This is a genomic window from Lysobacter panacisoli, assembly GCF_009765165.1.
In the GTDB taxonomy this organism is placed as follows: Bacteria; Pseudomonadota; Gammaproteobacteria; order Xanthomonadales; family Xanthomonadaceae; genus Lysobacter_J; species Lysobacter_J panacisoli.
In genome coordinates, this window is record NZ_VLNU01000001.1 from 3516196 (window position 1) to 3573866 (window position 57671).

At 67.5% G+C, this 57671-nt stretch carries 48 protein-coding genes (1 of these 48 running past the window's edge); 31 read left to right on the forward strand and 17 right to left on the reverse strand.

All coding sequences use genetic code 11. The annotated features are described in order from the left end of the window. Positions 1-3888, reverse strand: the 5' portion of a protein-coding gene (locus tag FOF45_RS16465) for a DEAD/DEAH box helicase (RefSeq protein WP_158986761.1). 582 nt of this gene lie to the left of the window's left edge; 3888 of the gene's 4470 nt are visible here — the first part of the coding sequence; the start codon lies at positions 3886-3888; its stop codon lies beyond the left edge, outside the window. A 106-nt stretch (positions 3889-3994) separates the two neighbouring features. On the opposite strand from FOF45_RS16465, the gene FOF45_RS16470 reads away from it, so the two are divergent. From FOF45_RS16470 to FOF45_RS16495, 6 genes are read left to right on the forward strand one after another with little or no spacing between them, the layout of a single operon-like run. Then, the gene (locus FOF45_RS16470) at positions 3995-4837 is read left to right on the forward strand and encodes an NAD-dependent protein deacetylase (protein WP_158986763.1); all 843 of its coding nucleotides are present in this window, start codon (positions 3995-3997) and stop codon (positions 4835-4837) included. A gap of 42 nt (positions 4838-4879) precedes the next feature. After that, entirely contained in the window at positions 4880-5416 is a 537-nt protein-coding gene (locus FOF45_RS16475; RefSeq protein WP_158986765.1) for a DUF1801 domain-containing protein, read from the forward strand. Between the two features lie 24 nt (positions 5417-5440). Further along, complete coding sequence (locus tag FOF45_RS16480) at positions 5441-5878, forward strand: DUF1801 domain-containing protein (protein WP_158986767.1); 438 nt, start codon at positions 5441-5443, stop codon at positions 5876-5878. Positions 5879-5897: 19 nt separating this feature from the next. Next, positions 5898-6410: a helix-turn-helix transcriptional regulator gene (locus FOF45_RS16485; protein WP_158986769.1), complete on the forward strand. Its 513-nt coding sequence runs from the start codon at positions 5898-5900 to the stop codon at positions 6408-6410. Further along, entirely contained in the window at positions 6407-6817 is a 411-nt protein-coding gene (locus FOF45_RS16490) for a VOC family protein (protein ID WP_158986771.1), read from the forward strand. The genes FOF45_RS16485 and FOF45_RS16490 overlap by 4 nt, the downstream gene beginning before the upstream one ends. Before the next feature lie 52 nt (positions 6818-6869). Continuing rightward, positions 6870-7100: a hypothetical protein gene (locus tag FOF45_RS16495; RefSeq protein ID WP_158986773.1), complete on the forward strand. Its 231-nt coding sequence runs from the start codon at positions 6870-6872 to the stop codon at positions 7098-7100. 78 nt (positions 7101-7178) lie between these two features. On the opposite strand, the gene FOF45_RS16500 is transcribed toward FOF45_RS16495, so the two are convergent. The 3 genes from FOF45_RS16500 to FOF45_RS16510 form a co-directional block, all read right to left on the reverse strand. Next, complete coding sequence (locus FOF45_RS16500) at positions 7179-8600, reverse strand: amino acid permease (RefSeq protein WP_158986775.1); 1422 nt, start codon at positions 8598-8600, stop codon at positions 7179-7181. Between the two features lie 159 nt (positions 8601-8759). After that, positions 8760-9575, reverse strand: coding sequence for an OmpA family protein (locus FOF45_RS16505; protein ID WP_158986777.1), 816 nt, complete (start codon positions 9573-9575; stop codon positions 8760-8762). A gap of 104 nt (positions 9576-9679) precedes the next feature. Further along, entirely contained in the window at positions 9680-12163 is a 2484-nt protein-coding gene (locus FOF45_RS16510; RefSeq protein WP_325063874.1) for a YadA-like family protein, read from the reverse strand. A 159-nt stretch (positions 12164-12322) separates the two neighbouring features. Here FOF45_RS16510 and FOF45_RS16515 point away from each other — a divergent pair, with 159 nt between their 5' ends. The 3 genes from FOF45_RS16515 (at position 12323) to FOF45_RS16525 (ending at position 14759) form a co-directional block, all read left to right on the forward strand. Then, positions 12323-13492, forward strand: coding sequence for an MFS transporter (locus tag FOF45_RS16515; RefSeq protein ID WP_158986781.1), 1170 nt, complete (start codon positions 12323-12325; stop codon positions 13490-13492). Between the two features lie 73 nt (positions 13493-13565). Continuing rightward, positions 13566-14126 (forward strand): DUF2939 domain-containing protein, encoded by a 561-nt coding sequence (locus tag FOF45_RS16520; RefSeq protein ID WP_158986783.1) that lies wholly within the window; start codon positions 13566-13568, stop codon positions 14124-14126. 108 nt (positions 14127-14234) lie between these two features. Then, positions 14235-14759, forward strand: coding sequence for a CHRD domain-containing protein (locus FOF45_RS16525; RefSeq protein ID WP_158986785.1), 525 nt, complete (start codon positions 14235-14237; stop codon positions 14757-14759). Positions 14760-14795: 36 nt separating this feature from the next. On the opposite strand, the gene FOF45_RS16530 is transcribed toward FOF45_RS16525, so the two are convergent. Continuing rightward, the gene (locus FOF45_RS16530) at positions 14796-15701 is read right to left on the reverse strand and encodes a 5'-nucleotidase (protein WP_158986787.1); all 906 of its coding nucleotides are present in this window, start codon (positions 15699-15701) and stop codon (positions 14796-14798) included. Positions 15702-15834: 133 nt separating this feature from the next. On the opposite strand from FOF45_RS16530, the gene FOF45_RS16535 reads away from it, so the two are divergent. Beyond that, positions 15835-17259, forward strand: coding sequence for a DUF1254 domain-containing protein (locus tag FOF45_RS16535; RefSeq protein ID WP_158986789.1), 1425 nt, complete (start codon positions 15835-15837; stop codon positions 17257-17259). 270 nt (positions 17260-17529) lie between these two features. Here FOF45_RS16535 and FOF45_RS16540 read toward each other — a convergent pair whose 3' ends face one another. The 3 genes from FOF45_RS16540 to FOF45_RS16550 all read right to left on the reverse strand — a co-directional run bounded on the left by FOF45_RS16540 (position 17530) and on the right by FOF45_RS16550 (position 24946). Next, positions 17530-18303, reverse strand: coding sequence for an NAD kinase (locus FOF45_RS16540; protein ID WP_158986791.1), 774 nt, complete (start codon positions 18301-18303; stop codon positions 17530-17532). A 191-nt stretch (positions 18304-18494) separates the two neighbouring features. Beyond that, positions 18495-23534 carry an NAD-glutamate dehydrogenase domain-containing protein gene (locus FOF45_RS16545; RefSeq protein WP_158986793.1) on the reverse strand — a complete coding sequence of 1680 codons (5040 nt, stop codon included), beginning with the start codon at positions 23532-23534 and terminating at the stop codon, positions 18495-18497. 221 nt (positions 23535-23755) lie between these two features. Next, on the reverse strand, positions 23756-24946 hold the full coding sequence (locus FOF45_RS16550; RefSeq protein ID WP_325063876.1) for an acyl-CoA dehydrogenase family protein: 1191 nt from the start codon (positions 24944-24946) through the stop codon (positions 23756-23758). Positions 24947-25183: 237 nt separating this feature from the next. Here FOF45_RS16550 and FOF45_RS16555 point away from each other — a divergent pair, with 237 nt between their 5' ends. From FOF45_RS16555 to FOF45_RS16575, 5 genes are all read left to right on the forward strand, one after another. Then, positions 25184-26146 (forward strand): ArsR/SmtB family transcription factor, encoded by a 963-nt coding sequence (locus FOF45_RS16555; RefSeq protein WP_158986797.1) that lies wholly within the window; start codon positions 25184-25186, stop codon positions 26144-26146. Then, positions 26146-27255, forward strand: coding sequence for a homocysteine S-methyltransferase family protein (locus FOF45_RS16560; RefSeq protein ID WP_158986799.1), 1110 nt, complete (start codon positions 26146-26148; stop codon positions 27253-27255). Before FOF45_RS16555 ends, FOF45_RS16560 begins: the two co-directional genes overlap by 1 nt. Beyond that, positions 27252-29939 carry a methionine synthase gene (gene metH, locus FOF45_RS16565; protein ID WP_158986801.1) on the forward strand — a complete coding sequence of 896 codons (2688 nt, stop codon included), beginning with the start codon at positions 27252-27254 and terminating at the stop codon, positions 29937-29939. Before FOF45_RS16560 ends, metH begins: the two co-directional genes overlap by 4 nt. Next, entirely contained in the window at positions 29936-31090 is a 1155-nt protein-coding gene (locus FOF45_RS16570; RefSeq protein ID WP_158986803.1) for a prephenate dehydrogenase, read from the forward strand. The genes metH and FOF45_RS16570 overlap by 4 nt, the downstream gene beginning before the upstream one ends. An 82-nt stretch (positions 31091-31172) precedes the next feature. Next, the gene (locus tag FOF45_RS16575; protein WP_158986805.1) at positions 31173-31892 is read left to right on the forward strand and encodes a hypothetical protein; all 720 of its coding nucleotides are present in this window, start codon (positions 31173-31175) and stop codon (positions 31890-31892) included. Between the two features lie 44 nt (positions 31893-31936). On the opposite strand, the gene FOF45_RS16580 is transcribed toward FOF45_RS16575, so the two are convergent. From FOF45_RS16580 to FOF45_RS16605, 6 genes are all read right to left on the reverse strand, one after another. Then, positions 31937-32593, reverse strand: coding sequence for a DUF2058 domain-containing protein (locus tag FOF45_RS16580; RefSeq protein WP_158986807.1), 657 nt, complete (start codon positions 32591-32593; stop codon positions 31937-31939). A 10-nt stretch (positions 32594-32603) separates the two neighbouring features. After that, on the reverse strand, positions 32604-32843 hold the full coding sequence (locus FOF45_RS16585) for a SlyX family protein (protein WP_158986809.1): 240 nt from the start codon (positions 32841-32843) through the stop codon (positions 32604-32606). A 1-nt stretch (position 32844) separates the two neighbouring features. Next, the gene (locus tag FOF45_RS16590) at positions 32845-34185 is read right to left on the reverse strand and encodes a UDP-glucose dehydrogenase family protein (RefSeq protein WP_158986811.1); all 1341 of its coding nucleotides are present in this window, start codon (positions 34183-34185) and stop codon (positions 32845-32847) included. Positions 34186-34246: 61 nt separating this feature from the next. Then, the gene (locus FOF45_RS16595) at positions 34247-35032 is read right to left on the reverse strand and encodes an FKBP-type peptidyl-prolyl cis-trans isomerase (protein WP_158986813.1); all 786 of its coding nucleotides are present in this window, start codon (positions 35030-35032) and stop codon (positions 34247-34249) included. A 105-nt stretch (positions 35033-35137) separates the two neighbouring features. Beyond that, complete coding sequence (locus FOF45_RS16600; RefSeq protein WP_158986815.1) at positions 35138-36073, reverse strand: FKBP-type peptidyl-prolyl cis-trans isomerase N-terminal domain-containing protein; 936 nt, start codon at positions 36071-36073, stop codon at positions 35138-35140. Between the two features lie 131 nt (positions 36074-36204). Continuing rightward, a complete protein-coding gene (locus tag FOF45_RS16605) occupies positions 36205-36801 on the reverse strand; it encodes a glutathione peroxidase (RefSeq protein WP_158987615.1) in 597 nt (198 codons plus the stop codon). Positions 36802-36963: 162 nt separating this feature from the next. On the opposite strand from FOF45_RS16605, the gene FOF45_RS16610 reads away from it, so the two are divergent. The 7 genes from FOF45_RS16610 (at position 36964) to FOF45_RS16640 (ending at position 42042) form a co-directional block, all read left to right on the forward strand. Then, positions 36964-37371: a hypothetical protein gene (locus tag FOF45_RS16610; protein ID WP_158986816.1), complete on the forward strand. Its 408-nt coding sequence runs from the start codon at positions 36964-36966 to the stop codon at positions 37369-37371. A 4-nt stretch (positions 37372-37375) separates the two neighbouring features. Continuing rightward, positions 37376-37744, forward strand: a complete 369-nt coding sequence (locus FOF45_RS16615) for a GntR family transcriptional regulator (protein WP_158986818.1) — start codon at positions 37376-37378, stop codon at positions 37742-37744. Then, positions 37741-38628: an ABC transporter ATP-binding protein gene (locus tag FOF45_RS16620; RefSeq protein WP_158986820.1), complete on the forward strand. Its 888-nt coding sequence runs from the start codon at positions 37741-37743 to the stop codon at positions 38626-38628. Before FOF45_RS16615 ends, FOF45_RS16620 begins: the two co-directional genes overlap by 4 nt. Continuing rightward, positions 38625-39683: a hypothetical protein gene (locus FOF45_RS16625; protein WP_233264174.1), complete on the forward strand. Its 1059-nt coding sequence runs from the start codon at positions 38625-38627 to the stop codon at positions 39681-39683. The genes FOF45_RS16620 and FOF45_RS16625 overlap by 4 nt, the downstream gene beginning before the upstream one ends. Positions 39684-39832: 149 nt before the next feature. Continuing rightward, positions 39833-40480, forward strand: a complete 648-nt coding sequence (locus tag FOF45_RS16630) for a GDSL-type esterase/lipase family protein (protein ID WP_158986822.1) — start codon at positions 39833-39835, stop codon at positions 40478-40480. Positions 40481-40549: 69 nt separating this feature from the next. After that, on the forward strand, positions 40550-41326 hold the full coding sequence (locus tag FOF45_RS16635) for a DUF4097 family beta strand repeat-containing protein (protein ID WP_158986824.1): 777 nt from the start codon (positions 40550-40552) through the stop codon (positions 41324-41326). Between the two features lie 29 nt (positions 41327-41355). Next, the gene (locus tag FOF45_RS16640; protein ID WP_199244517.1) at positions 41356-42042 is read left to right on the forward strand and encodes a YggN family protein; all 687 of its coding nucleotides are present in this window, start codon (positions 41356-41358) and stop codon (positions 42040-42042) included. A gap of 24 nt (positions 42043-42066) precedes the next feature. Here the strand turns inward: FOF45_RS16640 and FOF45_RS16645 are convergent, their stop codons facing one another. Continuing rightward, positions 42067-43491 carry a class II fumarate hydratase gene (locus FOF45_RS16645; RefSeq protein ID WP_158986826.1) on the reverse strand — a complete coding sequence of 475 codons (1425 nt, stop codon included), beginning with the start codon at positions 43489-43491 and terminating at the stop codon, positions 42067-42069. Positions 43492-43719: 228 nt separating this feature from the next. Here FOF45_RS16645 and purB point away from each other — a divergent pair, with 228 nt between their 5' ends. The 8 genes from purB (at position 43720) to FOF45_RS16685 (ending at position 54537) form a co-directional block, all read left to right on the forward strand. Next, positions 43720-45090: an adenylosuccinate lyase gene (gene purB, locus FOF45_RS16650; RefSeq protein WP_158986828.1), complete on the forward strand. Its 1371-nt coding sequence runs from the start codon at positions 43720-43722 to the stop codon at positions 45088-45090. Between the two features lie 115 nt (positions 45091-45205). Then, positions 45206-45604, forward strand: coding sequence for a VOC family protein (locus FOF45_RS16655; RefSeq protein ID WP_158986830.1), 399 nt, complete (start codon positions 45206-45208; stop codon positions 45602-45604). Continuing rightward, positions 45601-46860: a cupin domain-containing protein gene (locus tag FOF45_RS16660; RefSeq protein WP_158986832.1), complete on the forward strand. Its 1260-nt coding sequence runs from the start codon at positions 45601-45603 to the stop codon at positions 46858-46860. The genes FOF45_RS16655 and FOF45_RS16660 overlap by 4 nt, the downstream gene beginning before the upstream one ends. After that, a complete protein-coding gene (locus tag FOF45_RS16665; protein ID WP_158986834.1) occupies positions 46857-47771 on the forward strand; it encodes a GNAT family N-acetyltransferase in 915 nt (304 codons plus the stop codon). Before FOF45_RS16660 ends, FOF45_RS16665 begins: the two co-directional genes overlap by 4 nt. A 260-nt stretch (positions 47772-48031) precedes the next feature. Continuing rightward, positions 48032-50863 carry a 2-oxoglutarate dehydrogenase E1 component gene (locus FOF45_RS16670; RefSeq protein WP_158986836.1) on the forward strand — a complete coding sequence of 944 codons (2832 nt, stop codon included), beginning with the start codon at positions 48032-48034 and terminating at the stop codon, positions 50861-50863. Between the two features lie 99 nt (positions 50864-50962). After that, positions 50963-52171: a dihydrolipoyllysine-residue succinyltransferase gene (gene sucB / locus FOF45_RS16675; RefSeq protein ID WP_158986838.1), complete on the forward strand. Its 1209-nt coding sequence runs from the start codon at positions 50963-50965 to the stop codon at positions 52169-52171. 180 nt (positions 52172-52351) lie between these two features. Then, positions 52352-53794 (forward strand): dihydrolipoyl dehydrogenase, encoded by a 1443-nt coding sequence (gene lpdA / locus FOF45_RS16680; protein ID WP_158986840.1) that lies wholly within the window; start codon positions 52352-52354, stop codon positions 53792-53794. 149 nt (positions 53795-53943) lie between these two features. Beyond that, a complete protein-coding gene (locus FOF45_RS16685; protein ID WP_158986842.1) occupies positions 53944-54537 on the forward strand; it encodes an LOG family protein in 594 nt (197 codons plus the stop codon). Positions 54538-54541: 4 nt separating this feature from the next. Here FOF45_RS16685 and FOF45_RS16690 read toward each other — a convergent pair whose 3' ends face one another. Together FOF45_RS16690 and FOF45_RS16695 are read right to left on the reverse strand one after the other, a co-directional pair. Next, entirely contained in the window at positions 54542-56746 is a 2205-nt protein-coding gene (locus tag FOF45_RS16690; RefSeq protein WP_158986844.1) for a CHASE domain-containing protein, read from the reverse strand. A gap of 77 nt (positions 56747-56823) precedes the next feature. Beyond that, positions 56824-57063 (reverse strand): hypothetical protein, encoded by a 240-nt coding sequence (locus FOF45_RS16695; protein WP_158986846.1) that lies wholly within the window; start codon positions 57061-57063, stop codon positions 56824-56826. Positions 57064-57228: 165 nt separating this feature from the next. Here FOF45_RS16695 and FOF45_RS16700 point away from each other — a divergent pair, with 165 nt between their 5' ends. Next, the gene (locus tag FOF45_RS16700) at positions 57229-57597 is read left to right on the forward strand and encodes a DNA-binding protein (protein ID WP_158986848.1); all 369 of its coding nucleotides are present in this window, start codon (positions 57229-57231) and stop codon (positions 57595-57597) included. Positions 57598-57671: the final 74 nt, after the last annotated feature.

Below are 57671 nucleotides of genomic sequence, written 5' to 3' on the forward strand. Positions count from 1 at the left end.
TCCGTTGTGCGCGCTCGGACGCTTCGACGCGGGCACCAGCAACGCACGCAGTCCGGCATAACTGTCGCAGTGCACGCGGCCGCGCGCGACCAGTTCGGCCAGCGCGTCCTCCAGTTCGGTGCGCAGCAGGTGCGCGCCGCCGACGAGTTCGTCGAAGAAGGACGCGCCGTGTTCGGCGAGATGATCGACCACCTTCTGCGCACGCGACGACAAGGCGTCATCGGAGGCCGGCGGCGGTGCGAGGCGCGTCCATACCGCGGCGTCGCGGCGAGGCAGCAGCACCACCGGCGTGGCCCGCACCGGCGTGCTGCCGCGCGTGTTGGCGCCCTCGCCGCTGCCGGCGCGCAGGCGCGTCCACAACGTGCGGCCCGCGGTGCACAGGTCGTCCAGCCACGAGATCGAATAGTCGTTGACGCGCGCCGGTAGCAGTTCGGATTCCCACGCCGCGGCCGGTGCTTCGAAACCTTCCAGCTGCGCGAGCACGCCCGCCAGTGCCTCCGGGCCATTCACGCGCGCGGACGGCGCGACGCGCTGCCAGTCGAACAGGAAACGCATGAAGTCGCGCGGTGCGACCGGTTCGATCTCGCGACGCAGGCGCTTGAGCGTGTAACGGTGGATGCGCGCGAGAAGATGACGTTCGCACCACTCATCCACCGCGACGCGGGGCGTGAAGCGTCCCTGCATCACGTAGCCTTCGGTCTGCAGGCGCAACAAGGCGAGGTCGACGTCGCCGCGCGGCAGCGACAGATCATCGGCGATGACCTGCGCCGGCGTCGGGCCGAGACCCGTCAGGCGCGACCGCAACAGCTCCACCAACGCGTCCTCGCGTTCCCACGGTTGCGCGGCGTACTCGGCGGGCGCTTCGATCGGCGGATGCAGCGGTGCGCCGGCAAAGATCGCCTGGATCTGCGGCAGGCGTTCGGCCGCGATCCACAAACCGTGGCCGTCGGGGCTGCGCAGGCCGACCGGGCGATCCAGCGCGGGCGGTTCCAGTTTCGTCGCACGATGCGCCTTGATCAGCCGCTGCAGCCAGTCGGCCCAGCCGTTCTCGCGCACTTCTCGCGAAGTCACCGCGCCCAGGCCCATCAGCGCCTCATGCATCTCGTCGGCGTTGCGCACCTGCGGCCAGCATTCCTCGCGCACCGCGTCGATGGCGTCGGCGTCGAGGCGACCGAGATCGTCGGCACTGCGTGCATCGCTGTAGCGGCGCGACTGCACCGCCTGCGTACGGCGTTCTTCCAATGGCGCGTCGTCGAGGAAGGCGTAGGGGCGCGCGTTCAGCACTTCCGCCGCGAACGGTGACGGCGCGCTGAGATCACGCGCGACCACCTGCACCTCGCCCGATTCCATCGCGCGCAGCAGGTCGAGCCAGCCGTCCACGTCCATCGCTTCGTGCAGACAGTCGTGCAGCGTCTGCGCGACCAACGGGTGGTCGGGCACTTCGCGCTCGCCGACAAGGTTCTCCGCACACGCCACCTGATCGGGGAATACCGTCGCCAGCAGGTCTTCCGACTTCATTCGCTGCAACTGCGGTGGAACCTTCTTGCCGCCGACGAAGCGCGGCAGCGCGAGCGCGGTCGTCGCGGCCCAGCGCCAGCGCACGCCGAACAGCGGCGCATCGAGCAGCGCCTGCACCAGCACGTCCTGTGCCGAAGCCGAATGCAGATAGCGCGCGACTTCATCGAGCGGGAAGCTGTGCGCGGTCGAGAGCGACAGGATGATCGCGTCCTCGGTGGCCGCGGCCTGCAGCTCGAAGTTGAACTTTCGGCAGAAGCGCTTGCGCAGCGCCAGCCCCCACGCGCGATTGATGCGGCTGCCGTACGGGGTGTGGATCACCAGCTGGGTGCCGCCGGATTCGTCGAAGAAGCGCTCCAGCACCAGCGTCGTCTGCGTGGGCATCGCGCCCAGTGCGGCGGCGGTGCTGGCGAGGTAGTCGACGACCTGGCGCGCGGCTTCGGCGGTCAGCTGCAGTTCGCCGGTGAGCCAGCCGAATGCATCGCTGTTCTCGATGTGCGCGAGCAGCCCGTTGTCGTCTCCTTCCCGGCTATCGACCGACGGATCGATGCCGGTCTGCGGTAACGGTGTCAAGCGCGCCGTTACGGCCTCGCGCAGGCGCGACACCGCATGCGAGAGTTCGTCGGTGCGACCCGGCGCTTCGCCGAGCCAGAACGGGATGCTCGGCGGCGCGCCCTGCGCGTCTTCCACGCGAACCTTGCCGGGCTCCACGCGCAGGATGCGGTAACTCGCGTTGCCGAGCTGGAAGATGTCGCCGGCCATGCTCTCGATGGCGAAATCTTCATTGACCGTGCCGATGAACACCGACTCCGGTTCGACCACCACCGAGTAGTCCGCGGTGTCCGGAATCGTGCCGCCCGACATCAGTGCGGTCGTGCGCCCACCCTTGCGCCCACGCACGACGCGGTTGACCGCATCGCGATGCAGGTAACCGGCACGGATGCCGCGGCGCGTGGTGAAGCCGTCGGCCAGCATGCGCACGATCGCGTCGAAATCCTTGCGCTTGAGCTTCGCGTACGGCCACGCGCGCCGCACCCAGTCGTAGAGCGCGTCCTCTTCCCACTCGCGGCATGACGCTTCGGCGACGATCTGCTGCGAGAGCACGTCGAGCGGCGCATCGGGCAGCATCAGCGCGTCGAGTTCGCCGCGACGCACGCTGTCGAGCAATGCCGCACATTCGACCAGCTCGTCGCGCGTCTGCGGAAACAGCCGCCCTTTCGGCGTTCCGCCCACCGCGTGACCGGAACGTCCCACGCGTTGCAGGAACGCGGCGATCGATCGCGGCGATCCGAGCTGGCAGACCAGGTCGACGTCACCAATGTCGATACCCAGCTCCAGCGACGCGGTCGCAACCAGCACGCGTAGTTCACCGCGCTTGAGCCGCTGCTCGGCATCCAGCCGGAGTTCCTTCGACAGGCTGCCGTGGTGTGCAGCCACCACCTCCTTGCCCAGCTTCTGCGCGAGGTTGTGCGCGGCGCGCTCGGCCATGCGCCGCGTGTTGACGAACACCAGCGTGGTGCGGTGCTGTTCGACCAGTTCGGTCAGGCGTGCATAGACCTGGTCCCACTGGTCGTTGGACATCACCGCACTCAGCGGCGTCGGCGGCAGTTCCAACGCGAGATCGCGCTGGCGCGTGTAGCCGATGTCGACGATCTCGCAATCCGGCGTGCCGTCGGCGGCGATCGCGGCACTGCCGACGAGGTAGCGCGCGACTTCCTCGATCGGCTTCTGCGTGGCCGACAAGCCGATGCGGGTAAGACGATGGCCGCACAGCGCTTCCAGTCGTTCCAGCGACAGCGCGAGATGGCTGCCGCGCTTGCTAGCCGCGACGGCGTGGATTTCGTCCACGATCACCGTGCGCACGGTCGAGAGCATCGCCCGGCCGGAATCCGAACCGAGCAGCACGTACAACGATTCCGGCGTGGTCACCAGGATGTGCGGCGGCTTGCGTCGGGTAAGCGCACGCTCGGCCTGCGGCGTGTCGCCGGTGCGTACGGCGGTGCGGATCTCCACGTCCGCCAGCCCCATCGTCGCCAGTTCCTCGCGAATGCCCGCGAGCGGCGCTTCGAGATTGATGCGGATGTCGTTGGACAGCGCCTTCAGCGGCGAGACGTAGACGACGAAGGTTTCGTCCGGCAGCGCGGACTGCGCGAACAGGCCATGTCGCTCAACGTTGTCCAGACCCTGCCGCACCAGACCATCGATGGCGGTCATGAACGCCGTCAGAGTCTTGCCCGAACCCGTCGGCGCGGCGACCAGCGTGTTGCGTCCGCTGCGGATCGCCGGCCACGCGCGCACCTGCGCCGCGGTGGGCGCCGGAAACGCCCGGGCGAACCAGGCGGCGACGGCGGGATGGAAGGCGTCCAGGGGCATGGGGCGATGGTGCCGGCGGTGCGTCTCAGTCCGTGAGACGGGGATGGTCCAGAGCCCGGCAACGCGGCGTCACGGACGCGACGGCCGAGGATGAGAAGATGGTGGCATGTCCGCGATCGCCAACCCCGTCGTTCAGGTTTCCGCTGGCGAGCGCCTGCGTGATTGGCTGGCGCCGCTGCGGCGGGTGTTCGTGCTGACCGGGGCCGGTGCCAGCACGGAGTCCGGCATCCCCGACTATCGCGACGCCGACGGCCAATGGAAGCGCAGCCCACCCGTGACCTACCAGGCCTTCACCGGCGATGCACGGGTCAACGCACGCTACTGGGCGCGCAGCTTCATCGGCTGGCCGCGCATCGCGCAGGCGCAGCCGAATGCGGTGCATCGCGCGCTCGCCACGTGGGAGCCGGCCGGACGCCTGTCCGCCCTGCTCACCCAGAACGTGGACGGGCTGCACCAGCGCGCCGGCAGTCGCGAAGTGATCGACCTGCACGGACGCCTGGACGGTGTCGTCTGCCTGGGCTGCGGCGAGCATTCCGCGCGCGCGGACCTTCAGGAACGGTTGACGTCGATGAATCCCGACTGGGCCGGGCTCGACGCGCGCACTGCGCCGGACGGCGATGCCGACCTCGACGGACACGACTTCACCACGTTCCGCGTGGCGGCCTGCGTGCAGTGCGGCGGCATGCTCAAGCCCGACGTGGTGTTCTTCGGCGAGAACGTGCCGCGTGTCCGCTCGCAGCAGGCCTTCGCGGCGCTGCAGGCGTCGGACGCGCTGCTCGTGATCGGTTCGTCGCTGATGGTGTATTCGGGATTCCGTTTCGCGCGCATGGCCAGCGAGGCGGGCCTGCCGGTGGCGATCCTCAACCGCGGCCGCACGCGCGCGGACGAACTGGCGCAGTTGAAGATCGAAGCCGACGCGGGTGAAACGTTGCAGGTCGCGCTGGCCTGAGCGAACCGGATTGGCACGGACAAGGCAGACGGAGGAAGACGCATGGCGGACACGACGTCCCGGGAACCGGCGAAGAAGCCGACGAAGAAGGCCGTGAAGACGATCGCGAGCAAGGCCGCGAAGCAGGTCGCCACGAAGGCCGCCACACCAGCCAAGCGCGCCGCCGCCAAAACCGCGACACCGAAACTGCTCTCCGGCGGCAATCCGCAGATCCCCAAGGGCTACGGCGAGGCGCCGATCCGGGCCTATATCGCCGCGATGCCCGGCTGGAAGCGCGACATCGGCGAACGCATCGACGCACTCGTGACCCACGCCGTCCCCGGCGTGCACAAGGCGATCAAGTGGAACTCGCCGATGTACGGAATGGAGGACGACGTCTGGTTCCTGAGCCTCCACTGCTTCGACCGCTACATCAAGGTGGCATTCTTCCGTGGCGCCTCGCTGCGGCCGGTGCCGCCCGAGGCATCGAAGACGAAGGAAACGCGTTACCTCCACATCCACCAGGACGAACCGTTCGACGAAGCACGCTTCACCGATTGGGTGAAGCAGGCGAGCCGGCTGCCCGGCGAACGGATGTGATCCCTCTCCTCAGGACATCGACTCATGGAAAAGAAGCAGAACGGTGCGAAGGACGCGACGACCGATGACGCCTCGCAGCGGATCGACGAACGCATCGCCGGGCTGGAGGACTGGCGCGGCAAGGCGCTCGCGCAGATCCGCAAGATCATCCGCGATGCCGATCCCGACGTGGTCGAGGAGTGGAAATGGAGCGTGCCGGTGTGGTCCCACGACGGCATCCTCTGCACTGGCGAGGTTTACAAGGCCGCGGTGAAGATGACCTTCGCCAAGGGCGCGTCGCTGGACGATCCTTCGGGCCTGTTCAATTCCAGCCTCGACGGCAACACGCGTCGCGCGATCGACGTGCGCGAGGGCGACAAGCTCGACGAGAAGGCGCTGAAGGCGTTGATCCGCGCGGCGGTGGCGCTCAATACTTCGAAACAAGCCAAGCCTGCCGCGGCGCGCGCGCGCAAGAAGACCTGAGCGACGCGACGATCCGCCCATGAGCACGCCCTCCGACAGGCCACCACCGCGCGTCCGCCAGGATCCGGAACTGCTGCGGCGCCTGCTGCGCGCGAAGGACCGCATGGACGCGGCCTCGCACGAGGACTGGCCGGTGCACCGGCTGGCGAAGGTCAGCAACGTCTCCGAAGCGCACTTCGCACGTTCGTTCAAGGACGCCTTCGGCGTGCCGCCGCACCGTTACCTGCTCACGCGCCGGATCGAACGCGCCAAGGCGCTGCTGCGCGACACCGAGCAACCGATCCTCGACATCGCGCTGCAGACCGGATGGAACAGCCTGGGCACGTTCGGCCGCACGTTCCGCGACATCACCGGCGAAAGCCCCGGCGAGTTGCGCGCCCGCGAGCAGGCGGCGCAGCACGAACTGCGACGCGTGCCGCACTGCTTCGTCAGCGCCGCGCAGCGGCCCGGACTCACCACCGCAGTTTCGGAGAAGCGACGTCGCGAGGCCGATGCTACAAAAGACGCCCCAATCAAATCGGAGGCGACATGAGCCAAGGTATCGGAGTAGTCGGGCTGTACGTTCGCGATCAGGACGAGTCCCTCGATTTCTACGTCGGCAAGCTAGGATTCCGCGTGCATACCGACGCGCGCAATGGCGACTACCGCTGGCTGACGGTGCAGCATCCCGACCAGCCCTCGTTCCAGCTCGGCCTGTTCAAGCCGCAGGCGCCGGTGCTCGATGACGCGACCGCGCAGAGCGTGCGCGAGATCGTCGCCAAGGGCGCGATGCCGCCGCTGGTGCTCAACGTCGACGACTGCCGCGCGTCCTACGACCGCCTGCGCGCGCTCGGCGTGGAGTTCACCCAGCCGCCCGAGGCGCGCTACGGCAACGTCGACGCCAATTTTCGCGACCCTTCCGGCAACGGCTGGAAGATGATCGAGTCCCGGCGCAACTGACGCCGGCTGCCCAACAGGGGAACGTCTGCCCGAGCCTGGAAAGGAGGACCCATTGAACTGGAACAAATGGATTCGGCAGTTCCACCGCTGGCTGTCGATCGCCTTCACGGTGGCCGTCATCATCAACCTGATCGCGCTGGCGCAGCAGAAGCTCGCGACCTGGGTCGGCCTGCTCGCGCTGTTCCCGCTGATCCTGCTGATGATCACCGGGCTGTATCTGTTCGCACTGCCCTACGCCACGCGCTGGCGCGGCGGCGAGCGAGCCGCGCGGGAACGGGCGTGACGACGCGAACGCGATGATCCGAAAACAGAAAGGGCGCCAGATGGCGCCCTTTCTTCATGCCTTCGCCGGGGTCGCGGCTCAGGCTTCCTTGCCGCGTGCGAGCAGGCTCGCGCGGCGGCTGTAGAGCACGTAGACGATCACGCCCAGCACGTTCCACACGAGGAACCACAGCTGCGTGGTGCGCGGCAGGCTCCAGAACAGGTACAGGCAGCCGAGGATCGCGATCGGGCCGACCACCCACGCCAGCGGTGTGCGGAACAGGCGCGTGCGGTTCGGATCGCGCTTGCGCAGGACCAGGAGGCAGGCCGCGACCGCGATGAAGGCGGCCAGCGTACCGGCGTTCGCGAGCGCCGCTATCTCGTCCAGACGCGCCACGCCGGCCAAAGCCGCGACGAGGATCGCGGTGAACACGGTGGTCGCGACCGGCGTGCCGGTGCGCGCGTTGACCTTCGACAGGCCGCGCGGCAGCAGGCCGTCGCGCGACATCACGAAGAAGATGCGGCTCTGGCCGTACAGGAACGCCAGCAGCACGGTCGGCAGCGCGATCACCGCCGCCGCTGCGATCACGGTGGCAGCCTTGCCCTGCCCCAGTTCGCGCAGGATCAGCGCCAGCGGCTCGGGACTGTTGCCGAACACGGTGTAGCTCATCGCACCAACCGCGGCCAGCGCCACGATCATGTAGATCAGCGTGCAGCCGACCATCGAGCCGACGATGCCGATGGACAGGTCGCGGCCGGGGTTCTTGGTCTCCTCCGCGGCGGTGGAGATCGCGTCGAATCCGTAGAACGCGAAGAAGATGATCGCCGCCGCGGCCATGACGCCGCGCTCGACGCCGTCCGCGCCCATTTCCTTGGCGAAGCCGAACGGCATGAACGGCTGGGTGTTTGCGGCATCGAAATGCGGCAGCGCGATCGCCACGAACACCGCCAGCGCGATGACCTTCAGCACCACCAGCACCGCATTGAGCGTGGCGCTCTCGCGCGTGCCAGCCATCAGCAGGCCCGCGACGACGAACACGATCGCCACCGCCGGCAGGTTGACCACGCCGCCTGCATGCGGTCCTGCGGTCAGCGCCAACGGCAGGTCGACGCCGAGCCCCTTGAGGAAGCCCACCGCATAGCCGGACCAGCCGACCGCGACCGTGCTCACCACCAGCGAGTATTCGAGGATCAGGCTCCAGCCCACCACCCAGGCGATCGCCTCGCCCAGCACGATGTAGCTGTAGGTGTAGGCGCTGCCCGCAGCCGGCATCATCGTTGCCATCTCGGCGTAGGCCAGCGCCGCGCAGGCGCAGACGATGCCCGCGACCAGGAACGACAGCAGCACCGCCGGGCCGGCGAGGTTCGCGCCGACGCCGATCAGGGTGTAGATGCCGGTGCCGACGATGGCGCCGATGCCCAGCGCGATCAGGTGTGGCCAGCTCAGCGTGGGGATGAGGCGACGCCCTTCCTCATGCTCGGTGACCTGATCGATGTTCTTGCGCCGGAGCCATGTCTGCATGGAGCCCTCGTTCGAGCCGATGGAAAGGCGCCATGTTGAAGCATCCGGGACGAGGATGCGATGTGCACTGCAACTTGCCGGGCGCGACCCGGCAGAGTACGGGAGCGTACGTCGATCCCGTACGTTGGACGGCCGCCCGCTTTGGGGCGGCCGTGTCGGTCAGCGCGATCCCTCGACGATGATCTCGACTCGACGGTCCGGCTGCAGGCAGGCGACCAGATCCGTCCGCGAGAGCGAGGCGGCGCAGTGCGATACCGGTTCCCGCTCGCCCTTGCCGACCGCGACGATCGCTTCAGCCGGCACGCCGTTACGCACGAGGAACTCGCGCACGGTGTTGGCACGACGCTGCGACAACACGTCGTTGCTGTGCTCGTCGCCGATACGGTCGGTGTGCCCGATCACCTGGACACGCGGTGCATTGGCGGCAGCGAGCTCCTGTGCGATCGATGCCAGTTCGTCCTGCGTGGACTGCCTGTCGCCGAGCGAGGAACTGCCAAAGGAAAACAGCGCGTCGGCCGACAGCGTGAAGCGCTTCTCGCTTGCCGGCTCCTGCGGCCTGCGCGCCGCGGCCGCCGCAGGTGCAAGACACGATTCGGGCAGCCAATGGAAGCTCTGTCCCTTCTCGTGTTCGTCGAAGACCACCTTGTACTGGCAGGTCGTGACCTGAGAACCGGCGCGGAAGTGGAACAGGTAGTCCCACTCGGTCACATGACCGAAACCCTCGCGGAAATGCGGGCGGCCGATAAGGGCGTACAGCTGGTCCTTGGTGACGCCGGGAGCGATCTGGCTCAGCGCTTCGCGCGTGGGGAACGTGCCTTCCTTGAGGACGAGGTGGTCCAACGAGGGGAAGGTCACTTCGCCCACGACCTGGCCCGCGTCGGAAACATCGCGGCTGACATGTTGCGTGCAGCCGATGCTACCGAGCGCGAATGCCGTCAACACGAGGGCGATTGCGGATTTCTTGCAGGTGTTCATGACTTGATTCTTGGAAGAGGAATTCGAGCGGACGAAAGTCCGGGCAGATTCGGGTCGAGTGGCGGGGCGGCCCGTCCGAACAGGCCACCCCTGCGATCAATCGGTCACCACTGGATGCCGGCGCCGACGGAGAAGCCGAAGTCGCTGGTCGTGTTGCCGCTGACCTGGCCCTTGTAGATCCAGCGACCGTTGTCGCTGATCCCTGACATGCCCAGGGCCATGCCGTATTCGCCCTGGAAGCCGCCCATGCCCACCGCCAGCAGGTTCTTGCCGGGCAGGTAGGCCTGCGGCAGGCCGGCCATCGCCATGGCCGATGCCGTGGCGCCCCGGTAGCCGCGATCCAGCGCCCAGATGTCGTCCTTCATCTCGCCCACCTGCTGGTTGATCTCGGAGATGCGGCTGTCGGTGTAGGCATTGGACTGCTTGATCGCGTGGTTCACGCCGGCATTGAGCTGATTGACGTTCGCCGCATCGGTGCCGGCCGTGCCGGGTGCGACCCCTGTGATCGTGCGGCCGCCGACATTGACCTCGCCGGTGGACGAGCTCGGGCCGACGAACGCGCCGTTGTAGCCGGTCTGCGCACCTACCGTGGTCGCCGAGCCCGTGCCGATCGCCACGCTGTTGTCGTGCGTCGCGCTGGCGCCCTGCCCGATCGCCGTGCTGCCATCGCCGGTGGCGCTGGACTGATTTCCGACAGCCAGCGAGTTGTCGCCGCTGGCCACTGCACCGTTTCCGCCCGCCGACGCATTGCCACCCGATGCCACCGGCTTCACGACCGGCGCATCCTGGCTGACCTGGAACATGCCGTCGGACCCGTTCTGGAGGTTCGTTACCGAACCTTCCACGTTGGTCAGGCGGTTGTCGTAGGCGGCGACCGTCTCGTTGATGTACTGCACGTCGCCTTCGACGGTGGTGACGCGATCGTCGAGGTTGATGACGTCCCCTTTCACCGTATCCACGCGCCCATCCAGCTTCTCGATCGCCTGATTGGTGGCGTACAGCTGCGAACCGTTGATGGCATCGGTGCTGTCCGCCGAGATGCGCCCGGCCGCGACGTTCGTGATCGTGCGCTCCGCGCCGGCATTGCCAACGCTGACCGTGCTCGTCGGGTTGGTGCCGGCGAACTGGTAGGTGTCGCCGTTGATGGTCGTAGATGCGGTACCGACCGCGGCCGCCGTGACCGAGCCCGAGCCAAGGGCCACATCTTCGGCATTGCTGGCGGTCGCGCCGCGACCCAGCGCCAGGCTGCTGTCGCCTGCGGAGGTGGCTTCGTAGCCGACCGCCGTGCTGCCCTGGCCGGTGGCGTAGGCATCCGCCTCGGTGAGTCCAGCGTCATTGGTGCGAACGTAGCGGACGCCGCGACCGTTCAGAGTCACGTAGGCGGCACTGGTATCGCCGGCGATGTCGTACAGCTGCGAACCATTGATGGCCTCGGTGCTGTTCTGCGAGACGTCGCCGTCGGCCAGGTTGCTGATCGTCGTGCCGGCGGGAGCGCCCTCGAGGACGACCTTCGTGTAATCGATCTCGCCGGGATCGACGACGCCGTCGCCGTCCGTGTCAGTCCACTCGTACTTCACCGCACCGGCGTCGGCTGCGGCCAACTGGGATTGCACCGTCTTGAGCTGGCGAATGTTGACCGCGTCGGTGTCCAGCGTGCCACCCGCAACGTTGACGATCTGGCGTTCGCCGCCCGCAGTGCCGACCGACACCGCGCCGCTGGTCGAAGCCACTGCCACGCCCGAGAACAGCTCCGTCGCACCGTTCATGCCAGCGCGATCCGCTACGGAGCCCGAGCCCAGCGCCACTGCCGTATCTACCGAGGCCGATGCATCCGCGCCCAGAGAAAGCGCCCGGTCCGCCGTGGCCTTGGCACTGGCGCCAAGGGCAGTGGCGCCAACGTGATCGGCCACGGAGCTGTTGCCGACCGCGGTCGCCCAGCCCTGTCCATCGATGGTCTGCGCGTTGGCGTTCTGACCGAGTCCGGTGGAGGATCCATCCGCACGGCTGCCGGAACCGAACGCGGCAGAGTAGTCGGCCGTCGCCTGTGCATCCTGGCCGAAAGCAGTGCTGGACACGCCCAGCGCACGGCTGTTGCTGCCGAGGGCAAGCGCATGCGTCTGGGTCGCCTGGGCGTCGCTGCCGATGGCGATGGAGAACTGTCCGGAGGCGACCGAATCCACCCCGATCGCCGTGGCCTTCTCGGCCGACGACGTGGCACGGGTGCCGATCGCGACGGCGTCGCTGTCCGTTGCGGACGAGCCGACGCCGATGGCGGTCGAGTTCACGCCGCTTGCGGTGCCCTCGTCGATGGCCATCGCGTTACCGGCCGCGAACAGCATGCCGGAAGCCAGCGCAACGGCCAGCACGCTACGACTCGCGCGGGGTCCTTTCTTGTTTCCGTGGGCGAGTTCACTGGCGACTACCCACGTTTTGTGAGTGACGCTCCAGACAAGGCGATAAGCAGTATTCATTGATTGATCTGAAGATAGATGGGATGCATGCCGCGATGGCTTCGCATCAGGGAGAGGAAACCCGGCATCGAAATGGACGAGGACATCCACGAAGACGCACTTCCTTGGCGGCCACATGTTTGCGAGCGACGAGTTCTCATCCCACCAGACGATTCCGATCTTCCGCGGGCAGGTCTCTGACCACTCAGCGCGAAATGGGCGCCGGCCTATTGCGAAATGTCTGGCGCACTGATGCGTTGCGCGGATAATCCCCGCAGCCTTCCAGAGCGATCTGCCTTGTCTCCCGCCGATTTCCGCCGCTACGCGCTGTTCTACCTGGGCTACTACGGCGCGCTCGGCGCCTACACGCCCTACATCGGCCGCTGGGTCACGGCGAACGGGCACGGTGGCTACGTGGTCGGCGCGATGCTGGCGCTGTGGTACGGCGGGCGCATCGTCGCGCCGCCGACCTGGGCGCGACTGAGCGCGCGCAGTGCCACGCCGGGCCATTGGCTGATCGCGGGCTGCGTCCTCGCCGCACTCGGCTTCGCTGCGTTCGCAGGCTTCGCGCACGGCGCGATGCTGTTCGTGGTCATGGCCTGGTTCGGCGTGTTCTTCAATGCGGTGATGCCGCAGTTCGAAGCGATGACGCTGTCCGCGCTGGGGCCGCGCAACCACGACTACGGGCGCATCCGCATGTGGGGCTCGGTCGGCTTCCTCGTGGTGGCCGGCACGTACGGCTGGCTGCTGGACCGGTTGGGCAACGATGCCTTCGTCTGGCTCACCCTGCCCTGGCTCGCGCTCACCGTTGCCGCCGCCTGGCTGCATCGCGACGATCGGCCGCCGCCGGTGTCGTCGACCGGCACCACACCGCGCGGCGAGCTGTGGCGTCGACCGGGCGTGCGCCATCTGCTCGTCACTGCATTACTGATGCAGCTGGGCTTCGGGCCGTTCTACGTGTTCTACACGCTGCACCTGCAGGCGCAGGGACACGACGGCTTCGCCGTCGGCGTGCTGTGGGCGATCGGCGTGTTGTGCGAGATCGGCATGTTCTGGCTCGCGCCGCGCCTGGTGCAGCGCTTCGGCGCGCATCGGCTGATGACAGCCTGCCTGCTGGCGACGATCGGGCGCTGGGTGATCGTGGCGATGTTCGGCGGTTCGTTCGCGTGGATGGCGCTGGCCCAGACCGGGCACGCGCTGAGCTTCGCCGCCTTCCACGCCGGCTGCATGCGACGCATGGCGGAACTGTTCCCGCAGCGTCGCGAGATGGCCGCCGCGCAGGGCCTGCTGTACGGCTTCAGCGGCGGCATCGGCGGTGTCGCCGGCGCGGGCGTGGCGGCAGTGGCGTGGCAGCTCGGCGGCGGCCGCTGGGCCTTCCTGGCCGGCGCCGCCCTCGCCTGCGTGGCGCTGGCCGCGCACGTGCTGCCGGCACGGGCCGTGCGACCCGTCGCCGTGAGCGAGACCTGACTACCGCACGCGACCTTCATCCGCGCGCGGCGCGACATCCCTATCCTGTGCCGACATCGCCCGGAGGTGACGGATGAAGAAGTGGATCGCGCTGGTCGTGGTGCTGGCGCTCGCGCTGGCCGGCTGGATCGCCGCCGGTCCGTTCCTGACCGTCAACGCGATCCGTGAGGCGATCGCCGCCGAAGACACCGCGGCGCTGTCCGAACATGTCGACTTTCCTTCCGTGCGACGCAGCCTGCGCGCGCAGGTCGAGGACGCGCTCGCGCGCAAGGCCGGCATCGATGGCGAGGGCACGTTCGGCGCACTCGCGCTGGGGCTGGTCAACAGCGCCGCGGGTGGGATCGTCGACGTGCTCGCCACGCCGGCAGGAATCGGCGCAGTGCTGCAGGGACGCGGGCTGATCCACCGCATCAGCGGCGGCGGCATCAGCGAAGACGATCCCTACGCACACCAGCCGCCATCCGATCCGCTGCGCGATGCGAAGTACCGTTTCGAGTCGCCCTCGCGCTTCACCGCGACCGTCCTCACCGCCGACGGGGATCCGGTGATTTTCGTGCTCGAGCGCGAAGGCTTCGGCTGGAAGCTCACCGACATCCGCTTGCCGCTGAAGGCATTGCTTGCCGGCACGGGCTGACCGTTCGTCGCCTATGCGGCGACCGCCCTCCCCGCTTCACCGCGCGATAACCGCAACGGGCCCACCGTCCGGCTCGGCGCGACCGGCGCCGCAAGGAGGGAGAACGCCATGACCCGCATCGCCGTGCTCGCGATCGCCGTACTGTTGCCGGCGACCGCTTTCCACGCACAGGACACCCGCGCGGAAAACCGGCAGATCCGCGCGGTGCTGGAAGGTAGCGAGGAAGTGCCGTCGATCATGACCGACGGACGCGGCAGCTTCCGCGCACGCATCAGCCACGATGGCGGCGCCATCTACTACGAGCTGGCCTACGACGAACTGGAAGGCACCGTCACCCAGGCGCACATCCACATCGGACAGAAGGGCGTGAACGGTGGCATCGCCGCGTTCCTGTGCTCGAACCTGGGCAACGGCCCGGCCGGCACGCAGACCTGCCCCGCGCCGCCGGCGCGCATCACCGGCGTGATCGTCGCCGCGAACGTGATCGGCCCCAATGCGCAGGGCGTCGCCCCGGGCGAACTCGACGAAGTGATCCGTGCGCTGCGCGAAGGCGTGGCCTACGCCAACGTGCACAGCACGCTGTGGCCGGGCGGCGAGATCCGCAGCCAGCTCGGGCACGACCACGACGATTAAACGCGCCGACCGCGGCCGCCGCGATGGTGGCCGCGGTCAGCGGTTGGCGATGCCGTGCGGGACGTGGCCGGCGGCGACGTGGTCGCGTGCGGACAGGATGTTGTGCACGGAATCGTCGAAGAAGATGTCCGCGCCGAACGCATCCAGGAACGGCCCCTTCGCGCGGCCGCCGAGGAACAGCGCCTCGTCGAGGCGGATGTCCCAGTCGCGCAGCGTGCGGATCACGCGTTCGTGCGCAGGGATCGATCGCGCGGTGACCAGCGCGGTGCGGATCGGCGACGCCTGGCCGGTCGGGAACGCCTGCTGCAGGCGATGCAGCGCATCCAGGAAACCGCGGAACGGCCCGCCCGACAGCGGCTCGCCGGCATGGCTGCGCTCGTGCTCGGTGAACGCCGCCAGCCCGCCTTCGCGCGACACGCGTTCGCCCTCGTCATCGAAGATCACCGCGTCGCCGTCGAAGGCGATGCGCAGTTGATCGTGTCGCTGCTGCGGCGCCTTGGCCGGCAGCAGCGTCGCCGCGGCCACGCCGGCGGCGAGCGCGCTGCGCACGTCCTCGGCGTTGGCCGACAGGAACAGGTCCGCGCCGAACGGCCGGATGTACGGATACGGCGGAGCGCCGTTGCTGAAAGCCGCGCGCTTGATCGCCAGTCCGTGGTGGGCGATGGAATTGAAGATGCGCAGGCCGCTGTCGGCGGAGTTGCGCGAAATCAGGATCACCTCGACCCGCGGCGCTTCCGGTGGCGCGCCTTCGTTGAGTGCTAGCAATTTGCGCACCAGCGGGAAGGCGATGCCCGGCGCGAGCAGGTCGTCCTCGTGGGTGCGCTGGAAATCGGCGTAGGCGTCGATGCCCTCACGCTCGAACAGCGCATGGCTGTCCTCCATGTCGAACAGGGTGCGCGAGGAAATCGCGACGATCAGTGGATCGGCATCACGGTCGGGCATGGGGCTATTGTGCCCCAGCCGTCGCCGGGCCGGCGGGCCGCCTTGATCCGTTGTGAGCATTTGCGGGTGTAGTGTCCGGCCAACCGGTCCTGCGCCCACCCGGCGCCCCGCTGGATCCTCCGGAGAGAGCGCCATGCACGCCAAGCCGCTCCTGACAGCCCTGCTCCTGCCCGCCCTGCTGCTGTGCGCCTGCGATCGCGAATCGCGGGACGCCGCACCGTCCACCACCGCGTCCGGGATCACGGTCGCGCCCGACGAGGCCCGCAAGATCGCGCGCGAGGCCTACATCTACGGCGTACCGATGGTGGACCAGTACCGCGCGGTGCATATCTACAGCCTTGAACCGAACAACCCGCAGTATCGCGGGCCGATGAACACGCTGGTCAGCAACGACCGGTTGTTCACACCGGACGACACCGCCGTCGTCACGCCCAACGCGGACACGCCCTACACGCTGGCGAACCTCGACCTGCGCGCCGAACCGATGGTGCTGGGCGTGCCGAAGGTGGACTCCAAGCGTTACTACGTGTTCCAGCTGATGGATCTGTATACCTTCAACTTCGATTACATCGGCAGCCGCGCCACCGGCAGCGACGCGGGCCATTACCTGATCGCCGGTCCCGAATGGGAAGGTCCGACGCCGCCGAACATCGACAAGGTCATCCGCGCCGAGACGCCGCTGGTCACGCTGGTCGGACGCACGCAGTTGTTCGGCCCGGACGACATGGAGAACGTCAGGAAGATCCAGGCCGGTTACACGCTGCAGCCGCTGTCGGCCTTCGCCGGCACCGCCGCCCCGCCGGCGCCGCCGAAGGTGGACTGGATCGCGCCGCTGTCGCCGAAGGATGCGCGCACCTCGCCGGAGTTCTTCAACCAGCTCGCGTTCCTGCTGCAGTTCGCGCCGGTGCATCCGTCCGAACAGCATGTGCGCGACCGCTTCGCCCAGATCGGTATCGTGCCCGGACGCCGCATCGACCTGTCCGCGCTGTCGCCGGAGCTTCGCCAGGCGCTGGTGGACGGGATGGTCGACGGGCAGAAGCTGATCGATACGCGCCGCAACGCGCTGACCAACCGCACCGACACGCTGTTCGGCACGCGCGAGGAACTCAACAACGACTACATCGCGCGCGCGACCGCGACGCAGGTGGGACTGGGCGGGAACTCGCGCGTGGAGGCGATCTACCGCACATACCAGATGGACACCAACGACGAACTGCTCGATGGCAGCCGTCGTTACGTATTGCGCTTCGCGAAGGACAAGCTGCCGCCGGTCAACGCATTCTGGTCGGTCACCGCGTACCGCATGCCGGAACAGTTGCTGGTGAAGAATCCCATCGACCGTTACCTGATCAATTCGCCGATGTTGTCGAGCCTGAAGACCGACCCGGACGGCAGCCTCACGCTCTACATCCAGAAGGAATCGCCTGGAAAGGCACTGGAATCGAACTGGCTGCCGGTGCCCGAAGGGCCCTTCATGCTGACCGCGCGCTACTACTGGCCGAAGCGGGAATTGCTGGAGTACGAGTGGTCGTCGCCGGCGGTGGAGCGGGTGCGGTAGTGTCGCCCTTCCTAGCAGTCATCCCCGCGAAGGCGGGGATCCGGCGCTCCGTGTATCACGCTCTGCGGAAAGCGGAATGATGTCGGCGATATGGATTCCCGCCTTCGCGGGAATGACGGCTGAGACCTGGACGGCCGCGCGGCAGTGCTTCGATTCAATGCGGTCGATGCCGTCCGTGGCGCGACGCTTCAGGCTTCGGATCGCCCGGCCCCGCCATCCGTGGCCGGGCGTTCGGCACGCCGCGCGGCACTGCCGCGCAAGCGGCGTGCCTCACCCCGAAGTAAACTGCTCTGCCAGCATCCGCTCTTCGAGGTTGTGCTCCGGATCGAACAGCAGCGTGACGGTGCGGTCGTGGGATTCGCGGATGGTCACTTCGACCACGTCGCGCACTTCGTGCGAATCGGCGGTGGCGCTGACGGGGCGCTTGTACGGATCGAGCACGCGGAAGCGCACTTCGGTGTCGGCCTTGAGCACGGCGCCGCGCCAGCGACGCGGGCGGAACGCGGCGATCGGCGTCAATGCGATCACGTTCGCGCCGAGCGGCAGGATCGGGCCATGCGCGGAGAAGTTGTAGGCGGTGCTGCCGGCCGGCGTCGCGACGAGCACACCGTCGCAGATGAGTTCGTCCAGGCGCGTCTCGCCGTTGAGGTCGATGCGCAGATGCGCGGCCTGGCGCGTCTGGCGCAGCAGCGAGACTTCGTTGTAGGCCAGCGAGCCCACGGTCGCGCCGGATTCGGTCATCGCCACCATTTCCAGCGGACGCAGCACGGCGGGTTCGGCAGCGTGCAGGCGTTCGAGCAGGCCGTCGCCGTCGTGATGGTTCATCAGGAACCCGACCGTGCCCAGCTTCATGCCGTACACCGGCTTGCCCAGGCCACCGTGCCGATGCAGCGTGGAAAGCATGAAGCCGTCGCCGCCCAGCGCGATCAGGACGTCGGCGTCTTCGGGGGCGTGCTGGCGGTGGCGCGCGACGAGCGATTCCAATGCGCGCTGCGCCTCGTCGGCGGGACTGGCGAGGAAGGCGATGCGTGGCGTCGCGGTCATCGGCGGCTCCGTGGTGAGGCAGTCAGCATAACCGACATGCGGTGACAGTCCCCTCCCCTTGCGGCGACCGCAGGCAGTGCAGAACCGAGAGGCACAGGCCACCGAAGGCGGCCAGGGAGAGGGATCGCGCGCGCCGAAAAGAAAAAGCCCGGCCAATGCCGGGCTCTTCCTTCAAACGTGGTGCACGCGATTTACGCGCCGGCCGACGCCAGCTGTGCCAGGCGCCGCACCGCCACCGACAGGGTCGGATAGTCGAGCTGCTTCTGGTTGTGCAGGTCGGCGAACATCGCCTGGGTGAAGCGCAGCGATGCATCGTCGCGCTTGAGCCACGCCTCGACCTTCGCCTCGGCCGGCTTCTTGCCGCCCTCGGCGAGGATCTGCGACACCAGCGAACGTGCCTGCGAGGCGAGCTCGTCGCGCAGTGCGCCGCGGGCCAGTGCCTGCCAGCGGCCATCGACCGACAGCTGCTCGACCTGCTCGTACAGCCACGGCAGGCTCAATGCGGCGCCGAGCGCGAAGTAACCCTTGGCCACTTCCAGCGGCGAGAGCTTGCGGGCCAGCGAAATCTCGACGATGTCGCAGCCGAACTCCAGCAGCGGCAGCGCGGCCAGTTGTTCGGCGAGCGTCGCCGGCAGGCCCTTGCCCTTCCACTCGGCCATGCGCGCGGTGTAGGCATCGCGACGAACGCCCGAGAGCACGTCCGGCAACGCGCCACGCACGGCGTTGAGGCCGTCGCCGTAGCGCGCCATCGCGGCGGTGATCTCCGGCATCTTGCCCGGACGCGACAGCAGCCAGCGCGACAGCGAGCGCAGCAGGTGCCAGATGACCTGCAGCGCATCGACCTGCACCGCCTCCGGCACCTTGCCGTCGAGCGCATCGATCTGCGCCCACAGGCCGCGCGCATCCACCGCCTCGCGGGCGATGGTGTACGCCTCGGCGACTTCCGCCGGGGTACGGCCGGTATCCTCGGTCATGCGCAGGGTGAACGTCGCGCCCATGCGGTTGACCATCGAGTTGGTCACCGCGGTGGCGATGATCTCGCGCTTCAGGCGATGGTTTTCCATCGACTTGGCGTACTTGGCCTGCAGCGGCTGCGGGAAGTAGCGCACCAGTTCCTTCGACAGGTACGGATCTTCCGGCACGTCCGAATCCAGCAGCTGCTGGAACAGCACGATCTTGCTGTACGACAGCAGCACGGCGAGTTCCGGACGGGTCAGGCCCTGGCCGCGCGCCTTGCGCTCGGCGATCTCGGCGTCGGACGGCAGGAACTCGATCTGGCGATCGAGCAGGCCCTGCGATTCGAGTGTGCGGATGAAATGCTGCTTGGAGCCCAGGCGGTGCACGCTCATCCGCTCCATCAGGCTGATGGCCTGGTTCTGGCGGTAGTTGTCGTTGAGCACCAGCTGCGCGACCTCGTCGGTCATCTGCGCGAGCAGCTTGTTGCGCTCGGGCAGTGTCAGCTTCTTCTTCTGCACTTCGCCGTTGAGCAGGATCTTGATGTTCACCTCATGGTCGGAGGTGTCCACGCCGGCGGAGTTGTCGATGAAGTCGGTGTTGAGCAGCACCCCGTGCTGTGCGGCTTCGATGCGGCCGAGCTGGGTCATGCCCAGGTTGCCGCCCTCGCCCACCACCTTGCAGCGCAGCTCGCGACCATTGACGCGCAGCGCGTTGTTGGCGCGGTCGCCGACGTCGGCGTTGCTCTCGCTGCTGGCCTTGACGTAGGTGCCGATGCCGCCGTTCCACAGCAGATCGACCGGCGCCTTCAGGATCGCGCTCAGCAGTTCGGCCGGCGGCAGCGCCGCGACCGAAGCATCGATGCCCAGCGCGGTCTTGATCTCCGGCGACAGTGCGATCGACTTGGCCGAACGCGGGAACACGCCGCCGCCCTTGCTGATCAGCGACTTGTCGTAGTCGTCCCAGCTCGAACGCGGCAGCTTGAACATGCGCTCGCGTTCCTTGAACGTCTTCGCCGCGTCCGGGTTCGGATCGAGGAAGATGTGGCGGTGGTCGAACGCGGCGAGCAGGCGGATCTGCTTGCTCAGCAGCATGCCGTTGCCGAACACGTCGCCGGACATGTCGCCGATGCCGACGACGGTGAACTCCTGCTTCTGGCTGTCGCGACCCATCGCGCGGAAGTGGCGCTTGACCGATTCCCACGCGCCGCGTGCGGTGATGCCCATGCCCTTGTGGTCGTAGCCGACCGAACCGCCCGAGGCGAACGCGTCGTCCAGCCAGAAGCCGTGCGCGCGTGCGATGCCGTTGGCGATGTCGGAGAACGTCGCGGTGCCCTTGTCGGCGGCGACGACCAGGTACGGATCGTCGTTGTCGTGGCGCACGACGTTGGACGGCGGCACGACCTTGCCATCGACCAGGTTGTCGGTGATATCGAGCAGGCCGTTGATGAAGCGCTTGTAGCAGGCCACGCCTTCGTTGAACCACGCGTCGCGGTCCACCGTCGGATCCGGCAGTTGCTTGGCGAAGAAGCCGCCCTTCGAGCCGACCGGCACGATCACGGTGTTCTTCACCATCTGCGCCTTGACCAGGCCCAGCACTTCGGTGCGGAAGTCTTCGCGACGGTCCGACCAGCGCAGACCACCGCGCGCGACCGGGCCGAAGCGCAGGTGCACGCCTTCCACGCGCGGGCCGTAGACGAAGATCTCGCGGTACGGACGCGGCTTCGGCAGGTCCGGCACCTTGGCGGAGTCGAACTTGAAGCTGATGTAGTCGGCCGGGCCACCGTCGGCGCGCAGGCCGCCCTTGTACTGGATGTAGTAGCTGGTGCGCAGGGTCGCATCGATCACGCCGATGAAGCTGCGCAGGATGCGGTCCTCGTCGAGGCTGGCGACGCGGTCGAACAGACCCTTCAATGCAGTGCGCGTGGCTTCGATCTGGGCGTCGCGCTTGCCGGCGCGTGCTTCGATCGCCGGCTCCAGCGTGGCGATCGTCGCTTCGTCGCCGTGCGCGAGCGCGTGCAGCTGGGCGCGGAAGCGCTCCATGCCGGCCTTGATCTCGGCCTTGCTTTCGCTGCCGGTGACCGGATCGAACTTCGCCTCGAACAACTCCACCAACAGGCGCGCGAGCAGCGGATAACGGTTGAGCGTCTCTTCCACGTAGCTCTGCGAGAACGGCACACCGACCTGCAGCAGGTACTTGCAGTAGCCACGCAACATCGAGACCTGGCGCCACGACAGATTGGCGGTGAGGATCAGGCGATTGAAGCCGTCGTTCTCGGCGTTGCCACGCCAGATCTGCGCGAACGCTGCCTCGAAGTTCGCGTCGAGGTTGGACACGTCGAGGTTCGGATCGGACGCTTCGACCTCGAAGTCCTGGATGAACATCGTCTGTCCGTTCACGACCAGGCGGTACGGGTGCTCGGAGATCACCCGCAGGCCCATGTTCTCCATCATCGGCAGCGCGTCCGACAGCGGGATGTCGTCGTTCTGGCGATAGAACTTGAAGCGCAGGCCACCCTCGCCACCGTGCGCGCGGTACAGGCTCAGGCGCAGGTCGTCGGCACCGCCCAGCGCGGCGAGGTGCTCGACGTCGTCGGCGGCGACCGCGGCGCTCACGTCCTCGATGTAACCCGCCGGCAATGCACGGCCGTAGGTGTTGGTCAGGGTCAGGCCGCGCTGCTCGCCGTGGCGTGCCACGAGCTTCTCGCGCAGGTCGTCCTGCCAGTTGCGTACCAGCTTGGACAGTTCGGTTTCGATCTGCGCGCTGTCGGTTTCGATCGCCTCGCCCGACTTCGGACGCACGATCAGGTGCAGCTGCGCCAGCGGCGACTCGCCGCCGAGCGTGACCGAGGAATCGACGTGCTCGCCGTGCAGTTCGCGCTTGAGCATCGCCTCGATGCGCAGGCGCACGTCGGTGTTGAAGCGGTCGCGCGGGATGTACACCAGCACCGAGAAGAAGCGGCCGTAACGGTCGCGGCGCAGGAACAGCTTGCTGCGCACGCGCTCCTGCAGGCCAAGGATACCGGTCGCGGTACGCAGCAGTTCCTCTTCGCTCGACTGGAACAGCTCATCGCGCGGCAGCGATTCCAGGATGTGGCGCAGCGCCTTGCCGCTGTGGCTGTCCGGGGCGAGGCCGGACTGCTGCATCACGTACTCATAGCGCTGGCGCACCAGCGGGATGTCCCACGGGCGACGGTTGTACGCACTGGAGGTGTAAAGGCCGAGGAAGCGTTCCTCGCGCACCGGCTTGCCCTTCGCGTCGAAGCTGAGCACGCCGATGTAGTCCATGTAACCGGGGCGGTGCACGGTCGCGCGCGAGTTGGTCTTGGTCAGGATCAGCGCATCGACCGAGCCCGACTGCGGCATGTAGTGCGCCGCCAGCGACGTCAGCAGGCGCGGCTTGCCCACGTCCTTGCCACGCAGCAGGCCCATGCCGCTGGCCTTGATCGCGCTGAGCACTTCGTCGCCGCCCTTGGGCACGACTTCGTACTCACGGTAGCCGAGGAACGTGAAATGGTTGTCCGCCGCCCAGCGCAGGAACTCCTGCGCCTCGTGCTTGCCCGCGGCGCTGACCGGCAGGTTGCGTCCACCCAGGTCCTCGGCGATGGCGCTCATCTTCGCCTTCATCTGCGGCCAGTCGCGCACGGAGGCGCGCACGTCGCCGAGCACCGCTTCGATCGCCTGCTGGATCTTCGGCATCGCCTCGGTCGGCTGGCGGTCGATCTCCAGATGCATCAGCGATTCGGCCTGACCTTCGCCGACGGCGAGAATCTTGCCGGTCTTGTCGCGCCGGAACATCACCACCGGGTGGCCCAGCACGTGCACACCGATGCCCTGCTCGGCCAAGGCCATCGTCACCGAGTCGACCAGGAACGGCATGTCGTCGTTGGCGATCTGCACGACGGTGTGGGTCGACTCCCAGCCTTCGCTCTTCATCGTCGGATTGAACAGGCGGACCAGCGCGGCGCCGGGCTTGCGCGCACGCGCGAACTCGAGGAAATCGGTGGCCAGCTCGGCCCAGCCCTGCGCGTCGTGCTGCGGCAGCTCATCGCTGCTCATGCGCTTGTAGAAGGCGCGGATGAAGGCTTCGGCCTCGGCGTGGCGCGCCTTGGGCAGGCGCTTGCGCATCGCCTCGACGATGGGATCGAGCGAGACGGAATCGTCCTCGACCAGGGGGGCGCTCTTGGACTGCGTGCGCTTCGACGGGGCCTTCGACGCGGACTTTGCGGGTGCGGCCTTCGTGGCGGGTTTGGCGGCAGCGTTACGTTTGGTGCTCATGGCAACGGGAAGTTCCAGAAGTTCCAATGGAAGAAGGCCCACGCTATTCGCGCGGGCCGGGGGATACGGTTCAGTACGGACTGTTCGCGGACACGATCTGGCGCGAGGCCGCGGGAAGCGCGGCGTTCGCGTGTTTTCTCCAGTCGCGACCGCGGTCGACAGGACAGGCGGTAGGACGGGACGATCCGAAGCGTTTCATGTCGTGTGGCCTGATCGTTCGATCAGCGCAGGCCGGTCTCGTTGCGGGCGATGACCAGGCGCTGGATCTCGCTGGTGCCTTCGTAGATTTCGGTGATCTTGGCGTCGCGGAAGTAGCGTTCCAGCGGCATTTCCTTCGAGTAACCCATGCCGCCGTGGATCTGCACCGCCTGGTGGGTGATCCACATCGCCGCTTCCGAGGCGGTCAGCTTGGCGATCGCGGCCTCGTTGCTGAAGCGCGCGCCGCCCTTGTCGTACTCGCCCTTCTGCCATGCCGCGCGCAGCGTCAGCAGCGTGGCCGCATCGAGCTTGCACTTCATGTCGGCGATCTTGGCCTGGGTCATCTGGAACGTGCCGATGGCCGCGCCGAACGCCTTGCGCTCGCGCACGTATTCCAGGGTCCTTTCGTAGGCCGCGCGGGCGATGCCGATGGCCTGGCTGGCGATGCCGATGCGACCAGCGTCCAGCACGCTCATCGCGATCTTGAAGCCGTGGCCTTCGTCGCCCAGCACGTCTTCCGGCTGCGCGACGTAGTCGGAGAACTCGATCTCGCAGGTGGCCGAGGCGCGGATGCCGAGCTTGGGCTCGGTCTTGCCGCGATGGAAACCGGCGCGCTCGCCGTCGACGAGGAACGCGGTGATGCCACGCGCGCCCTTGTCCGGATCGGTCATCGCGAACAGCACGAAGTACTTGGCGACCGGGCCGGACGTGATCCAGCTCTTCTTGCCGTTGATGAGGTAGGTGCCGTCGGCCCGCTTGGTGGCCTTGCAGCGCATCGCGGTGGCGTCGGAGCCGGACTGCGGCTCGGTCAGCGCGAACGCGCCGATCTCGCGGCCTTCGGCGATGGCGCGCACGTACTTCTGCTTCTGTTCCTCGGTACCGAACTTCAGGATGCCGTTGCAGAACAGCGAATTGTTGACCGACACGATGGTCGAGTGCGCGGCGTCGCCGGCGGCGATCTCGATCATGGCCAGCACGTAGCTGATCGGGTCCATGCCCGCGCCGCCGTACTCGGCCGGTACTTCGATGCCCATCAGGCCGTTCTCGCCCAGGGTGCGGATGTTCTCGAGCGGGAACTCGCCCGTCTTGTCGTGGTGCTCGGCGCTGGGAGCAATCTTTTCCTGGGCGATGCGGCGGGCCACATCCTGGATCATCAACTGCTCTTCGGTGAAGCGGAAATCCACGTCGGCACCTCGTGCTTGAGTCTGCGAAATCGGTTGGGCTTGTAAGCCTGCGAATTGTAGCTGTCTCGTGTGGAATTCGCAGGCACGAGGTTGTTCGCAGCGCCATACCCGCCCTTTTCCGCCTGCGGCGGAAACCGCCCCTAACGAAGGGGCCAGGGCAAAAGCCAACCCCTGAAGCGGCAAAGCAAGAATCCGCGGACATCCGAGCTTGACCCCCGGCGCCTTGCGGACGAAACTTATCGCTATATCGCGATAGGTTGATGAAGCATGGATCTGGAAGGCTGGTCGTCACGGCTGAAGGTGTTCGCCGATGCCACGCGCGTGCGCCTGCTCGCCCTGCTGGAGCGCGAAGAGCTGACGGTGGCCGAGCTCTCGGCGATCACCCGCCTGGCACAGCCGCGCGTCTCCACGCATCTGGCCAGGCTGAAGGAGGCCGGGCTGGTCCGCGACCGCCGCTCCGGTGTGTCGGCCTACTACCGTTTCGACGACGCCGCCCTCGACAGCGCCCAGCGGGCGTTGTGGCAGACCCTGCGCGAGGGCAGCGACGATCCGCTGCTGCGCCAGGACGCCGAGCGCGTGACCGACGTCCTCGCCTCGCGCGCCGCCGACCAGAACTGGGCCGATTCGGTGGCCGGCGACATGGAGCGCCACTATTCCCCGGGTCGCACCTGGGAAGCGATGGCGCGCTCGGCGTTGCCGCTGCTGGAGCCCGGCGATGTCCTCGACGTGGCCTCCGGCGACGGCGTGCTGGCCGAACTGATGGCGCCGCATTCGCACCGCTACGTCTGCCTCGATTCGAGCACCAAGGTCGTGCTCGCCGCGTCGGAGCGCCTGCGCAAGCTCAAGAACGTCGAAGTGCGCGAGGGCGACATGCATGCGCTGCCGTTCGCCGACGCGCATTTCGATCTGGCCGTGCTGATGCACGCGCTGACCTACGCCGAACACCCGGCGCAGGCCGTGGCCGAGGCTGCGCGCGTGCTGCGCCCGGGCGGTCGCCTGCTGCTGACCAGCCTCGCCCGCCACGAGCATCGCAGCGTGGTGGAAGCGTACGGCCACGTGAACATGGGCTTCACCGAGAAGGAACTGGTGAAGTTCGCCGGCAAGGCGGGACTGGAGGTCGGCAGTTGCGAGACCGTCACCCGCGAACGCCGCCCCCCGCATTTCGAAGTCATCGCCCTGATCGGACGCAAGCCCGACGATGACGTACGCAAGACCGTGAGGAAGTCCTGATGAATACCCTGCCCTGGTTGAACCCCGCCCGCGCCGAAGCGCTGCAACATCTGCTGCGCGACCGCATCCTCGTGATCGACGGCGCGATGGGCACGATGATCCAACAACACAGCCTGGATGAGGCCGCCTACCGTGGCGAGCGTTTCGCCCACGGCTACGACCATGCCTACGACGTGGCCGAGCACGTGCACGGCGATGCGTGTGGTTGCGCGCGCGACCAGCGCGGCAACAACGACCTGCTCAGTCTCACCCAGCCGCAGATCATCCGCGACATCCATTCGCAGTACCTCGATGCCGGCGCGGACCTGATCGAGACCAACACCTTCAACTCGACCACGGTGTCGCTGGCCGACTACGGACTGGAACACCTCGCGCGCGAACTCAACGAAGCCGGCGCGCGTCTCGCCCGCGAAGCCTGCGACGCGGCCGAGGCGAAGGATCCCTCGCGCCCGCGTTTCGCCATCGGCGTGCTTGGACCGACCAGCCGCACTGCGTCGCTGAGCCCGGACGTGAACCGTCCCGGTTTCCGCGCGATCACCTTCGATGAACTGCGCATCGCCTATCGCGAGGCCGCCGACGGCCTCATCGACGGAGGCGCGGACGTGCTGATGGTCGAGACCGTGTTCGACACGCTCAACGCCAAGGCCGCGCTGTTCGCGATAGAGGAAGTCTTCGAGGCTCGCGGTCTGCGACTGCCGGTGATGATCTCGGGCACGATCACCGACGCATCGGGCCGCACGCTGTCCGGACAGACCGCGGAGGCGTTCTGGTATTCGCTGCGCCACTCGCAGCCGCTGGCGATCGGCCTCAACTGCGCGCTCGGTGCGAAGGACCTGCGCGTGCACGTGGACGTGCTCGCGCAGGTGGCCGACGCCTATGTCAGCACGCATCCCAACGCGGGCCTGCCCAATGCGTTCGGTGGCTACGACGAAACGCCCGATGACATGGCGGCGGTGCTGGGCGAATTCGCCCAGGCCGGCCTGCTCAACCTCGTCGGCGGTTGTTGCGGCACCACGCCCGCGCACATCGCCGCGATCGCGAAAGCCGTGTCGGCGCATGCGCCGCGTGCACTGCCGTCGCTGCAGAACCCGCGGGAACTGGCCGCATGAGCGCACTGCCGCGTCAGACCCGGCTCAGTGGACTGGAACCACTGCAGATCACCCCGGAATCCAATTTCATCAACGTCGGCGAACGCACCAACGTCACCGGCAGCGCCCAGTTCAAGAAGCTGATCCTCGAAGGCCGCCTCGACGAAGCGGTCGTGGTCGCGCGCCAGCAGGTCGAGAACGGCGCGCAGGTGATCGACGTCAACATGGACGAAGGCCTGCTCGACTCCGAACGCGCGATGGTCGAGTACCTCAACCTGATCGCCGCCGAGCCCGACATCGCACGCGTGCCGGTGATGGTCGACAGCTCCAAGTTCAGCGTGATCGAAGCCGGCCTGAAGTGCCTGCAGGGCAAGGGCATCGTCAATTCGATCTCGATGAAGGAAGGCGAGGCCGAATTCCTGCGCCAGGCGCAGCTGGTGCGCCGCTACGGCGCGGCCGTGGTGGTGATGGCCTTCGACGAAGCCGGCCAGGCCGACACGATGGAGCGCAAGATCGAGATCTGTTCGCGCGCTTACACGCTGCTGACCGAACGCATTGGCTTCCCGCCCGAAGACATCATCTTCGATCCGAACGTGTTCGCCATCGCGACCGGCATCGAGGAACACAACGACTACGCGGTGGCCTTCATCGAAGCCACGCGCGAGCTCAAGCGTCGCTTCCCCTTCAGCCACATCTCCGGCGGCGTCTCCAACGTCAGCTTCTCGTTCCGCGGCAACGAGCCGGTACGCCAGGCGATCCACGTGGTGTTCCTGTACCACGCGATCCGCGCGGGCATGGACATGGGCATCGTCAACGCCGGCGCCCTGCCCCTCTACGACGACCTCGATCCGGACCTGCGCGAACGCGTCGAGGACGTGGTGCTCAACCGCCGCGACGATGCGACCGAGCGCCTGCTCGAGATCGCCGACCGCTTCAAGGGCAAGAAGGGCGAGAAGAAGGTCGAGGATCTCGCGTGGCGCGGAAAGCCCGTGCGCGAGCGCCTGAGCCACTCGCTGGTGCACGGCATCGACCAGTACATCGAGGGCGACACCGAGGAAGCGCGCGCGCAATCGTCGCGCCCGCTCGACGTGATCGAAGGTCCGCTGATGGACGGCATGAACGTCGTGGGCGACCTGTTCGGTGCCGGCAAGATGTTCCTGCCGCAGGTCGTGAAGTCCGCGCGCGTGATGAAGAAGGCCGTGGCCTACCTGCTGCCCTTCATCGAGGCCGAGAAGCTGCGCACCGGCGACGCCGGCAAGTCCAACGGCAAGATCGTCATGGCGACCGTCAAGGGCGACGTGCACGACATCGGCAAGAACATCGTCGGCGTGGTGCTGGCCTGCAACAACTTCGAGGTCGTCGATCTCGGCGTGATGGTGCCCGCGCAGACGATCCTCGACCGTGCGCGCGCCGAGAACGCCGACCTGATCGGCCTGTCCGGCCTGATCACGCCGTCGCTTGAGGAAATGAGCCACGTCGCACGCGAGATGCAGCGCCAGGGCTTCCAGATGCCGCTGCTGATCGGCGGTGCGACGACTTCGCGCGCGCATACCGCGCTGAAGATCGATCCGCACTACAAGTCGCCGACGGTGTGGGTGAAGGACGCCTCGCGCGCGGTCGGCGTCGCGCAATCGCTGATCAGCCCCGACCTGCGCGGCAATTTCGTCGCCGCCAACGATGCCGACTACGCCGAGATCCGCGAACGCCACAAGCAGCGCGGTGATGGCAAGCGCCTGGTGTCGCTGGAGAAGGCGCGCGGCCAGCGCTTCGACGGTCGCTGGGCCGATTACGCGCCGCTCGCACCGAAGCAGCCGGGCCTGCACGTGTTCGACGATTACCCGCTCGCCGAACTCCTCGAATACATCGACTGGACGCCGTTCTTCAACACCTGGGAACTGGCGGGCAAGTACCCGGCGATCCTCACCGACGAGGTGGTCGGCGCGCAGGCCAGCGAGCTGTACCGCGATGCGAAGGCGATGCTCAAGCGCATCGTCGATGAGAAGTGGCTGACCGCGAAGGCGGTGTTCGGCCTGTGGCCGGCGAATGCCGTCGGCGATGATGTCGTGGTCGACGTGGACGGCGCTCGCAACACGCTGCACTTCCTGCGCCAGCAGGTCGACAAGCCGGTCGAACGCCCGGACTTCTGCCTCGCCGATTTCATCGCACCGAAGGATTCGGGCCGGCAGGACTGGATCGGCGGGTTCGCGGTGACCGCGGGCATCGGCATCGAAGAACACGTCGCGCGTTTCGAAGCCGACCACGACGACTACAACGCGATCCTGCTCAAGGCGCTCGCCGACCGTTTCGCCGAAGCGTTGGCAGAACGGTTGCACCAGCGCGTACGCCGCGAGTTCTGGGGTTACGCGGCCGACGAATCGCTCGACAACGACGCTCTGATCCACGAGCGCTACGTCGGCATCCGTCCCGCACCGGGCTATCCGGCGTGCCCGGAGCACAGCGAGAAGGCGACGCTGTTCCGCCTGCTCGACGCACCGCGCAACGCTGGCGTGCAGCTCACCGAGAGCTTCGCGATGTATCCCGCGGCGGCAGTGTCCGGCTACTACTTCAGCCATCCCGACAGCCAGTACTTCGTGGTCGGACGCGTGTCGAAGGAACAGGTCGAGGACTATGCGCGTCGCAAGGGCGCGAGCCTCGCGCAGGCCGAACGCTGGCTCGCGTCCAACCTGGACTACGACCCGGAGTGAACGCAGGGCGCAGCGCCTCGCCCGTCGTTGGCATCGTCGGACTGCACGGTGCCTACGGTCGATGGCTGCGCCGGTTCTTCGAGGAGCGGATGGGGCTGCGCGTCGTCGGCCACGATCCCGCGGGCGACGACACGCTGCCGCCACACGAACTCGTTCGCCGCGCCGACGTATTGATCTTCAGCGCGCCGATCCGGCGCACGCCGGAGCTGATCCGCGAATACGTCGCGCTGGCCGACGGCGCGGAAGACGGACGCCTGTGGATGGACGTCACCTCGACCAAGCACGCCCCGGTCGCGGAACTGCTGCGCTCGCGGGCCGAGGTCGTGGGACTGCATCCGATGACCGCGCCGCCCAAGACACCGACGCTGAAAGGCCGTGTGATGGCGGTCTGCCCCGCGCGCGTCGAGGCGTGGCGCGAATGGCTGGACGGCTTCCTGTCGATGACCGAAGCCGAATGCGTCACGGTCGAACCGTCCGAACACGATCGCGCGATGGCGCTGGTCCAGGGACTCGTGCATGCAGCGCACATGGCCCAGGCCGACGTCATCCGCGACTTCGCACCGGCGCTGGGCGGACTCGAACGGCTGCGGCCGTTGCGCACGGTCGGCTACGAACTCGACCTCACCGTCACCGAGCGCATCCTCTCCGGCAACCCGGCGATCTACGAGGACATCCAGTTCGAGAACCCGCACGTGCTGCCGGCACTCGATCGCTTCGCCGAGGCGATCGATTTCCTGCGCACGCGCGTGCGACAGGCCGACGACGACGCGCGGCGCGAGATGCGCTCGCGATTGCTCGACGCCAACGCCGCCTTCTTCGGCGCGCCGGCGCTGGCCGACGGCAGCCACGGGTTCGAGCGGCTCGGCTACCTGCTCGCCGACCTGGAAAGTCCGGACTACCTGAGCGTGTTCCTGCCCGAGGACCATCCGGGCTCGCTGCGCGCGTTGCTGGCGGTTTTCGAGCATCGCGGCATCAACCTCGCCTCGATCCATTCCTCGCGCACGCCAGACGGCGAACTGCACTTCCGCATCGGTCTCGACCGTGCACAAGTGCGCGCGATGCCGGCAGAGGAGATCGCGGCGCTGATCGCAGCGATACAGGCCGAAGGAATCGGCCGCGTGCTGTCGGGCCGAGGTTTGCAGCGCACCTGAGCGGACGCGGCAGCGGCATATTCCGCGTGCACGCCCCTGCCCCGGCGTGCTTCCATTGCGCCAGCACCGTTGGAGCCGCTGGATGAACCTGGACACCCACCCCGCCGGCGCACCGAGGACCACCGCGACCGGCAATGCCGCCTTCTTCGACAGGCACGCCGCACCGGGTCGCATCGGCCTGTGCGGCGGACGCGACTGGATCAACAAACTGATCCGCAAGGCGCAGGCGCCGCTGACCCACGACGGCCACCGCAGCCTGTGGTCGCACGCGTTCCTGATCAGCGAACGCCGCGTCGACGGACACTGGTGGGTGATCGAGTCCGACCTCGACCTGCGCTACCGCCAGATTCGCCTGGGTGTGCAGGAGAATCGCATCGATCGTTATTTCGACGACGACGCCTTCCCCAATGTCGCGATCCTCGACTTCGGCCTCGACGCCGGCCAGACCGCGCAGGTGCAACGCGCCGCGCTGGACCTGCTCTCGGGACTCGGTAGTTATTCGCTGAGCGAACTGGTCGGCACGCTGTTCGCGATGCACAGCCGACGCCTGCGCCGGCGCGAGAACCTGCTCGCAAAGGAAGGCGCACTCTACTGCTCGGCGCTCGTGCAGCACTGCTACGCCGCGGCCGGCGTGGAACTGATCCCCGGCGTGCACGGCAAGAACATAGCGCCGCACGACATCGACGATTCCCCGCTCCCCCACCAGACCCATCGCCTCATCCGCGATCTGGGCGTGTCGACGCTGCGCGAAATCGGCCACGACTCGGGTGCATGGCTGCGGAGCACGGTCGCGCCGGAGTGACGGCATCCGGATAGCAAAACGGCGCCCTGGGGCGCCGTTGTTCTTTACCAGACCAGGTCGTCGGGAACCTGGTACTGCGGGTCCGCGTACGGGTCGTCGCCGGCGGGGGCGTTCGGATCGACCTTGAGCGCGATCGCCGGCGCGAAGATCGCCTCGGCCTGCGCGAGCAGTTCCGCGGTGACCAGCAGGTAGCGGCCGTCCATCTGGATCACGCCCAGCTCGCCGCCGTTGAGCGCCTTGAGCTGCACCTCGTTGACATAGATGCGCTTGATCTTGTCGCCGTACGGGAAGTGACGCGCGATATCGGCGGCCGGATCGTTGAGCGCCTTGTCCTTGACGAGCTCGGCGAGTTTCGCGCGCGCCTCGCGACGCTTGCGTGCTTCTTCCTGCTTCGCGGCCTCGGCGGCGATGCGCTCGTCCTTCTCGCGCTGCGCCCGGATCGCGTAGGCCTTGGCCAGGTCGATGTCCTCGCGCGACTGCGGCTTTCCACCCGGACGCGGGCCACCGGGCTTGCGCTGGCCGGGCTTGCCATCGTGAGGCTTGCCCGTGCGCTGCTCGGGCCTGCCAGACGGCTTGCCGGCGCCACGGTGCTCCGGCTTGCCGGATGGCTTGCCGCCCTGCTTCGGCTGCGCCGGGCGCTCGGGTTTCGGGGCGGGCTTGAAGCCCAGTCCCATGAGTTGATCGCGAAGGCTGTTGCTCATGACTCGGTGATCAGTAGTGCGGCGGCGGGGGTTCCTGCGCCGGATCCGCGGTAAGCGGGTTGGACGCCATCGCGCTGCGCATCTGCCGGAGTTCTTCCAGCACACGGTGCAGCATCAGCGCGTTGCGTCCCTCTTCGCCACGCGCCGCGGCGAGCGCGTCGCTCAGTTCGGACAGCGCGTGTTCCTGGAAGGCGAGTCGCGTTTCCAGGTCGACCAGGCGCTGTTCGAGTTCGCTGCGGTTCTCGCCCATTTCAGTTGGATTGGATCGAACGTCCGCGCCCGATCCCGTAATAGGCGAGGCCCGCGGCCTCGACCTCGTCCGGATGGTACAGGTTGCGGCCGTCGAAGATTACCGCGTCGGCCAGCGACTGGCGCAGGCGCTGGAAATCCGGGCTGCGGAACTGCTTCCACTCGGTGACCACCACCAGCGCGTCGGCATCGGCCAGGGCCGCGCGGGCGGAGTCGCACAGGACCAGGTCGTCGCGCTCGCCAAAGATGCGCTGGGCCTCGGCGGTCGCTTCCGGATCGTAGGCGCGGACCTTCGCGCCGGCGTCCCACAGCTGCTGCAGCAGGCGGCGGCTGGACGCCTCGCGCATGTCGTCGGTGTTCGGCTTGAACGCCAGGCCCCAGACAGCGAAGGTCTTGCCGCTCAGATCGGCGCCGAAATGACGGCCGATCAGTTCGAACAGATGGCCCTTCTGGCGGTCGTTGACCGATTCCACCGCGCCCAGCAGTTCCGCGCGGTAGCCGTGCTGCTGCGAGGTCTTCGCCAGCGCCTGCACGTCCTTGGGGAAGCACGAGCCGCCATAGCCGGCGCCCGGGTAGATGAAGTGCCAGCCGATGCGCGGGTCGGAACCGATGCCCTGGCGCACCATCTCCACGTCCGCGCCGACGCGTTCGGCGATGTTGGCGATCTCGTTCATGAAGGAGATCTTGGTCGCGAGCATGGCGTTGGCGGCGTACTTGGTCAGCTCCGCCGAACGCACGTCCATCACCACGATGCGCTCGTGGTTACGGTTGAACGGCGCATAGAGGCGCTTGAGCTTTTCCACCGCGACCGGGCTGGTCGCGCCGATGACGATGCGATCCGGGCGCATGCAGTCGTTGACCGCGTCGCCCTCTTTCAGGAATTCAGGATTCGAGGCGACTTCGAACGCGATGTCGGCGTTGCGCGCGGCGAGTTCGCCCGCGATCGTCGCGCGCACCTTGTCGGCCGTGCCGACCGGCACCGTCGACTTGTTCACGACCACCGCCGGGCGTTCCAGGTGCTGGCCGATGGTGCGTGCCACCGCGAGCACGTACTTGAGGTCCGCGCTGCCGTCCTCGTCCGGCGGCGTGCCGACGGCGATGAAGATGACGTCGCCGTGGGCGATCGCGCTGGGCGCATCGGAGGTGAACGAGAGGCGACCCACTGCGTGGTTCGCCTTCACCATCGGCTCGAGACCGGGCTCGTAGATGGGAATCACACCGTTGTTGAGACCATCGACCTTCGCCTGGTCGATATCGACACATACGACGTCGTGTCCGACGTCCGCCAGGCAGGTGCCCGTTACCAGGCCGACATAGCCGGTGCCGAAGATGGTGACGCGCATGCGGATCCTTTTCGCTTGGGGGAAAACCGGGCGGCCGCGCGCCGCCCGTTGTAGTGCGGGCTTACTTGCGAGCCTTGGCGATATCGAGCAGTTCGACTTCGAACACCAGCGTCTGGTTCGGGCCGATCGGGCCGGCGCCCTGTTCGCCGTAGCCGAGCTTTGCCGGGATCCAGAAGCGGTACTTGCTGCCGACCGGCATCAGCGTGAGGCCTTCCTGCCAGCCCGGCACCATCTGGCCCAGCGCGAAGTTCGCCGGCTCACCGCGATCGTAGGAACTGTCGAAGGTCTTGCCGTCGAGCAGCATGCCCTTGTAGTGCGCACTGACTATGTCGGTGGGCTTGGGCTTGGCGCCCTTGCCTTCGGTCAGCACCTGGTACTGCAGGCCCGACGGCGTGGTCACCACGCCCGGCTTCTTGCCGTTCTCGGCGAGGAACTGCTGGCCATCGGCGAGGTTCTTCTTCGCGTCGGCCATCATCTTGGCGATGCGCTGCGCCTGGATCTTCTGCGCGAACGCCTCGCGGATCTCACCGGCCTGCTTCTCGTCGAGCAGCGGCTTCTCGCCGGCGAGCGAGGACTTCAGTGCCTTGTGCACAGTGTCCAGGTCGATCTCATCCTTGACCGGTTCCAGCGAACGCGCCATGTCCATGCCGATCATGTAGCTGACCTGCTCCTTCTCCGTCGCCAGGCCCGGAATGGCCTTGGCGCCGTCGGCCTTGGCTGCATCGGCGGTGGCTTCGGGCTTGGCAGCGTCGGCGGGCTTGTCGGCCGGCTTGTTGCAGGCGGCGGTGAGGGCGGCGAGCGAGGCGACGGCCAGTGCAAGGCCGGTGTGGCGCGACGTGAACTTCATCGGGCGGGAGCTCCAGACAGGGAAGATGGCCGGGACGACGTGCGTCGACCCGGCGCGACGGCCTGACAAACTGCCAGTGCCGAACTGAACCTCAGGCGTATCGGATTACAGGATTCCCATCAGCTCGACGTCGAACACGAGCGTCGCGTTCGGGCCGATCGGACCGCCCGGCGTGCCCTTCGGGCCGTAGGCCAGGTCGCCCGGAATCCAGAAGCGGAACTTGCTGCCGACCGGCATCATCGACACGCCTTCGGTCCAGCCCGCGATCACCTGGTTCAGTGCGAACTCGGCCGGCTGGCCGCGATCGTAGGAGCTGTCGAACACGGTGCCGTCGAGCAGCGTGCCGTGGTAGTTCACGCGGACGCGGTCGGTGGCCTTCGGACGCGCGCCCGAACCCTGGCGCAGCACCATGTACTGCAGGCCCGAGCCGGTGGTGAACACGCCCTTCTCGGTCTTGTTCTTCGCGAGGAACTTGTCGCCTTCTTCCTTGTTCTTGGCGCCGAGCGCAGACACCTGCTGCTGCATCTTCGCCATCACCTTCTGCTGGAACGCCTGGCGCACTTCGCCCATCTCGGCCTCGCTCAGCAGCGGCTTGCCCTTCGCGAACGAAGTGCGGATCGCCTGCACGAGCACCGGCAGTTCCAGTTCGTCCTTGATCGGCACGAGCGAGCGACCGACGTCGGCGCCGACGAGGTAGGCGACCTTGTCCTTCGGCACGTCCGGTACCTTCGCGCCGGCCGGCGCCTGGCCGGTACGCGAGGCGATGCGCTGCATCAGCGCGGGACCGACGGTCTGCGCCTCGTCCTCGGTGATCAGCGGCTTGCCGCCGTCGAAGGCATTCTTGATGGCGCGCTCGAAAGCGGCCAGGTCGATGTCGGGCGCGACGGGCGCGATGGACTGGGCGATGTCGGTGCCCACCATGTAGCTGGTCTTTTCGCGTTCGGTAGTCAGCACGGTCTTGTCCTGGGCAAATGCCGCCGCGCCGATCAGCGTGGCCGCGGTGGTGAGGAACACGGCGGCGCCGCGCACGAAAGCCTTCATCGGGAACCTACTCCGTATGGGTGGTGTTGCGGCCTGGCGGCCGTTTTGCGCAGGAAGGGCCTGACATCCGCCCCGCTGCGCAAGCGGTGCATTGTCGCGGCAGTGCGCCGCATCGGCAATCGCCGGAAATTTCACCTTGCCTTCGCGCGCGGCGCGGCAAGGGCCTGCTCGATAGCCGCCACGACCTGCGGGTCGTCGGGCTTGGTCTTGCTGCCGAAACTCGCGACGAGGCGTCCGTCCCGACCGATCAGGTACTTGTGGAAGTTCCACTGCGGCGCCTGGCCTGCGGCCTTCGCCAGGTCGCGATACAGCGGCGTGGCGTCGTCGCCGACGACATGCACCTTCTCGAACATCGGGAATTTCACCCCGTAAGTCAGCGTGCAGAATTCCTGTATCTGCTTCTCGTCGTCGAACTCCTGCGCCTTGAAATCACCGGAAGGAAAGCCGAGTACCGCGAATCCGTTCCTACGGTATTTCGCATGCAGCGCTTCTAGCGCTTCGAATTGCGGCGTGTAACCGCACTTGCTTGCGGTATTGACCACGAGCAGCACGTCGCCGCGATAGGCGCTGGCCAGATTCACCGCTTGCTTGCCCGCCAACGGACGGAAACTGCGATCCAGCAGGCCGCCGGCGGCTATCGCCAAAGCGGACACCAACAGCAAAGACAGCACCAGCCAGCGGGCTCGATGCTGGCGGGACGACGGACTCACATTCTGAATGGGGCGCATGGCGGATCGCGGGCCTGGCAGCGGCGGGAGGCCCGGATTATGGCGGTCCGGGCCGTGCACGCGGCGCGTATGCCATCAGTTGGGTAAGCCATGCTTGACGGGACGTCTTTAGGTGTTATAGTTGCCTACAACACCGGTTGACCAATGAGCAGGACGTTCACCATGAACCGCAGGCTCCAGAACTCCTTCACGGCGATGCTGGCTTCCGCTTCGGCCCTGGCCCTGTGCCTGAGCCTGGCGATGCCCTCCGCGCCGCAGCAGCACGGTCCGGTCGCCCTCAACCTGGGCCCGGTGGAAGTCTCCTTCACCCCTGATGACCCGGCCGCCTCCCGCGAAGACCAGGTCGAAGCGCTGGTGCGCAGCATCGAAGCGCGCAGCGACCGCGTCGAGTCCCTCGCCGACGCGGCCACGCTGACCGCCGAAATCGCCGCCGCCGCCGCCCTGGCCGGCTCGCTCCACGAGGCCCGGGACAACGCCAAGCTGCAAACCGAAACCAAGGCCAGGACGGCCGCCCGGCATCGCCGGCAAACCCTCGTCATGCCTTATTTCTCATTCGCACCGCGGGGCTGAACCAATGACCGCAATTCAATGGAGCGACGGCGCTCCGATCTATCGCCAGCTGAAGGATCGCGTCATCGCGATGATGCTCGACGGTGTCCTCAAGCCGGGCGACGCACTGCCCTCCGTGCGCCAGGTCGCCGCCGAATACCAGCTCAATCCAATCACCGTCTCGCGCGCCTATCAGGAACTGGCGGACGAGGCACTCGTCGAAAAACGCAGGGGTCTGGGCATGTACGTGACCGAAGAGGCCGCAAAGAAGCTGCTGTTCAACGAACGCGAACGTTTCCTGCGCGAGGAGTGGCCGCTGGTGCTGGAACGCATCATGCGACTGGGCCTCACCGCCGAAGAACTGCTGACCCCCGCCAAGGCAGGCACGCCATGAACGCCCCGGCCATCGCCTCCACCACCACGCCGGTGGTCAGCGCACGACACCTGCGCAAGGCATACAAGAACAAGCTCGCGCTCGACGACACCGCGTTCGAGATCCCGGCCGGCCGCATCGTCGGCCTGATCGGCCCCAACGGTGCCGGCAAGACCACCGCGCTCAAGGCCATCCTCGGGCTGATCCCGTTCGAAGGCGAGCTGCGCGTGCTCGGTCGCGACCCGCGCACCGAACGCGACGAACTCATGCGCGACGTCTGCTTCATCGCCGACGTGGCGGTGCTGCCGCGCTGGATCCGCGTCCGCGAAGCGATCGAATTCGTCGCCGGCGTGCATCCGCGCTTCGACCGCGCCAAGTGCGAACGCTTCCTCGCCCACACCCAGCTCAAGCCGCAGATGCGCGTGCGTGAGCTGTCCAAGGGCATGATCGTGCAGCTGCACCTGGCGCTGGTGATGGCCATCGACGCGCGCCTGCTGGTGCTCGACGAACCGACGCTGGGCCTGGATATCCTCTATCGCAAGCAGTTCTACCAGCGCCTGCTGGAGGATTACTTCGACGAGGAGAAGACCATCCTGGTGACCACTCACCAGGTCGAGGAGATCGAGCACATCCTCACCGACGTGATGTTCATCCGCGACGGCAAGGTGGTGCTGGACAACGACATGGAATCGCTCGGCGAGCGCTTCATCGAAGTGCTGGTCAACGGCGAGAAGACGGCCGACGCGCGCGCGCTCAAGCCGATCGACGAACGCGCCCTGCCCTTCGGCAAGACCGTGATGCTGTTCGACGGCGTGCCGCATGCGCAGCTGGCCGGGCTCGGCGAAACCCGCACGCCGGGCCTTGCCGATCTGTTCGTCGCGACGATGAAGGGAACCTACGCATGAACGCGATCAACGAATCCCACGAACTTCCCCGCGCGGCCGCAGTGGTGGCTCCGCACCCGACGCACACCTACAAGATGCTGCTCAAGCGCGAGTTCTGGGAGCACAAGGGCGGCTTTTTCTGGGCGCCGCTGGTGGCCGGCGGCATCCTGCTCCTGCTGACCCTGATGGGGATCGGCGCCGGTGAGGTGCTGCTGCGCAAGGTCCCGGACCAGGCGACGATCAACGTCGAAGGCGGCAGCTTCCAGGTCAACGGACTCGACATCAACCAGCTCACCGCGCACATGAGCGGCGACGAGCTGCGCGAGTTCGGCGGCGTGATCGACGCCAGCCTGTACATGGCGGCGACGTGGCCCTTCATCGTGCTGGCCTTCGTGGTGTTCTTCTACTGCCTGGGCAGCCTGTACGACGATCGCCGCGACCGCAGCGTGCTGTTCTGGAAGTCGCTGCCGATCTCCGACCGCGACACCGTGCTGTCCAAGGTCGCCAGCGCGACGCTGATGGCGCCGACGATCGCGGCCATCGCCGCGGTGATCACCATCTTCGGTTCGATGGTCCTGTACAGCCTGGTCGTGCTGCTGCACGGCGGCAACCCGTACACGGTGCTGTGGGGGCCGGCCAGCCCGCTCAAGGTGAGCGCGCACCTGATCGCCTCCATCCCGGTGTATGCGCTGTGGGCGCTGCCGACCGTGGGCTGGCTGATGCTGTGCTCGTCCTGGGCCAAGAGCAAGCCATTCCTGTGGGCGATCATGATCCCGGTCTTCGCCGGCATCTTCGTCACCTGGTTCGACCTGATGCAGCTGTTCGACCTCGGCAGCGGCTGGTTCTGGCAGAACGTCGTCGCCCGCAGCCTGCTCAGTGCGGTGCCGGGCACGTGGTTCGACGTGGCGAACGTCGGCAACATCGATGTCGACGGCCCGCAGGCGATCCACTCGGTGCTCAACCTGCGCACGATGTACTCGGTCCTGCTGACCCCGCAGCTGTGGATCGGCGCGGTGGCCGGCGCCCTGATGATCTTCGGCGCGATCCGCCTGCGCCGCTGGCGGGATGAGGGGTGAGGCACGCCGCTTGCGCGGCATGCCGCGCGGCGTGCCGAACGCCCGGCCACGGACGGCCGGGCCGGGCAACCCGAAGCCGGTAACGCATCGCCAGGGACGGCAGTGAAGTCAGGAAGCAGAAGTACACCCCATCGCCCAAGGAAAGCCCGATGCGTCTCGCGTACACCGCAATTCTCTCGTTCTCGCTGTTCGCGACATCGCTGTCGGCATTGGCCGGCAACTCGACGATCGATGCGACGACCGACACCGTGCTCATCGTCGGCGACAGTCTCAGCTCCGCGCACCGCATGCCCGAAACCGCCGGATGGGTCGCACTGCTGGATCGCAGGCTCGTTGCACATTCCGCACACGCACCGGCCATTGTCAACGCGAGCCGCGGCGGCAAGACGCTGGCGGACGCGCTGACCGAACTCCCGTCGCTGCTTGCCGAGCATCGTCCCGACGTGGTGTTGCTGGAACTGGGCGGCAACGACGCGATCCTCGGCGCCAAGGGACCCGAAATCCGCCGTGACCTGGCGCGCCTGGTCGACCTGTCGCGGGGTGCCGGCGCCAAGGTAGCCGTGCTGGGCTTCGCGATCCCGCCGGCGTTCGACAAGGACGGCTCGGCGGACCTGCTGCGCGACGCCTACGCGGCCGTCGCGGACGAGAAGGATGTCGCGCTGTTGCCGTCGCTGCTGGCAGGTATCTCGGACCAGCCGTCGTTGCTGCAGGACGACGGAATCCACCCCAATGCGGATGCGCAGTCGCGGGTGCTCGAGAACGCTTGGCCGACGCTGAAGCCACTGCTGCTCAAGTAGTCCGGGCGGCGCAACCCAACGCGCTTTTCCCGCATCCAATCAGGGCCCTCAACGGAGAGAGAGTCACCCATGCGCAAGATGCTTCCCGCCATCGCCCTGCTCCCGCTCGCGCTGTTCGCCGGACAGGCCTTCGCCGACGAATGCAAGCATTCGGAACCGCGCAACCTGCAACTCGACCTCGCCGGCGTGAAATCGGTGATGTTCGACATCGGTCCGCACGACCTGGTCGTGAACGCGCGTCCCGGCGCCAAGGCCGCCGTGCAGGGCAAGGCCTGCGCGTCGAACCCGGACCGCCTCAAGCAACTCACCCTCACCCAGCAGCGCGTCGGCGACCGCCTCGTCGTCACGGCGGAGCGCGACGACATCGTGAACTTCAGCTTCGGTTCGGCGAATTACGCCTACCTGATGCTTGAGGCCAGCGTGCCCGACAACCTGCTCGTGCACCTCAAGGTCGGTTCGGGCGATGCACGCGTGAGCGGCGCCTCCGCGCTCAGCGCGGACGTCGGCTCCGGCGATGTCGAGGCCCGCAACATCCGCGGGCAGGTCACCGCCGACGTCGGTTCCGGCGACATCGAACTGGACACCATCGGCTCGCTCCACGTGCTCGAGGTCGGTTCGGGCGACATCAAGGCGCGCCGCATCTCCGGCGGTGCCACCATCGGCCGCATCGGCTCGGGCGACGTCGAACTGCGCGACGTCGGCGGCGACGTCAGCGCCGACAAGATCGGCTCCGGCGATCTCGACGCCTACGCGGTGGGCGGGAACCTGACCGTGCGCAAGGTCGGCAGCGGCTCGGTCGGCCACAGCGGCGTGCGCGGCAAGGTCGACGTGCCGCGCGACGAATGAATCTTTCCTTCCATACCCAGGAACGCGCCATGACTTCCGTTTCGCGCAGCCTCTCGTTCGTCGCCGTGCTGGGCACGCTGTCGCTGCTTTCGGCCTGCGGCGCGAGTCCGTCCAGTTCCTCCTCCGGCGCCGCGCCGGCCAAGGAAACCTCCGCGATCTCCAGCACCGTGCAGAAGGCCATCGCCGAAGCGCGGCAGGAAATCGCCGAAGGCAACATCAGCGTCCAGAACGGCAAGAGCGGCCAGCGCGTCGAACTCTCGCCCAAGGGCGACCTGCTGATCGACGGCAAGGCGGTGCCGGTGACGCCGGAACAGCGCGCGCTGCTGCTCGACTACCGTGGCCACGTGCAGAAGGTCGCCAACGCGGGCGTGGACATCGGCCTGCAGGGCGCGGACCTGGCGACGCGCGCGGTGACCGAGTCGATCACCGGCATCTTCACCGGACGCACCGATGACATCGAGAAGCGCGTCGAGGCCGAAGCGGACAAGATCCGTGCCTCGGCGCTGGAGCTGTGCGCGCTGCTGCCGGCGATGCGCGATTCGCAGAATCGACTGGCCGCCTCGCTGCCGGAGTTCAGGCCTTACGCCAACCTCGACCAGTCGGATATCGACGACTGCGCCAAGGAAGCGAACGAGAAGAGCCACAAGGCCACGATGAACGCAGCCGCGGAAGCGGCGGCGGCCGCCGAAGCGGCCAAGGCACCAATCAAGCAGTAACGGCGAACGCGGGGGGCGCGGCGATCAGCCGCCGCCCCCGCCACCGCCTTCGTGGATGCCGCCGCGCGTGAGCGCGGTCGGGTCCAGCAGCTCGCGCAGCTGCTTCGCCGACAGTCCGCTGGTTTCCATCGCCACTTCCAGCACCGGACGCCCTTCCTTGTAGGCCTGCTTGGCGATCGCCGCGGCCTTCTCGTAACCGATGAGCGGATTCAGCGCCGTGACCAGGATTGGGTTGCGGTTGAGCGCTTCGCGCACGCGTTCCGGCCGCACCTTCAGGCCTTCGATCGCATCGTCCGCCAGCAACCGCATCACGTTGGCGAGCAGGCCGATCGAGTCGAGCAGGTCGTAGGCGATCAGCGGCAGCATCACGTTGAGCTGGAAGTTGCCGCTCTGCCCCGCCACGGTAATCGCGGTGTGATGGCCCATCACCTGCGCGCACACCATGCAGGTCGCTTCGGGGATCACTGGGTTGACCTTGCCCGGCATGATCGAACTGCCCGGCTGCAACGCAGGAAGCTCGATCTCGCCCAGGCCCGCGAGCGGTCCGGAATTCATCCAGCGCAGATCGTTGGAGATCTTCATCAGCGCAACCGCCAGCGCGTTGAGCTGGCCCGACAGTTCCACCGCGTCGTCCTGCGACGCGATGCCCTCGAACTTGTCGGCCGCCGATTCGAACTTCGCGCCCGACAACGTGGACAAGGCCTTCGCCATGTTCCGGCCGAAGCGCGGATCGGCGTTGATGCCGGTGCCGATCGCAGTGCCGCCGATCGGCAGGCGGCGCGTCCGCTTCAGCGCGTCCTCGATCCGTTCCTGCGCGGAGGTCAACTGCGCGGCCCATGCGCCGAATTCCTGCGCGAAGGTCAGCGGCATCGCGTCCATCAGGTGGGTGCGGCCGGTCTTGGTCAGCCGCCCGAGCGAGCGCCCCTTGCGTTCGATGGTCCGACGCAGATGCTTGAGCGAGGGCAGCAGTCGTTCGACGGTGGCCAGCTGCGCGGAGACGCGGATCGCGGTGGGAATCACGTCGTTGGAGCTCTGTCCCAGGTTGACGTGATCGTTGGGGTGGACCTTCCTGCCCGATTGCGTGGCGAGGGCGGCGATCACCTCGTTGGCATTCATGTTGCTCGACGTGCCCGAGCCCGTCTGGAACACATCGATGGGGAACTGCGCGTCGTGCTCGCCCTCGGCCACGCGCAGCGCGGCGGCGCGGATCGCCTGTGCCGCGCCCTTGCCGAGCAGGCCGAAACCGCCGTTGACTTCTGCTGCCGCGGCCTTGATCAGGCCCAGCGCGCGGATGAACTCACGTGGCATCGGGCGTCCCGAGATCGGGAAGTTCTGCACCGCACGCTGGGTCTGCGCGCCCCACAGGGCCTGCGCCGGCACCTGCAACTCGCCCATGCTGTCGTGTTCGGTGCGGAAGCCGCTGCCGCGGCGCCCAGGCTGCTTCGCCATCGCGCTGTCCTCGGGGGTTGGATGCGCCGAGCTTACGCCCAACGCGCTGCCGGCGAGACGCACGCGTAGCCCGGGTAAGGCCGAAGGCCGCACCCGGGGCTTCGGTGCGACGACGTCCCGGGTGCGCTGCGCTTACCCGGGCTACGGATGGCGTGATCGATACGATCGGTGAGGGTCGGCCCGGGCGGGAGTAGTAGAATCGCGGTTTGCCTTCGCCCGAAGACCCCCATGTCCGTTGAAGCCCAGCTGCTCGCCCTGTCCCCGCTCGATGGCCGCTATGCCGGCAAGGTCGACGCGCTCCGTCCGATCTTCTCCGAGTACGGCCTGATCAAGGCGCGCGTGAAAGTGGAAGTGGAGTGGCTGCTGGCGCTCGCCAACGAGCCGGGCATCGTCGAACTCAAGCCGTTCTCCGCCGCTGCCGCAGCACGCCTGCGCGCGCTGGCCGACGAACTTTCGCCCAGCGATGCGGCGCGGGTGAAGGAGATCGAGCGCACCACCAATCACGACGTCAAGGCCGTCGAGTACTTCATCAAGGAACGCCTGAAGGACGACGCCGAGCTCGGCCCGGCTCTGGAGTTCGTGCACTTCGCCTGCACCTCCGAGGACATCAACAACCTCAGTTACGCGCTGATGCTCAACCAGGCGCGCCAGTTCGTGCTGCTGCCCAAGCTCGACGAACTCATCCAGAAGCTGCGCGCGATGGCGCACGAACACGCCGCGCTGCCGATGCTCTCGCGCACGCACGGCCAGACCGCCTCGCCGACCACCGTCGGCAAGGAACTGGCGAACGTCGTCGCGCGCCTGCAGCGCCAGGGCGAAACGCTGGCCGCGGCGCGCATGCCGGGCAAGATCAACGGTGCGGTCGGCAACTACAACGCGCACGTCGTGTCGTATCCGGACGTGGACTGGACCGTCTTCTCCGAGCGTTTCGTGCATTCACTCGGCCTGAACTGGCAGCCCTACACCACCCAGATCGAGCCGCACGACGGCATCGCCGAGATCTGCGATGCGCAGCGCCGTATCGACACCATCGCCATCGACCTGTGCCGCGACGTGTGGGGCTACATCTCGCTGGGCTACTTCAAGCAGGCGGTGAAGGCCGGCGAAGTCGGCAGCTCGACCATGCCGCACAAGATCAACCCGATCGACTTCGAGAACGCCGAAGGCAATTTCGGCATCGCCAATGCACTGCTCGAGCATTTCGCCGCGAAGCTGCCGATCAGCCGCTGGCAGCGCGACCTGACCGACTCGACCGTGCTGCGCGCGCTCGGGACCGCGTTCGGCCACGCGCTGATCGGTTTCGATGCGCTGCAGCGCGGCCTGGGCAAGCTCAGCGTCAATCCGCAGCGCCTGGCCGAAGACCTCGAGGCCGCGTGGGAAGTGCTGGCCGAGGCCGTGCAGACGGTCATGCGCCGCCACGGCCTGCCCAATCCGTACGAGCAGCTGAAGGCGTTGACCCGCGGCCACGGCATCAACGAGGCGTCGATGCGCGAGTTCATCGGCTCGCTGGACCTGCCTGCCGCCGACAAGCAGCGCCTGCTCGAGATGACGCCCGGCAGCTACATCGGCCTGGCCGAGCGTCTCGCGCGCGAGATCTGAACGACGCGGGCTGACGCGGACCTCGCGTCGGCTTGACCGCGCTCAGGAAACCCGGCGCGGCGGGAAGGCAGAATGGACGCCCGGCGCGCGATGCGCCGGTCTGGAGACGGTGCCCATGAAGCTGCTCGTCAACATCGACGTCGACGATCTCGCCACGGCCGAAGCGTTCTACACGCAGGCGTTCGGGCTGCGTCCGGCACGCCGCTTCGGCGATGACATGCTCGAGCTGCTCGGCTTCGAGGTTCCGCTCTATCTCCTGCGCAAGGACGCCGGCACCGCTGGTGCTGGGACTTCCATGCGCAATTTCGCACGACACTGGACGCCGATCCACGGCGACGTCGTCGTCGAGGACCTGGAGGCCGCCCTGGCCCAGGCCCTCGCCGCCGGCGCGCGCCGCGAAGGCGACATCCGCGAGGCCAGCTGGGGCCGCATCGTCACCGTGTCCGACCCGTTCGGCCACGGCTGGTGCCTGCTCCAGTTCCTTGGCCGCGGCTACGACGAGATCGCCACATGAGCAAGAAGACCCCCACCAAGAACACCGCTGCAAAGAAGGCCCCCGCCGCGAAGGCATCGGCCGCGTTGCCGATCGAAATCGACGCACGCGCCCTGCCGCCGCTGGGCATGACGCCGGAGAAATTCCTGCGCGATTACTGGCACAAGCGGCCGCTGCTGATCCGTAACGCCTTCGCCGGCTTCGAATCGCCGCTGCAGCCCGAAGACCTCGCCGGGCTGGCGTGCGAGGAAGGCGCGCTGTCGCGCATCGTCATGCACGACCGCGCCAACGATCGCTGGACCCTGCGCCAAGGGCCGTTCGAGGAGGAGGAATTCCCCGGCATGCCGCACCAGGACTGGACCTTGCTGGTGCAGGACATGGACAAGTGGGATGCCGACCTCGCGGCGCTGCTGGACCACTTCACCTTCATCCCGCGCTGGCGCATCGACGACGTCATGGTGTCGTTCGCCGCGCCGGGCGGTTCGGTCGGTCCGCACACGGACCACTACGACGTGTTCCTGCTGCAGGCGCAGGGTCATCGACGCTGGCAGATCGATGCGGGTCCGAATCCTCCGCAGGATTTCCGCCCGGACGTCGAACTCAAACTGCTGCAGTCGTTCACTCCGACCCACGACTGGGTGCTGGGTCCGGGCGACATGCTGTACCTGCCGCCGAGCGTGCCGCACAACGGCGTGGCCGAGGACGCCTGCCTGACCTTCTCGGTCGGCATGCGCGCGCCGTCCGCAGCGGAGCTGCTCGGCGATTTCGTCGACACGCTCGCCGCCGACGCTGACGACGCCCTGCGTTACGCCGATCCGGACCTCACGCCGCCGGCCGATCCGGCGGAAATCGACGCGGCCGCGATGGACCGCGCGGTCGCCGCGCTGAACCTGCTGCGCATGAACGACCCCGATCGACTGGGCGACTGGTTCGGCCGCTTCATGACCGTCTACCGTGCGGCCGGCGAAGTACATGCCGGCGAGCTGACCCGCTCGCGGATCGAGATCGAATGGGATCTCGACCACGGTGCGACGTTGCAACGCCATCCGTGGTCGCGCATGGCCTGGCGCCGCGCGCACCGCGCGGGCGAACCGGCGCGCCTGTACGTAAGCGGGCACGACTACCCGTTGCCCGCCGCCGAGGCCGCCCTGCTCGCCAATGCATCGGTGCTCGACGGCGCCGCGTACGGCACGCTGTCGGAAGCCGCCCGCGACACCGTGTTCGGGCTGATGCAGGCCGGCCACTACCGGCTGTCGCTGGGAGACGAAGAGGAATGAGCGCGACCGGCATCGCCAGCGGTTTCAGCGTCGAGCCGATCGGGTTCGCCGACGGGCTGGATGCGCTGCGCCACGTGCGCGATGCCGTCTTCGTGCAGGAACAGGGCGTGCCGGTGGAGATCGAACGCGACGCCCTCGACCCGCTGTGCCGGCACGTCATCGCCCGCGACGCGCAGGGCCAACCGATCGGCACCGGCCGCCTCACGCCCGACCGTCGCATCGGCCGCATGGCGGTGCTCGCCGACTGGCGCAACCGCGGCGTCGGCGAAGGGCTGCTCAAAGCGCTGCTCGCGCAGGCCCGCGAACTGCACTGGCCGGAAGTGACCCTGCATGCGCAGGTCCGCGCGCAGGCGTTCTACGCCAGGCAGGGTTTCCTGCCCTACGGCGAACGCTTCGTCGAAGCCGGATTGGACCACCAGTCGATGCGGCTGCTGCTGGACGCGGTGAACCCGGTCGAGAGCCGCGAAGCCGGGCTGGCCGCGCTGCTGGGCGTGCTCGACGGCGCCCGTCGCCAGGCTCTGGTCTATACCCGCGATCTGGACCCCGGCCTGTTCGACCGGCCCGAGGCGCTGGCGGCCCTGCGCCGCTTCGCGGTCGGCGGCGGCGAGGTGCGGATCCTGCTGCAGGACCCGGCCGCACCGCAGCGGGCCATTGCGCCCCTGCTCGGCCTCGCCCAGCGCCTGACCACCGCCTTCGCCCTGCGCGCGATCGAGGAGCCGGTGGATCGTGACTACCCCTCGGCCTACGTCGTCAACGACCGCGGCGGCTGGTACTTCCGGCCGCTCGGCCACCGCTTCGACGGCGAGACCCGCCTCGACGGGGACGCGCGTGCGCGCCAGCTGCGCGCCCATTTCGAGCCCGTCTGGGAGCGTGCCCGACCCTGCTCCGAATACCGCGCGCTGGGCCTGTGAAGGCCCGCCGGCGCCCACGCACTTGAAGCACGCCGCTACGGCCCAACGCTATGTACGGCCCTGCATGCGGCCGTCGTTCCGGGCGATGTGCGCGGGACCGTTTTCGCGATCGGTCGGCATTCCCGTTTCGACGTAAGTGGTAGGCGTTTGCCGCCGTGCAAGGGCTATAATTCCGAATCTTGGCGCCTGAATAGCGCGGATCGCGCGCAATCCAGGCTTACCCCCGCACTTTCCCCACCAGAGTTTTCCCGATCGCCATCGTGGACAGTCTCCTGAAGCAGTTCTCCCAGTCCTCCCAGCTCGGCGCCAATGCCGCTTTCGTCGAAGACCTGTACGAGCAGTACCTGGTTTCCCCGGACAGTGTCGACCCCAAATGGAAGGCGTATTTCGACGGCTTCAAGGGTCGCGAGGCCGGTGACGTCCCCCACTCCGCGGTCATCGAGAACATCGCCGAAGCCGGCCGCCTCGCCGCGCGCGGCGTGGTTGCCGTGGCCGCCGGCGCGGGCGACGAACGCGAGCGCCAGGTCGGCCGCCTGATCACGGCCTACCGTTCGCGCGGCCACCTGGGCGCCAACATCGACCCGCTCAACCTGCTGCAGAAGCCGGACGCGCCGGACCTCGACCTGGCGTTCCACCAGCTGACCAATAGCGACCTCAACGCCGAATTCAGCACCGGCGGCGTGGGCGGCTTCGACCGCATGAAGCTGGGCGACCTGCTCGGCCTGCTCAAGGCCACCTACACCGGCCCGATCGGTGCGGAGTTCATGCACATCGCCGACGCAGAACAGCGTCGCTGGATCTATGAGCGCCTGGAGAAGGCCGGCGGCAAGTTCGGCCGCACCGCCGCCGACAAGAAGCGCATCCTTGAGCGCCTCACCGCCGCCGATGGCCTGGAGCGTTACCTCGGCACCAAGTACGTCGGCCAGAAGCGTTTCTCGCTGGAAGGCGGCGACGCGCTGATCCCGCTGATGGACACCACCATCCGCCGCGCCGGCGAACAGGGTGCCAAGGACGTGGTGATCGGCATGGCCCACCGCGGCCGCCTCAACGTCCTGATCAACACGCTCGGCAAGCCGCCGCGCCACCTGTTCGACGAATTCGAAGGCAAGTTCGAGCACGTCCACAGCGACCTCGCCCACCAGGGCGACGTGAAGTACCACATGGGCTTCTCGGCGGACGTCGCCACTCCGGGCGGCCCGGTCCACCTGGCGCTGGCTTTCAACCCGTCGCACCTGGAAATCGTCGACCCGGTGGTCGCCGGTTCCGTGCGCTCGCGCCAGACCCGCCGCGGCGACAAGGGCGCCGAGCAGGTGCTGCCGATCCTGATCCACGGCGACGCCGCGTTCGCCGGCCAGGGCGTGGTGATGGAGCTGTTCCAGATGTCGCAGGCGCGCGGTTTCCGCGTCGGCGGCACGGTCCACATCGTCATCAACAACCAGGTCGGCTTCACCACCAGCGCCGTCCAGGACGCGCGCTCCACGCTGTACTGCACCGACGTGGCCAAGATGGTCGGCGCGCCGGTCCTGCACGTGAACGGCGACGACCCGGAAGCGGTGGTGTTCTGCGCCGAGATGGCGCTCGATTTCCGCAACAAGTTCGGCAAGGACGTGGTCATCGACCTGGTCTGCTACCGCCGCCACGGCCACAACGAGGCCGACGAGCCGGCGGCGACGCAGCCGGTGATGTACCAGGTCATCCGCAAGCACAAGACGCCGCGCGAGCTGTATGCCGCGAAGCTGGTCGCCGAAGGTGCGCTCAGCGCCGACGAGGCGCAGGCGCTGGTCGACGGCTATCGCCAGAAGCTCGACGACGGCGCGGTCACGACCGAAGTGGTCGAGGTCAAGCCGGACGAGTTCACCATCGACTGGTCGAAGTACCTGTCGGGCAAGCTCACCGATCCGGTCGACACCACGTTCGAGCGCAAGAAGCTCGACAAGCTGGCGGCGACGATCAACGACGTCCCGACCGACCTCAAGCTGCATCCGCGCGTGGCGAAGATCTACGAAGACCGCCGCAAGATGGTCGCAGGCGAACAGCCGGGCGACTGGGGCTTCGCGGAGAACCTCGCCTACGCGACGCTGGTCGACGAAGGCTACAAGCTGCGCCTGGTCGGCCAGGATTGCGGCCGCGGCACGTTCTTCCATCGCCACGCGATCCTGCACGAGCAGACCAACGACGAGTACGTCCTGCCGCTGCGCCGCCTGGTGAAGAACCCGTCCGACGTGACCATCATCGACTCGCTGCTCAGCGAGGAAGCGGTGATGGGCTTCGAGTACGGCTACGCCACCGCCGATCCCATGACGCTGGACATCTGGGAAGCGCAGTTCGGCGACTTCGCCAACGGCGCACAGGTGGTGATCGACCAGTTCCTGTCCTCGGGCGAGGCCAAGTGGGGTCGCCTGTGCGGCTTGGCGCTGTTCCTGCCGCACGGCTACGAAGGCCAGGGCCCGGAGCACAGCTCCGCACGCCTGGAGCGCTTCCTGCAGCTGTGCGCGCTGGAGAACATGATCGTCTGCACGCCGACCACCCCGGCGCAGGCGTACCACATGATCCGTCGCCAGATGCGCATGACCACGCGCAAGCCGCTGGTGGTGATGACGCCCAAGTCGCTGCTGCGCCACAAGCTCGCGGTGTCGACGCTGGACGAACTGGCCAAGGGCGAGTTCCAGCACCTGATTCCGGACGCCACGGCCGACGTGAAGAAGGTCAAGCGCGTCGTCGCCTGCGGCGGCAAGGTCTATTACGACCTGCTGGAAGAACAGCAGAAGCAGGGCCTGGACGACGTCGCCATCCTGCGCATCGAACAGCTGTATCCGTTCCCGCGCGCGATGCTGGCCGCCGAACTCAAGCGCTTCAAGAACGCCACCGATGTCGTGTGGTGCCAGGAAGAGCCGCAGAACCAGGGCGCGTGGTACCAGATCCGCCACCACCTCGCCGCCTGCCTGCAGTCCGGCCAGACCCTGCACTACGCCGGTCGCGCGCGTTCGCCGTCGCCGGCCGCCGGTCACCTCGCCGACCACGTCGCCGAGCAGACCGCGCTGGTCGCCGATGCATTGAAGAACCCGCTGCGCGGCGAGATCACCGCCGAGTAAGTCCGGGCACGTCACGGTCGGCTAACCGCCGGCCGTGAATGCTCGAAACGCCACCATCACCACGTACGCCATACCGCACGTCATCAGGATGCCCGCCCCATGAGCACCGAGATCAAAGTTCCCGTTCTGCCCGAATCCGTCTCCGACGCCACCATCGCGACCTGGCACAAGAAGGTCGGCGATGCCGTGAAGCGCGACGAGAACATCGTCGATCTGGAGACCGACAAGGTCGTGCTCGAAGTGCCCTCGCCCGTCGATGGCGTGATCAAGGAAATCAAGTTCAAGGAAGGCGACACCGTCACCAGCCAGCAGCTGATCGCGGTCGTCGAGGAAGGCGCTGCCGCCGCCGCGCCGGCACCGGCCGCCGCCTCCATCGACGCCAAGAACGATGCCGCCGCCAAGGACGTCGCCGCGCCCGTGCAGCCCAAGGCCGAAGCGCCGAAGGCCGCCGCCGGCGTCGAGCAGCTGCCGCCGGGCGCGCGCTTCACCGCCGTCACCCAGGGCATCGATCCGGCGCAGGTGGAAGGCACCGGCCGTCGCGGCGCGGTGACCAAGGAAGACCTGGTCAACTACGCCTCGGGCAAGAGCGCCGGCGTCGCCGGCGGCGCGCGTCCGGAAGAGCGCGTGCCGATGACCCGCATCCGCGCGCGCATCGCCGAGCGCCTGATGCAGTCCAAGAACTCCATCGCCATGCTCACCTCGTTCAACGAGGTCAACCTGGGCAAGGTCATGGCCATGCGCAAGGAGCTGGGCGAGCAGTTCGAGAAGGCCAACGGCATCAAGCTCGGCTTCATGAGCTTCTTCGCCAAGGCCGCCGCCAACGCGCTGCAGAAGTACCCGGTGGTCAACGCCTCGGTCGATGGCAGCGACATCATCTACCACGGCTACGCCGACATCTCGATCGCCGTGTCGACCGAGAAGGGCCTGGTCACGCCGGTGCTGCGCAACGTCGAGCGCATGGGCTTCGCCGACATCGAGAAGGGCATCGCCGACTACGCCAAGAAGGCGCGCGACGGCAAGCTCGGCCTGGACGACCTCCAGGGCGGCACTTTCACGATCACCAACGGCGGCACCTTCGGTTCGCTGATGTCCACCCCGATCGTCAACCCGCCGCAGAGCGCGATCCTGGGCATGCATGCCATCAAGGAGCGCGCGATCGTCGAGAACGGTCAGGTCATCGCTGCGCCGATGATGTACATCGCGCTGTCCTACGACCACCGCATCATCGACGGCAAGGAAGCGGTGCTGTTCCTGGTCGACATCAAGAACCAGCTCGAGAACCCGCACCGCATGCTGCTGGGCATGTAATGCACTTGAGCCCCTCTCCCGACGGGAGAGGGGTTGGGGTGAGGGGCGAACGAAGCCGCGATCTCAACGCTCTGCATTGATGGATCGCCGGTAGTTTTTCGTTATCGCTCCGCTCCCCCTCATCCGCCCTTCGGGCACCTTCTCCCGACGCGAGAAGGGAAAGACTTTAAGGATCAAGAAATGAGCGAACAGCAGAACTTCGACGTCATCGTCATCGGCGCCGGCCCGGCCGGTTACCACGCCGCCATCCGCGCGGCGCAGCTGGGCCTGAAGACCGCGTGCATCGACGCGGCGCTGGGCAAGGACGGCAAGCCGGCGCTGGGCGGCACCTGCCTGCGCGTGGGCTGCGTGCCGTCGAAGGCGCTGCTGGACAGCTCGCGCCAGTACTACAACCTGCAGCACCTGTTCGGCGAACACGGCATCACCACCAAGGATGCCAAGATCGACGTCGGCACCATGATCGGTCGCAAGGACAAGATCGTGAAGCAGTTCACCGGCGGCATCGCGATGCTGTTCAAGGCGAACAAGATCACGCCGTTCTACGGCTTCGGCCAGCTGCAGCCGGGCAACGTGGTCACCGTCAAGCAGCACGACGGCAGCACGGTCGAGCTCAAGGCCACCAACGTGATCCTCGCCGCCGGTTCGGATTCGATCGAACTGCCGTTCGCCAAGTTCGACGGCGAGAACATCGTCGACAACGTCGGCGCGCTGGACTTCACCGAGACGCCGAAGCGCCTGGGCGTGATCGGCGCGGGCGTGATCGGCCTGGAACTGGGCAGCGTGTGGAAGCGCCTGGGCGCAGAAGTCACCGTGCTCGAAGCCCTGCCCGACTTCCTCGCCGCCGCCGACAGCGAAATCGCCAAGGTCGCCGCCAAGGAATTCAAGAAGCAGGGCCTGGACATCAAGCTGGGCGCGAAGGTCAGCAACACCGAGATCAAGAGCAAGGGCAAGGCGAAGGAAGTCGTCGTCACCTACACCGACGCCGAAGGCGAGAAGACGCTCACCGTCGACAAGCTGCTGGTCTCGGTCGGCCGTCGCGCCGCGACGAAGGGCCTGCTCGCCGACGGCACCGGCGTGAAGCTGGACGCGCGCGGCATGATCGAAGTCGATGCGCACTGCCACACCGGCGTGAATGGCGTCTGGGCCGTGGGCGACTGCGTGCGCGGTCCGATGCTGGCGCACAAGGGCTTCGAAGAAGGCATCGCGGTCGCGGAGCTGATCGCCGGCCTGCCGGGCCACGTCAACCTCGACACCATCCCGTGGGTCATCTACACCGAGCCGGAAATCGCCTGGGTCGGCAAGACCGAGCAGCAGCTCAAGGCCGAAGGTACGCCGTACAAGGTCGGCACCTTCCCGTTCGCCGCGATCGCGCGCGCCGTCGCGATGGGCGAGCCGGCCGGCCTGGTCAAGGTCATCGCCCACGAGGAAACGGATCTCATCCTGGGCATGCACCTAGTTGGCGTCGGTGTCTCGGAGCTGGTGCACGAAGGCGTACTGGCGATGGAGTTCAAGGGCTCCGCCGACGATCTCGCCCGCATCTGCCATGCGCATCCGACGCTGTCGGAGGCCATCCACGACGCGGCGATGGCAGTGTCCAAGCGCGCGATCCACAAGGCCAACTGAGCGGCGGGATTCGTGATCCGGGATTCAGGATTCGTCAGAAGCGAAACGCCTATGCCGGACACTCTCCCAAGCACACCAAACGCCGGGCTCGCGCCCGGCGTTTGCGTTTGCGAATCCCTAATCTCCAATCCCGAATTCCGAAAGAAACCATGAAGACCCTCTGCGTCTACTGCGGCTCCAATGCCGGCTCCCGCCCGATCTACACCGAACGTGCGATCGCGCTGGGCACGCGCCTGGCGAAGGACGGCATCGCGCTCGTTTACGGCGGCGGCAACGTCGGCCTGATGGGCGTGGTCGCCGACTCGGTGCTCGAAGCGGGCGGCGAGGTGATCGGCGTGATCCCCGAGCAACTGGTCAACTGGGAAGTCGCGCACAAGGGCGTGACGCGGCTGGAAGTAGTCGGCTCGATGCACGAGCGCAAGGCGCGCATGTTCGACCTGTCGGACGGCTTCGTCGCCCTGCCCGGCGGCTTCGGCACCCTCGACGAAATGTTCGAAATGCTGACCTGGCGCCAGCTCGGAATCGGCGACAAGCCGTGTGCGTTCTTCGATGTCGAAGGCTTCTACACGCCGCTGATGGGCATGCTCGATCGCATGGTCGCCGAGCGCTTCCTGCACCCCGAACAGCGCGACGACCTGTGGCACGGCGACGACCTCGACGCGATGCTCGCGTGGATGCACGCCTACAAGCCTGCGCAGGCCGACAAGTGGATGGACGAGAAGCGCCGCAAGGCGATGCGCTGACCCGTCACTCCACCAGCTTCTCGCGCGGCAGGGTGAACCAGAACGTCGCGCCCCGCCCCACTTCGCCTTCGGCGCGGATGCTGCCGCCGTGGCGCTCGACGATGCGCTTCACCGAGGCCAGGCCGATGCCGTGGCCGGCGAAATCCTCGTTGTGATGCAGGCGCTGGAACGGCCGGAACAGCTTGTCAACGTAGTCCTGCGAGAAGCCCGCGCCGTTGTCGCGCACGAAGTACTCCGGCCCGAACTCGCCCATCGCCATGCCGAACTCGATGCACGCATCGAGCCGGTCGCGGGTGAATTTCCACGCATTACCCAGCAGGTTGCCGAGCAGGTTGCGCAGCAGCGCCGCGTCGCCGATCACGAACAGGTCCGACTCGATCCGCACGTCGACCTGGCGCTTGGGATCGCCTACCTTCAGTTCTTCCACCACTTCCGTCGCCATGCGGCTCAGGTCGACGCGTTCCAGCCGCAGTTCGCCGCGGCTCACCCGCGACATCTTCAGCAGCGCATCGATCAACTCGCCCATGCGTCCCGCGGCGCGGCGCACGCGCACGAGGTAGGAACGACCGGTGTCGTCCATGCCGGCGCAATGGCGTTCGAGCAGGATCCGGCTGAATCCATCGATCGCACGCAGCGGCGCGCGCAGGTCGTGCGAGACGCTGTAGGCGAAGGCCTCCAGCTCCTGGTTGGCCTGGCTCAGCTCGCGCGTGCGCAGTGCCACGCGCGCTTCCAGCGTGCGGTTGAGCGCGTGCACGCGGGCCTCGGCGCGCAGGCGTTCGGTGACGTCCTCCACCTGCACCAGGCCGGCGATGTCCTGTCCCACGTTGCCCGGCACGGGCGCATAGGTCAGCTGCGCCTGGCGTGGTTCGCCGCCTTCGCGATGCAGGCGCCGCGTCGCGCGATGCACGCCGAGCGCGTCCGTGGTGCCTCGCGCATGCGCGATCATTTCCGGCTCATCGCTCTCGAACAGTGCGTCGAAGCGCATCCCGGCCAGTGCTTCGGGTGTGAGGCCGACGATGGTCGACAACGCGGGATTGGCCTCGACGATATGGCCCTCGCTGTCGAGCAGCGCCTTGCCTATGGCCGAATAGCGCATCGCCGAGCGGAAACGCTGCTCGCTCCGGCGGAAATCCTCGGTCATGCGCACCGCGATGCGGTAGGCCTGCGCTTCGGTGCGCGCCAGCATCCACGCGATCGCATACAGCAGCAGCGACGAAAACAGGCCGAGTGCGAGCAGGTTCTGCAGCCCCTGCAGCCGCGGTGCGGCGACCGCGAGCGGCGGTGATTCGAACTCGGCGCGCCAGCGGCGTCCGTACAACTCAAAGGTGGTGGCATGCCGGAACGCGGGCGGCGGGCGTTCGGCGGGCGTGTAACTGGCGAACAGCAGGCGCGACTCGCTGCCCGCGACGTCATAGATGCGGAACGCGGTGTCGCTGCGCACCGCGCCCATCGCGTTGCGCACGAAACCCTCCATGCGCAGCGGTGCATAGACCCAGCCCTGGATCTCCGTGCGCCGCGTGGTGACCGTGCCGGGCCGTCCGCCGCCGCGGTACACCGGCAGGTACAACAGCAGGCCGGTATTGCGCAGCGGCCCATCCTGGATCAGATGCACGGGACCGGACAGCGTGGCATTGCCGGACGCTACGGCCTGATCCATCGCCACGCGCCGCACCGGCTCGGAGTACATGTCGAAACCGATCGCGCCGACATTGGCCGGCGTCTTGGGCTCCAGCAGCAGGATCGGGCTGTAGTCGCGCCGTTGCCCGCGCGGCCACACCTCGAGCATGCCGTGTCCGGCCTGGCGCCATTCCACCTGCAGCTCGGGCAGGCGCATCGCCGAGACGAACTCGGCGAACCCCAGACCGACCATGCCCGGGAATCGGCGCTGGATGTCCATGCCGTCCACGTAGCCCTGCCACTGCATCGGCGTCGGCCGTGGGCGCGTGACCGAGGCGAACATCGACGCCCCGCCCCGCGCGACCAGCTCATAGCGGGTCATGCCCTGGCGCAGCAGCTCGGTGATCTCGGCCGTCTTGGCAATGAACTCCGCCTCCGCCGCGCGCAGCTCGCGCTCGCGCGCCGCCCGCCAGGCCGAGAACACCAGCACCAGCGATCCCACCAGGACGATCAGCGCAAGCAGGTAGCCACGGCGCGGCGACAGCTCGGCCAGTTCGGGCCCGCGGACATCCCTGGCGGCATCGGAACTCATGCCACAAGCATACCGTGCTGAGAATTTGCCGCATTCAGGCCATTCCGCCTCGCCCCGACGGGGAGGAAACGCGCATTTCAGTCGACTGGCGATCCATCCGCCGGCAGCGGATCGGCTCCGCCCGCGTCCGGCAGCGCCATCAACTGCATGGCATCGACGCGGAAGCCGCAGGCCTGCGCCATCACCAGCGCCCGCTTGCGCGTGGTGACGAACCCGCGCTTGCGCATGCGCCGCAACATCTCCGTGCTGATGCCAGCCGCCGTCGCCGCCGCCTGTGCGGTCTCGAAACACGCCACGTACCGAGCCACCGGATTCATGAGGACGTCCCTTTCGCTGTGGATGACGACATGATTACCACCTGTGGATTGCATCGCTCAACAACTTGAACGTGTATTTTTCTCACGAAGCGTGCGCAACAATGAGTTGTGGTCGCCGCCGCCGCGTCCTGCGAAAGCCCGGCCTAACGAATCGAGCGCACGGACATGGCCCAATACCCGCACAAGGATTTCGCACGTCGCCTACATCAGGCACTGGATTACGCCGCCTTCCCGACGGCACGCCAGCGCACGGGTTCCGTGGCAGAGGCCTACAGCGTGAGCCGCGAAACTGCCCGCAAGTGGCTCAGCGGGCTGTCGCTCCCGGAGTTGGAGCGCATGCTCGAGATCGCGGTGAAGCAGAAGGTCAGCTTCGAATGGCTCGCCACCGGCCGCGGCACGCTTGAAGGCAAAGGCCTGCACGTGCGCGAGCAACCCAGCAAGTACGACGACACCGAAGAGCTGCGCCTCATCGGCCTGATGCGCAAGCTGCCGCGCAAGAAGCGCCGCGCGCTGATCCATCTGCTGGAAGAGTAAAACCGCGCCCAGGCGGCTTGAACGCACGCCGACCGCCCCGCCATCGCCGCTTGTGCCGGCGGACTTCGCCCCTA

Excerpts from the sequence above, each read along its gene's own strand:
- FOF45_RS16700 (WP_158986848.1), top strand. The coding sequence starts at position 57,229 with ATGGCCCAATACCCGCACAAGGATTTCGCACGTCGCCTACATCAGGCA.
- FOF45_RS16555 (WP_158986797.1), top strand. The coding sequence starts at position 25,184 with ATGGATCTGGAAGGCTGGTCGTCACGGCTGAAGGTGTTCGCCGATGCC.
- FOF45_RS16490 (WP_158986771.1), top strand. The coding sequence starts at position 6,407 with ATGAGCCAAGGTATCGGAGTAGTCGGGCTGTACGTTCGCGATCAGGAC.
- FOF45_RS16510 (WP_325063874.1), bottom strand. The coding sequence starts at position 12,163 with ATGTGGCCGCCAAGGAAGTGCGTCTTCGTGGATGTCCTCGTCCATTTC.
- FOF45_RS16470 (WP_158986763.1), top strand. The coding sequence starts at position 3,995 with ATGTCCGCGATCGCCAACCCCGTCGTTCAGGTTTCCGCTGGCGAGCGC.
- FOF45_RS16485 (WP_158986769.1), top strand. The coding sequence starts at position 5,898 with ATGAGCACGCCCTCCGACAGGCCACCACCGCGCGTCCGCCAGGATCCG.
- FOF45_RS16600 (WP_158986815.1), bottom strand. The coding sequence starts at position 36,073 with ATGAAGGCTTTCGTGCGCGGCGCCGCCGTGTTCCTCACCACCGCGGCC.
- FOF45_RS16500 (WP_158986775.1), bottom strand. The coding sequence starts at position 8,600 with ATGCAGACATGGCTCCGGCGCAAGAACATCGATCAGGTCACCGAGCAT.
- FOF45_RS16665 (WP_158986834.1), top strand. The coding sequence starts at position 46,857 with ATGAGCGCGACCGGCATCGCCAGCGGTTTCAGCGTCGAGCCGATCGGG.
- FOF45_RS16480 (WP_158986767.1), top strand. The coding sequence starts at position 5,441 with ATGGAAAAGAAGCAGAACGGTGCGAAGGACGCGACGACCGATGACGCC.
- FOF45_RS16615 (WP_158986818.1), top strand. The coding sequence starts at position 37,376 with ATGACCGCAATTCAATGGAGCGACGGCGCTCCGATCTATCGCCAGCTG.
- FOF45_RS16525 (WP_158986785.1), top strand. The coding sequence starts at position 14,235 with ATGACCCGCATCGCCGTGCTCGCGATCGCCGTACTGTTGCCGGCGACC.
- purB (WP_158986828.1), top strand. The coding sequence starts at position 43,720 with ATGTCCGTTGAAGCCCAGCTGCTCGCCCTGTCCCCGCTCGATGGCCGC.
- FOF45_RS16620 (WP_158986820.1), top strand. The coding sequence starts at position 37,741 with ATGAACGCCCCGGCCATCGCCTCCACCACCACGCCGGTGGTCAGCGCA.
- FOF45_RS16585 (WP_158986809.1), bottom strand. The coding sequence starts at position 32,843 with ATGGGCGAGAACCGCAGCGAACTCGAACAGCGCCTGGTCGACCTGGAA.
- FOF45_RS16610 (WP_158986816.1), top strand. The coding sequence starts at position 36,964 with ATGAACCGCAGGCTCCAGAACTCCTTCACGGCGATGCTGGCTTCCGCT.
- FOF45_RS16690 (WP_158986844.1), bottom strand. The coding sequence starts at position 56,746 with ATGAGTTCCGATGCCGCCAGGGATGTCCGCGGGCCCGAACTGGCCGAG.
- FOF45_RS16575 (WP_158986805.1), top strand. The coding sequence starts at position 31,173 with ATGAACCTGGACACCCACCCCGCCGGCGCACCGAGGACCACCGCGACC.
- FOF45_RS16475 (WP_158986765.1), top strand. The coding sequence starts at position 4,880 with ATGGCGGACACGACGTCCCGGGAACCGGCGAAGAAGCCGACGAAGAAG.
- FOF45_RS16645 (WP_158986826.1), bottom strand. The coding sequence starts at position 43,491 with ATGGCGAAGCAGCCTGGGCGCCGCGGCAGCGGCTTCCGCACCGAACAC.
- FOF45_RS16545 (WP_158986793.1), bottom strand. The coding sequence starts at position 23,534 with ATGAGCACCAAACGTAACGCTGCCGCCAAACCCGCCACGAAGGCCGCA.
- FOF45_RS16685 (WP_158986842.1), top strand. The coding sequence starts at position 53,944 with ATGAAGACCCTCTGCGTCTACTGCGGCTCCAATGCCGGCTCCCGCCCG.
- FOF45_RS16505 (WP_158986777.1), bottom strand. The coding sequence starts at position 9,575 with ATGAACACCTGCAAGAAATCCGCAATCGCCCTCGTGTTGACGGCATTC.
- sucB (WP_158986838.1), top strand. The coding sequence starts at position 50,963 with ATGAGCACCGAGATCAAAGTTCCCGTTCTGCCCGAATCCGTCTCCGAC.
- FOF45_RS16535 (WP_158986789.1), top strand. The coding sequence starts at position 15,835 with ATGCACGCCAAGCCGCTCCTGACAGCCCTGCTCCTGCCCGCCCTGCTG.
- FOF45_RS16590 (WP_158986811.1), bottom strand. The coding sequence starts at position 34,185 with ATGCGCGTCACCATCTTCGGCACCGGCTATGTCGGCCTGGTAACGGGC.
- FOF45_RS16660 (WP_158986832.1), top strand. The coding sequence starts at position 45,601 with ATGAGCAAGAAGACCCCCACCAAGAACACCGCTGCAAAGAAGGCCCCC.
- FOF45_RS16595 (WP_158986813.1), bottom strand. The coding sequence starts at position 35,032 with ATGAAGTTCACGTCGCGCCACACCGGCCTTGCACTGGCCGTCGCCTCG.
- lpdA (WP_158986840.1), top strand. The coding sequence starts at position 52,352 with ATGAGCGAACAGCAGAACTTCGACGTCATCGTCATCGGCGCCGGCCCG.
- FOF45_RS16530 (WP_158986787.1), bottom strand. The coding sequence starts at position 15,701 with ATGCCCGACCGTGATGCCGATCCACTGATCGTCGCGATTTCCTCGCGC.
- FOF45_RS16640 (WP_199244517.1), top strand. The coding sequence starts at position 41,356 with ATGACTTCCGTTTCGCGCAGCCTCTCGTTCGTCGCCGTGCTGGGCACG.
- metH (WP_158986801.1), top strand. The coding sequence starts at position 27,252 with ATGAGCGCACTGCCGCGTCAGACCCGGCTCAGTGGACTGGAACCACTG.
- FOF45_RS16580 (WP_158986807.1), bottom strand. The coding sequence starts at position 32,593 with ATGAGCAACAGCCTTCGCGATCAACTCATGGGACTGGGCTTCAAGCCC.
- FOF45_RS16695 (WP_158986846.1), bottom strand. The coding sequence starts at position 57,063 with ATGAATCCGGTGGCTCGGTACGTGGCGTGTTTCGAGACCGCACAGGCG.
- FOF45_RS16635 (WP_158986824.1), top strand. The coding sequence starts at position 40,550 with ATGCGCAAGATGCTTCCCGCCATCGCCCTGCTCCCGCTCGCGCTGTTC.
- FOF45_RS16520 (WP_158986783.1), top strand. The coding sequence starts at position 13,566 with ATGAAGAAGTGGATCGCGCTGGTCGTGGTGCTGGCGCTCGCGCTGGCC.
- FOF45_RS16630 (WP_158986822.1), top strand. The coding sequence starts at position 39,833 with ATGCGTCTCGCGTACACCGCAATTCTCTCGTTCTCGCTGTTCGCGACA.
- FOF45_RS16625 (WP_233264174.1), top strand. The coding sequence starts at position 38,625 with ATGAACGCGATCAACGAATCCCACGAACTTCCCCGCGCGGCCGCAGTG.
- FOF45_RS16560 (WP_158986799.1), top strand. The coding sequence starts at position 26,146 with ATGAATACCCTGCCCTGGTTGAACCCCGCCCGCGCCGAAGCGCTGCAA.
- FOF45_RS16540 (WP_158986791.1), bottom strand. The coding sequence starts at position 18,303 with ATGACCGCGACGCCACGCATCGCCTTCCTCGCCAGTCCCGCCGACGAG.
- FOF45_RS16605 (WP_158987615.1), bottom strand. The coding sequence starts at position 36,801 with ATGCGCCCCATTCAGAATGTGAGTCCGTCGTCCCGCCAGCATCGAGCC.
- FOF45_RS16655 (WP_158986830.1), top strand. The coding sequence starts at position 45,206 with ATGAAGCTGCTCGTCAACATCGACGTCGACGATCTCGCCACGGCCGAA.